The organism is Corynebacterium lipophilum, assembly GCF_024102595.1.
In the GTDB taxonomy this organism is placed as follows: Bacteria; Actinomycetota; Actinomycetes; order Mycobacteriales; family Mycobacteriaceae; genus Corynebacterium; species Corynebacterium pseudogenitalium.
The window spans coordinates 1-57,671 of sequence record NZ_JAEUWV010000001.1 but is presented as its reverse complement, the minus strand read 5'-3'; the positions used below and the strand labels follow the sequence as shown (position 1 = coordinate 57,671).

Sequence of the window (57,671 nt, the reverse complement as noted above, 5' to 3'; positions counted from 1 at the left end):
GCAGCGCAAGAGCACGAGCGCGCCAGGCTTGAGAAGGCCGCTGAGCAAACCGGCGAGGACATCTTCCACTCCCAAGAAGCCTCTTCTGACATCCGAATGGCGGCAAAATACCAGGCGGACCGCGCGGCGAAAACGGTGGGCAACCGCAGGCGCTCGGCGTCGCAACGCCTCGAAGCGCTTGAGCGAACGGAGATTCCGGAGCCACCGGCGCGGCTGCGCTTCCGTGGCCTCCCGCCGCATACCGCGACCTCGCTTGGGCTCCCGGCGCTGGTCACCCAGAACCTCTCCGTTCCTGACCGCCTCGCCCCACTGAGTATCAAAGTGCAGCCCGGCCAGCAGCTCCTCGTCGAAGGCCCAAACGGCTCCGGCAAGTCCACGCTGCTGAAAATTATCGACGGACAGCTGCGCGACTACGAGGGCGAAATCATCATGCCGGAAGAGATGACCGTCGCGCGCCTCGAGCAGGACGACACGTGGACTGACCTCGACAAAACCGCGGCCGAAGTGTTCGCGGAGCTCACCCCAGAGGGTGTGCCAGACCTCGTAGAAATGGGCCTGATGACCGAGGAGCAGGCGGCGAAGAAGCTCGACGACCTCTCGCTCGGCCAGCGTCGCCGCGTCTCACTGGGCATCATCCTGGCGTGCCCGCCTGACCTGCTGCTGCTCGACGAGCCGACAAACCACCTCTCGCTCGCACTGGCCGAAGAGCTGGAGCACGCCCTGCTCGCGTTCGAGGGCACCGTCATCATCACCAGCCATGACCGTTGGGTGCGCCGCCAGTGGCACGAGCGCCAGGCCAAGAAAGACGCACGCGCCAGAACTCTGACTCTCGCCACGTTGTGGACTGAGGAGCTCTGGCGCGCGGATAAGCAGTAGTGTCTGCTTAGAGGTTCGGTGCCTGCTGGTAGCCTTCCGCAGGCTGCTCACCTGGCTGCTCTTCAGCCGGGGCTGCCGGCTGCGGAGCGGAGCTCTTGCACATCTCTGGCACCTGCTCAGGCGGCAGGGTGTTGTTGATCAGGGTGCATGCCCAGACCTGAGAAAGCTTCCACACGCCGTCTTCGAAGACGAATTCCACGTCCTCCGCGAGCTGCGGCTGGGAGTCGGGACGGGTGAAGCTGACCGTTGCCAGAACGGTATCCGGGGTGTAGCCAGGGAGCACAGGCGGTACGACCTGGAAGTTCGCGCCGGACTCCTCCTGGGACTGCGCCATCACGTCGAACAGTTCAGGGACGTTCTCTCCACCCTGGACTGTGTTCACGCGCTCCTCAATCGGCAGGCTTGCATCAGTTGCGCGCATGAGCACTGCGTTGAGTTCCTCAGCGGTTGGCTGCTGCGCGGCGGGCGCGACAGACTCGCTGGTGGCCTGCGTTGCCGTGGTCGCGGGATCATCCTGGCTGTTGTCGCCAGAGCATGCGCTCACGCCGAGCCCGAGGCCCAGCGCGGCGGCGACAGCTACGATCGGTGCTGCTTTCACGATTTCTCCTTGAAGCATTGTCTTCAGCGGCTCACGGTCACAGTTAGCGATCCGACACCGCTCTAACCTTGCCAACGTTACCGGCGTTTTTACCTTGGCACCAATACGCCACTCTGGCACGCTGTGAGTTATGGAATCTTTCGTACTGCTCATCGCCACCGGTGGCACCATCGCATGCACCACAAACTCTGAAGGCGCACTCGTTCCAAGCCTTAGCGCTGAAGACCTCGTCCACTCCAGTGGCACCACCGAGCCCGTCCGCGTGTATGACGCGCTGCGTCTCGACTCGTCCGCGATCACCTTCGCTGACATCGACAAGCTTCGCTCCCTCACTGCACAAGCACTGCAAGACCCGCAGATCAGTGGCATCGTAATTAGCCACGGCACCGACTCCATGGCGGAGACCGCATTCGCACTCGACATCGTGCACGACGACCCCCGCCCTATTGTGCTTACCGGTGCCCAGCACGCCGCCGACCACGAACACCCCGACGGCCCCGGGAACCTCGCGGGCGCAATTGCCGCCGCCGCAGATCCGCTTCGACGCAACAACGGCGTACTCCTCCACTTCGGCGGCGCCACCCTGCCCGCCCGCGGGCTGTTGAAGCGCGACACACACGCCCTCGAAGCCTTCACCTTGAGCAGCGAACGCCCACTTCCCCGCCCCGCAGCACTTGCCTGCACGCCATTGGCAGCCATTCACATTCCCATCCTGCGCGCATGGCCCGGCGCGGACGGCGAGATCGTGGATGCCGTCACCAGTATGAACCCGGATGGCATCGTGATCGAGGCGCTCGGATCCGGCAATGTTGGCCCCGGCATGGGTGAGGCAATCGCCCGCGCACTCGATTCGGGCATCCCCGTCGTAATCACCAGTTCCGTACCCTACGGCGAGGTCACCTTCGCCTACGGCGGCACCGGTGGTGGCGCTACCCTCGGCTCCCAAGGGGCGATCGCCGCGGGGTTCCTACGCGCTGGTCAGGCGCGCATCGCGCTCGCGACAGCGCTGGCCAACGGCGTGGATCCGGCGTCAGCGTTCTGAGTCGAGCCAGTCCTGCCACGCAAGGGAATCCACCGGGTCCGCTGGCTGGAGCTTGGGGTCGTCGATACGCAATGTGTGCATCTTCCCAGGTCCCGTGGCCCTCGTTTCAAAACGCACGCTCACCCAGCCTTTGCCCGCGCCTTGGACCCAGCCGTGGCCGAAGTCCTCGTGGTAAATGTCCTGGGTGGCGCGCCACACGCCGTTGGTAGGCCCGTCGTATAGCTCGACTGCAACATCGCTGCTGGCCACGTGGTCGCTGACCCCGGATTCGTAATCACTGTCAGCGGGTACAGGCCGGATGATTTCCTGGTCTAGCTCCGGAAACAGCACGTCCTGCAGCGCATCTTCGAGTCCTGAGTAGGACACGCCTACGAGCCGGATCGGGCCGACCTCGTCCGGGTAGCGCACGATGCGAAACGCCGTCGCGCGCAGTGTCTCCGCATCGTCAGTGGCGTAAGGCAGCGTCGCAGAACGCGACTCAATGCGGAAGTCCGCCATCCTTAGCTTCACCGTCACAGTCCTCGCACCGCGCCCATCTTTCAGCAAGCGCCTGTGCGACTCCTCGGCGGCGCGCTCGACCGCGGCGTCAACCTCGGCCGCAGTGGTCAGGTCCTGGGGAAAAGTGTGCTCGGAAGAAATCTGCTTCGCCACGGCCCTCGGCGCCACCGGACGATCATCGTGCCCCCGCGCCAGCTGCCACAACTGCTTCGCGACGACCCCTCCGAGCGCGATATCGACTTCCTTCTCGCTCAGCGCCGCGAAGTCCCCGATCGTTTCAATCCCGGCCTGCGCAAGCTTCGCCTCCGTGACAGGCCCAACGCCCCACAACTCGTTGACGTTCAGAGGGTGCAGCAGCGCTTCCTGCTGTTCGTGAGGCAAAATGTACACCCCGTCGGGTTTTGCCAGGCCCGAGCCGATCTTCGCGTATTGCTTACCACTGCCCGCACCAATCGAGCTTGGCAAGCCTGTCTCATCCTTAATGTCTCCACGTAGCTCGTTGGCCCACTCAAGCACGGTCTCCGGATTCGCTCCCGCGAGCTCCTCGGGCTCCATGAACGCCTCGTCGATAGAGAGCTGCTCCACGACGCTGACCCTGCGCTCAATGATTTCAAACACGCGTTGCGACGCCACCTTGTACACCGGGCGCCGCGGGGCAACGAGCACCGCTCGCGGACCCACCAGCTTCGCAGCTTGGTGGGTCGGCATTGCGGAACGCGCCCCATACTTGCGGGCTTCATAGCTTGCGCCCGCGACAACGCCCCGCCCGTTGACACCAGCAACGAGGACGGGGCGTCCACGTAACGTTGGGCGTGTGAGCTGCTCACAGGATGCGTAGAACGCATCCATGTCGATGTGCAGGACCCAACGTTTCATCGCAAATTACTGCTTAGCAATCGCTGCGCTCACACCTTCGTGAATCGTGTGCGCCTCGCCGTTGAGCGTCTCGACGATCTCGAAGGACGTCGCGAGCGTCTCATGCGCGATGTGCTCAGCGTGGCGCTGCGCCCACTCGACCTTGTCGGAAGGTACGCACAGCTGTACCGAGATGCGGTCAGAGACTTCGTATCCTTCCTGCTTACGAGCATCCTGCAGACCACGAATCACGTCTGCTGCCCAGCCCTCGGCCTCGAGCTCCTCGGTCAGCTCCGTATCAAGCACGACCAGGCCAACGACGGCATCGGTAGCGTCAACCCGAGCGGTACTCGTCGGGTCCTCAGCCACCAGGCGCTCGGTGTAGAGCTCCGGGGTGAGCACGATGTCGCCGTCGACAACAACGTTTTCGCCTTCACGGACGTAGTTGCCAGCCTTGACGTTCTTGATAGCGCGCTGAACGTCACGACCCAGCGTTGGACCAGCAACCTTCGCGTTCACCACAACCTCGAAGGAACCAACGGAGTCGACGTCATCAGTCAGCACGACTTCTTTCACGTTGACCTCATCCTTGATCACGGACGCGAAGTCCTGCAGCTGGTCCGAGCCCGCCAGCGCCACCGTGAGCTTCGGCAGTGGCAAGCGGTTGCGCAGCTTCTTCGACTTACGCACCGACGAAGCAGCGGAGCACACCGCACGCGTTGCATCCATCGCGCTGACCAGTGCAGAGTCTGCCGGGATTGCATCCGCGGACGGGAAGTCCGCCAAGTGCACCGAGCGACCACCGGTCAGGCCACGCCAGATGACCTCACTGATGTACGGCAGCAGTGGCGCCGTCACACGGGTCAGGATCTCCAGGACCGTGTACAGCGTGTCAAACGCCTCAGGATGCTCCTCCTGACCCGCCCAGAAACGGTCGCGTGACCGGCGCACGTACCAGTTCGTCAGCGAGTCAGCGAAGCGACGGACCTCGTCACAGGCGTCCGCGATGCGAGTGTCGTCGAGCGCCTCCTTCACCGCAGCCACGAGGTCATGCGTCTTCGCCAAGATGTAGCGGTCCAGCACATCCTGCGAATCGACGCTGAACTTCGCCTCCTCGGAGGAGTACAACTGCAGGAAGGTGTACGCGTTCCAGATCGGCAGCAACGCGTGGCGCACGCCCTCGCGGATGCCCTGCTCCGTCACGATCAGGTTGCCGCCACGCAGAATTGGCGAAGACATGAGGAACCAGCGCATCGCGTCGGAACCATCGCGGTCGAAGACCTCGTTGACGTTCGGGTAGTTGCCCTTCGACTTCGACATCTTCAGACCGTCATTGCCCAGCACGATGCCGTGCGCAACGACCTTCTTGTACGCTGGGCGATCGAAGAGTGCCGTCGCTAAGACGTGCTGCACATAGAACCAACCACGCGACTGGCCCGAGTACTCCACGATGAAGTCCGCAGGCTGGCGAGCATCGTGCTCCTCAACATTTTCAAACGGGTAGTGGTACTGCGCAAACGGCATCGAGCCAGAATCAAACCAGCAGTCCAACACGTCCGGCACGCGACGCATCATCGACTTGCCAGTCGGATCGTCCGGGTTCGGGCGGACCAGCTCATCAATGTCTGGGCGGTGCAGCGACTTCGGGCGAACGCCGAAGTCCTTCTCCAGCTCTTCGAGCGACCCATAGACGTCCACACGCGGGTACTCCGGATTATCCGACACCCACGCCGGCACCGGTGAGCCCCAGTAGCGGGTACGCGAAATGTTCCAGTCACGCGCGCCTTCCAACCACTTACCGAACTGGCCGTCGCGAATGTGCGATGGGATCCAGTCGATCTCCTGGTTCAGCTCCACCATGCGGTCGCGGAACTCAGTGACCTTCACAAACCACGCCGGAAGCGCCATGTAGATCAGCGGCTCGCCTGAACGCCACGAGTGCGGGTAGGAGTGTTCAATCGTCTGGTCACGGACCACGCGCTGCTTCGCACGAAGGTCACGGATGATGTCACGGTTCGCGTCAAAAACCAGCTTGCCTGCGTACTCCGGCACCAGCGAGGTGAACTTACCATCAGCATCAACCGGGATGACTAGGTCGATCCCGTACTCCTGGCAGGTGTACATATCGTCTTCACCGAACGCAGGCGCCTGGTGAACAACGCCCGTGCCGTCCTCGGTGGTCACGTAGTCCGCGTTCAACACCATGAACGCCTTTTCCTGGTCACGGAAGTAGTCGAAGACCGGCTCGTACTCCAAGCCCTCGAGCTCGGAGCCCTTGAAGGTGGCGACAACCTCGCGCTCCTCGCCGAGCTCCTTCGCGTACGCGCCGATGAGCTCCGTCGCCAGCAGCAGCTTCTTGCCGACGACCACCTCTTCACCGTCCGCACCAACACGGACCAGCGAATACTCAATGTCCGGATGGACCGCAAGCGCCAAGTTCGACGGCAGCGTCCATGGCGTAGTGGTCCAGGCGATCGCAGCTGCGTCGTGCAGCTCAGGGTGCTGCTTCCAGGTCTCCGCAGCAGCAAATCCTTCACGCCCACCCGTAAACGGCATCGTTACAGTTACGGTCGGATCCTGCCGATTGCGGTAAGAATCATCCAGACGCGTCTCTTGGTTCGACAGCGGCGTATGCTCCGCCCACGAGTACGGCAGCACGCGGAAGCCCTGGTAAATCAGCCCCTTGTCATACAGGGTCTTAAACGCCCACATGACGGACTCCATGTACGGCAGTTCCATCGTCTTGTAGCCGTTATCGAAGTCCACCCAACGAGCCTGGCGAGTCACATACTCTTTCCACTCATCGGCGTAGTGCATCACGGACTTGGCACAGTACTCGTTGAACTGTGCCAGACCCATGTTTTCGATCTCAGCCTTATCCTTGATGCCGAGCTGCTTCTCAGCCTCGAGCTCCGCGGGAAGGCCGTGGCAGTCCCAACCAAACACGCGCGGAACGTAGTAACCAGCCATCGTGCGGTAGCGTGGCACGATGTCCTTGACGTAGCCCGTCAGCAGGTGGCCGTAGTGTGGCAAACCGTTGGCGAACGGAGGGCCGTCGTTAAACACATATTCTTCGCAGTCTTCGCGCTGCTTCAGCGATGCCTGGAACGTATCATCCTCGTTCCAGTACTTCAGTACCTGCTCCTCCATTTTTGGAAACGCGGCACTTCCCCCGGTCAGATCTACCTTTGGGTAGACACTTCCGACCTTGCTCATCTCCGTCTCTCCTTCACGCACAATGCTTACCTTGTCACAGGGACGCAGCGAACAACGCCACGCGGTACCACCCTGCTTGAAGTCCGCCGTGAGACGAACTTCCGCTTCATTTGCGGTGAAAGAAATAACGCTTCCTAATTACGTCCGGTTCTACTAAGCAATAGCGCACTGTAGCGCAACAGCTGTTCTTCCGGAAACGCTCCCCGATGATGGTCGGATCATCACGCGCTACCGCACCACCAGGTGGTGAAGCACGTAGCTTGTCTCATTCTAGCCCTTTGTCCCCCAGAAATGGCAACAACCACCACTCACCGCAGTGAATGGTGGCTGATGCTTGAAAGAAACTACTTATTGCCAGCGTCGCCGCTCGGAGCGGACGTGCCACGGGTCTCAAGCTCCTCCAGCTGGGACTCGAGCAGTGTGCGCAGGCGAGTGCGGTACTCGCGCTCGAAGGTGCGCAGCTCAGCGATGCGGTTCTCGAGGGCGGTCTGCTGCTGCTTCACCGTGTTCATGATCTCGGTGTGCTTACGCTCAGCCTCGGTGCGCAGCTTCGTTGCCTGCTCCTCAGCCTGGCGAATCTGCGCCTCAGCGCGCGAGTTAGCTTCGTTGGTGGTTTCCTCAGCCTTCTTCTCGGCGTCTGCAACGAGCTGCTGTGCACGAGCCTCAGCCGACTGCTTCGTCTCAGCAGCCTTACGCTCAGCCGCCTGGATCTGCTCGCGGGAATGCGTCTCTGCCTCAGACAGCTGCTTCTTCGAGCGTGCCTCGGCATCTGCCAGCTGACGCTCTGCGGAACCACGGGCCTCGTCGAGCATCGAGCGGGCCTCTGCCTGCGCGTCGTTGGTGAGGCGGTCTGCCATCTCCTGCGCGAGCCCAAGCACCTTCGCCGCCTGCATGTGCGTATCGGCGGATGCTGCATTCTGGTCGAAAGCCGCAGCCTGCTGCGGTGCGGCGGCAGCCTTTGGCGCCTGCTTAGCCTGCTTTGCAGCCTGCTCCGCGTCCTGGCGAGCCTTTGCCGCTTCCTGCTTCGCAGCCTGAGCATCCTTCTCAGCCGCTACCTTTGCCTCCTGCGCAGCACGGAGCTTCTGCTCGTACTCAGCACGAACCTTCTTCTCAACTCGCTTTTCAATCTCAGCTTCGTCGACATCGCTGGACGCGGCCGCAGGAGCAACCGGGGCAGCAGACCCACCAGCACCGAGCTCTTCGACACGGGCCCGAAGGTCATCGTTCTCATCTTGCAGTTGCGCAAGCGTGTCTTCCACGAGGTCCAGGAACTGGTCAACCTCGTCCTCGTTGTAGCCCCGCTTACCAATTGGTGGTTTGCTGAAAGCGACATTGTGCACGTCTGCTGGTGTCAGCGGCATTGGCGTTCCCTTCGATGTCGATATTGTGTCCGCAATGTCGCGAACACAGATTGCCTCCCACGCTACGGGAAGCGAACCCTAAAATCTAATAGTTCGTCATTCTTTTATCGATCCATAGTAACGCATAGGTTCACACGCACCAGGCATCACCGCCAGTTATACCCCTTTTCTGCCCCCGATGCCCAATAATTGATGTCGATCCGGGCATAAATTACGGGAAAATTAAGCAAAAAAGGCACCTACCAATGTAGGTGCCTCAATCCAAGCTCACTATTACAACATGGTGACCCGTACCAGCATCTGGAGCAGCATAATCGCCACGAACAGTACGATCACACTGACGTCTATCCCAACGCCGCCACTCATACGCATGGGCGGAATGAGTTTGCGGAAGAACTTCACAGGCGGGTCCGTGACCACGAACATGCCTTCCGCAACGACCATAAACCAACTTGGTGGATCAAACTGCTTCGAGAAGGATTGCACCATCTCGACAATGATGCGGACGACCACAATCAGGGAGTACAACCCAAGCGCAGCGTAAAGAATTGCTCCTAATAAAGACACGGGTCACACACTACCTGTTCTTCTTGATGTTTCGCAGAGCTGGACGTCGATTAGCGAAGACGCGCTGTGTGCTGCAGCTCAACTTCGGTCAAACGGGCGTTTTCCGGAACGATCGCGAAGACTCGTCGGCGGGTCTCAACGCCCCTGCTCAGGTTGTACATGTTGCCACGAAGTGCGAAGCACAGACCAGCGGCAAAGTCGACGATGCGCTTTGCATCGTGGGGGTCGAGATCCGTCAGCTCCATAATCACGGCATCGCCATCACGGAACGGCTCGCCGATATCCTTCGCATCGTTGTAATTGCGCGGAGCAGTGGACACGACCTGGGGAGTGTAGGACTTCGGTGCGCGATCCGCGTAGTCACGGGTAGCTGAGGAGCGGTAGCGGTCCTCGCTGCCGTACTCAGATGTGCGCGAAGGTCTCGTCGATTCCTCGCGAGTGTTCTCGCGCTCGTCGTACTGCACTTCATCGAAGTAGGGGTCATCTTCGTTGAACGGGCCAAGACCGAAAAATTCTTTCGCGCTGCCGATAATAGACATCTGGGTGCTCCTCGTTTGTTGCCTGTGCTGACGGGGCAGAAATTACCTCTATGTAATTCCGGATTAGGTTTTTAGACTACGGGCCTCGGCCCCATCACCGCCGTTCCGACACGCACGACATCCGAGCCATGCGCGATGGCTTCTTCAAAGTCCGCGGACATCCCCGCCGAGAAACGCAGGGGCCGCCCAAGCTTGGCCGCGTAGGTGTCTCGCAGCTCGCGGACCTGGTCGAATACCTCGCTGGCGTTTGCATCTAGCGGTGGCACAACCATAAACCCGTCGAACTGGAGGTGCTCAGCCCCCTCGAGCGCTTCAACCAACTCGGCGATCTTCTCCACCGCGACACCGCCACGGCTTTCGTCGCCGTCTGCAGAAACCTGAACAAGGCACGGCAGGATTTCGGACGTCCGATCACCCCGCTCAAGGGCGAGCGCCATGCCACGCTCGAGTCCCTTCGCCAACTTCAAGGAATCCACCGAGTGAACCTCACTCGCCCATCGCGCCACTGCGTTCGCCTTCTTCGACTGGATCTGCCCGATCATCGCGATACCACAGTCGACCCCGTGCTCGCGCAGAGTCGCGACCTTGGCGCTCGCTTCCTGCTCGCGGTTCTCCCCCACCAGGCGAATACCTTCCGCGGCAAGTACCTCAATCGACGAGCACGGGTGAAACTTCGTCACTGGTAGCAGTTCCACGCTTCCCGGCTCGCGACCCGCGGCACGCTCCGCGGAGCGGATACGCTCCTGCACCTTGGCAAGGTTGCTTGCAATATCAGTTGTGCTCATTTATTTCACTCCAGTTAGCCAAATAACGCCTGCTTGGCGCCCAGTTGTGGATTCTCTCCGGTACGAGAAGAAGTCCTCGTCCGCGATGGTATCGCGCGGATCTACGTCAATTCGCTGCACACCGAGCTCCGTGAGCTGGCGCCGGATACCGGCACGGATGTCAAGCCCAGTGGTCCCTGCATGCGTAGTGGTCCAGGAGCCTGGCAGCTTGCGCTCAACATCCGCTGCCATATCAGCGGGCACTTCGTATGACGCTCCCGCAGCTGCAGGGCCGAGCAGCGCCTGCATCTGTGAAGGCTGAGCACCCAGGTCACGCATTGTTTCAACGGTCTTCTTCACGATGCCGTTTCGCGCCCCAAGACGCCCAGCGTGCACCGCGGCAATCACTCCAGCGACGGGGTCTGCCAACAGCACCGGCGTACAGTCAGCGACCAGCACGCACAGGGCGAGGTTCGGGGTCGTGGTTACGATGGCATCAGAAGCCTCGACAGGTTCAGACTGCGGCCCGTCCACCACCGTCACGTTCGGCGTGTGGAGCTGCTCCATCCACACGAAGCGCCCCGCATCAACCCCGAGCAGCGATGCAAGCCGCGCGCGGTTCGCGCGTACGGCCTGCGGGTCATCCCCGACGTGCAGCGCAAGATTGAAAGAGTCATATGGGGACGACGACGCCCCGCCCGCACGGCTTGTAAACACCATGCGGACGGGGCGTTGTTCTACGTCGAGAAGAGAGTCAGTCATGCTCCCAGACTAACGCAAGAAATCAGGGACATCGACGTCAAAATCATCGCCGCCGCGCTCCTCGCGTCCACGACGCTCATAGGAGGATTCGGACTCCCCGCCGGTGAAGAGGCCCGAGCGGTGCGGCTCGTAGCGGTGACGCGCCTGGTAGGAGTCGTCGCGTTCCGTCTCCGGAGCTCGATCCTCAAACAGTGAACCACGCGATGGAGACGGCGCCGCGCCTTCTTCCGCCGATGCGGCTGCAGCATCGACCGGCTGCTGGGCATCCGGGCGAGCGTTGGCCTTCTCGTCGAAGCCAGTTGCGATAATCGTGACGCGCACCTCGTCACCGAGGTTGTCGTCGATGATCGTGCCGAAGATGATGTTCGCGTCGTCGTCTGCCTTCTCTTCGACGATGGACGCTGCGGCACTCGTCTCGTTCAGGCCGAGATCGGAACCACCAGCAACGGAAATGAGCACGCCCTTCGCGCCCTCCATCGTGGTTTCCAGCAGTGGCGAGTTGATCGCCTGCTCCATCGCATTCATCACGCGGTTTTCACCGCGGGAGGAGCCGACACCCATCAGGGCGGAACCGGCGTCGGCCATCACCGAGCGCACGTCTGCGAAGTCGACGTTAATCATGCCCGGAATGGTGATCAGGTTCGTAATACCCTGAACACCGTTGTAGAGCACCTCATCCGCAGCGCGGAATGCATCCATCATGGACAGGTCCGAATCACCCAGCTGCAACAGTCGGTCGTTCGGAATGACAATGACGGTGTCGCACACTTCCTTCAGGTTCGCGATGCCCTCGAGCGCCTGACGGGTGCGCCGCTTACCCTCGAACGTGAACGGACGGGTGACAACGCCAATGGTCAGCGCACCCATCTTCTTCGCGATACCCGCGACAACTGGTGCAGCGCCAGTACCCGTACCGCCGCCCTCGCCAGCGGTCACGAAGACCATGTCCGAGCCCTTCAGCGACTCTTCGATTTCCTGCTTGTGGTCCTCAGCAGAGGTCCGGCCAACCTCAGGGTTTGCACCGGCGCCAAGTCCGCGAGTCGCCTCACGCCCGATGTCGAGCTTGGTGTCTGCATCCGTAAAGAGCAGTGCCTGCGAGTCCGTGTTGATCGCAACGAACTCCACACCTTTCAGGCCCTCTTCGATCATGCGGTTGACAGCGTTAACGCCACCGCCACCGACACCGACGACGCGGATCATGGCGAGGTAGTTTGCGGGAGAGGTCATGGGTAGTGTCTCGCCTTTCAAAACTTCTTAGAACTTCAACAATTGCGGTAACGCATCCCATCATGGGCGAAAACACGAAAAAATTTATTGTTTCCCTCGGCGTGTCTCGACCCTAAACCTTTACTTTAGGGTTTTGACCTGGGGTTTTACACCGCTACCGCGCGGTAATCAGCTCCGGATTAGAAATATTGAACTCGGCGCCCTCGCGTTGCAAAACGGTTTCAAAGGCCAGTGACTTATTCGCATTGTCTTCTGAGGCGCCCCACACCACGCGGCGGTTGTCGTGTAACCGCAGCACGAATGAGTAGCGGCCATTCGCCTCCAAAGCGGCAACTTGCGCACGCGCACCACTGCTTATCGACGCCGCGATCGCCACAGCTTCCCGCATCTGCTCCTTGTTCTCGACGTCGACCCCCACGAGCTCCATCGCCCCAACCGGCGGTTCAGCGATCAGAAAATCCTTGCCCTCAGTATCGATCAGATGCGCCCCGTCCGGCTGCTGCAAGTACGCCACTGCGACACGCTCTTTGAGGTCAACTCTCACAGTGCTTGGCCAGTCGCGGTGCACCGTAACAACGTCCACCCACGGGTCCTGCACGATGTTCTCAGCAGCACGGCGCACCTTGACCAGCCCCATAGGCGTGCCCAGCTCAATATCGGACTGGGCTTGCACCGCCTCGGGCGTGAGCACGTCGTTGCCATCAACAACCACACCCTTCACCGGCATCAACGGTGTAAACGGCAACGCAATTCCGCACACAGCGAGACCAGCGATGACAGCTCCCGCGATAGCGAAGCGACGCTTGCGCTTGCTCTTGCTACGCGTTTGAGCGTCCTCATCACCAAACTCGTCGAGGTGGTCCGACTCGAAGGCTTCATGCTCTGTCTGCCCTGTCACGCTAAACCTCCGCCTGCCGAAGTTGCGCGAGGATCTCATCGGCGAGCATTGTCACCGACCCAGCGCCCATCGTTAGGATGACGTCCCCAGGACGAACCATTGATGCCAGTGTCACCGGTACTGCGAGGAAATTGGGCTCAAGCACTACCGGCACCGAGCTATCCATCTTGTCAGTAATGAGCCTGCTGGTCACATCTTCAACGGGCGCTTCGCGTGCGCCGAAGATGTCCAGCACCATGACGACATCCGCGAGCGAGAGGGCGTCAGCAAACTCTTGGGCAAAGTTCTGTGTGCGCGAGTACAGGTGCGGTTGGAAGCACACAACGACGCGCGCACCCTTGCCCTCAGACTCGACTTTCTCCCGCGCCGCCGTCAACACAGCGGTGACCTCGGTTGGGTGGTGCGCGTAGTCGTCGTAGACACGGGTACCTGCGAACGGCCCGTCCTCTACGAGGCCCTTAAACTCGAAGCGGCGCCGGACACCGGAGAACCCGCTCAGCCCCGCTGCGATCCGTTCAGGTTCCGCACCCGCCAGCGTCGAGGACAACAGCGCGGCCAAGGAGTTGAGCACCATGTGGCGGCCAGGGATCGACAGGCGATAGGAGTACTCAGCAGATGTGCCACCGGTGTTGAGTCGAGCACGCACGTCGACGTAGGAGCCGTCGATACGCTCTTCTACAACTACTGCACCTGCGGGAATATCTGGGTGCGCTGCAGCCGCTGCTTCAGTGCCGTAGCCGACGACGTTGATGCCGCGCTGCAATGCGCGCTCACCACAGCTTGCAGCGTGCTCGTCATCCATACAAACGACGAGGAAACCGCCGGGCTGCACGCGATCAGCGAAGTCGTCGAACACCTTGAAGTATGCCTCGTGCGTGCCGAAGTAGTCCAGGTGGTCAGGCTCAATGTTGGTGATAACGGCGATATTTGGCTTGTAGCGAAGCAACGAAGCATCGGACTCGTCCGCCTCCGCCACGAAAATATCGCCCGCACCGTGGTGGGCATTGGTGCCGGCTTTGTTGAGCTGGCCACCAATCGCAAAGGAAGGGTCCTCCCCCGCAGCCTGCAACGCCACCACGGTCATGGACGTCGTGGACGTCTTGCCGTGCGTGCCTGCTAGCAGGAGCTGCGTGTAACCGTCCATCAACTCGCCGAGCAGATCTGAGCGGCGAATCACAGGAATTCCCTCCTCCTTCGCACGCACCAACTCCGGATTATCTTTCGGAATCGCAGCAAAGCTGGTGACCACGACGGTCGGAAGTTGCCCCGTCAGCTCGAGGTTCGCGGCGTCGTGTCCGACTGCGACCTGTGCACCTTGCGAGCGCAACGCACGCACTGGACGGGAGTCTTTCACATCGGACCCGGTCACTACTGCCCCGCGGTCAAGCAGGATGTGGGCGACACCGCTCATGCCAGCGCCACCGATACCAACCAGATGTACGCGGGAAAGATCCACAGAACCAGGCGCGGTGGTGTGTTCGGAAGACATGACGGTGTTACTCCTTTGTGATAGTCGCAATGATCCGTGCAGCGAGATCTTCTGCCACACTACCCGCGCCAGAGTGCTCGAGCGCTTCTCGCATGCGCTGCATTTGCTCTGGCCGACCCAAAATCTCGTTGACGCTGCGGGCAAGCGCGTCTGGGGTGAGCTCGGCGTCATCGATACGCATTGCCGCCCCGGTAGCTACCAGGTGCGCCGAGTTAAGCCCCTGTTCGCCGTTGCCGTGCGGCAGTGGGATGTAAACGGCTGGCAGGCCAGCGGCTGAGTTTTCCGCCACGGTCATGGCGCCGGAGCGACACACAACCATGTCCGCCACGGCATACGCAGCTTCCATGTCGTCGATGTACGGCACCGCCGTGTAGCCTTCGTGTGGCTTCGGGGCGTCGTTCTTTCTGCCGTAGGCGTGCAGCACCTGGTACCCGCGCGCCGTGATGTCCTCGATGGCCCCGGCAACAGCCCGGTTGATGCTCACCGCGCCCTGGGACCCACCGGTAATCAGAACCACCGGCTTGTCCGGATCAAGGTCCCACATCTTGTACCCACGCAGCGCTTTCGCTCCATCCGTATCGACGCCCACTCCCGGACGCACCGGGATCCCCACGACATCACCCGGCATCCCCGAGTTCGCCACGGCGTTAATCCCGACACCACCTAGCTTGACGCCAAGCTTATTGGCCATGCCCGCCAACGCGTTCGTTTCCAAGACGAAAAATGGTAGACGCAACGATGCCGCGGCAAGGTACGCAGACGCCGACACATAGCCACCCGTACCAAAGACTGCCTCAGCCTTCGAATCCTTCATCACCTTCCGTGTTTGGTGCACGGAACGCGCAAGTTTGAACGGCACGCCAAGAAGCTTCCATGGCTTCTTGCGCGGGATCGGCACAGGGTCAATGAGTTGAAGGTCAAAGCCGCGCGCGGGGACGATAGTGGTTTCCAGTCCACGCTCAGTTCCGAGCGCAATCACATTTGCGCCGTACTGTTCACGAAGCACCTCGCCTACCGCGAGTGCCGGTTCAATATGGCCCGCGGTGCCTCCCCCTGCGAGCACCACTGTGTGCTGGGTCTTGTCCATGATGGATCCCGTCCTTTCCTTTTCGACGGCCACCTAACGGTACCGGCGTCGCTCTGATTGGTTCGGTCGTGGTCTCCGTTGCGTTACCTCGACATTCCTCGTGGGCCGGGGCGAGTGCCGCTGAGCACGGTCGTCTGGGGCAACTCGGTGAACAACAGGCACTCCGTACCGTTGCTCTCGGCGTGACTGCTCATGTGTGCGAGTTCGCCCCGCGCGAGTCGCGCGCAGCTGCGCCGTCGCCTTCGGCTCCGGGACGAACAGCATTCTGTCGAAGCGTGGGCGCCCATAGTTCTGCATGGCCGAGACTGCGTCGGGCTCGTGGCGGGCAATGGAGGCCAGCATGCCCATCGACCACAAGGTAATCACTGCCGAGGTACCACCGGCGGACAACATCGGCAGCTGAATACCCGTCACCGGCACAAGGCCGACGACGTACCCGATGTTAATGAACGCCTGCGAAACTACGCCTGCTGTTAACGAGGCAGCGGCGAGTCCCTGGAACGATGTCTGTGCGCGTTGCGCAGTGCGCAAACCGAAGTAGCCAAGGGCAGCAAACAGGGCGATCACCATAATGCCGCCCCACATACCAAGCTCTTCACCAATGACGGCGAAGATGAAGTCGTTTCGTGCCTCTGGGAGGTAGAACCACTTCGCGCGGGACTGTCCGAGGCCGACGCCGAAGAGGGAGCCGTCGGCAAGAGAAAGGAATCCTTGGTGCGTCTGGAAGGCAGCACCGCGGGTATCGCTGAAGTTTCCGAACAGCGCCTCGAAGTAGACGTGGAAGCGTTGCGAGCGGAAGCCGCCGAGCAGGAACAACACAACCGCTGCAGCACCGATGAGCCCGCAGAGGATGCCAATAGCCTTGAGCGGGAAGCCTGCGAACCACAGCACAAAGATCACGATGGCGGCAAACGACATCGTCATGCCGGCGTCACCTTGCTTCGCAATCAGGAGGATGCACACGCCCGCGCCAAGCAAGAACTGTGCGGTCGGCGACTGCCACGCAGGCGCCGATGCTGGCGGCTGCTTCTTCGACAGCACCGCAGCACCCCAAATTGCAATAGCCACACGGGCGAACTCAGAAGGCTGCATCGTCAACGAGCCGAACATCAGCCACGATTGTGAACCGACTTCCTCACGCCCGGTACCGATAAGCAGCACCAATACCAGCAGGAACACTGCGAAGAGGAATAGTGGCGTGGCCAGCTTCCGGATGCGCTCGGGCGGGACCAACAGCGAAACCCAAAACAAGACAAGGCCCGCCAGCACCATCAGGGATTGCCGAAGCGCAGTCGACCACACACTGCTCGAAGCAGCGAACGATGACGCCATCGACGAGCTCATCACCATCACGACGCCCAACGCAGCCAGCACCAGCACCACGGTCCGAATCACGGTGTAGTCAATGAGGGGACGCTGCTCAAGCGCCGCAATGAACGACGTATGTGCCCGGCCCAGTGCGCTTTGAGGCACGTCGCGGGTGCCAGTCTTTGGCGCACGCGCCGGCGGTTGCTGTCGACGATTTCGCTTCATGGCACCTCATTACCCTTCGCTTCGAACACTGCTGTGTCTCAAGTTACTGTAGTGAAAAGTGTCGCCTGGCGGCCGCACGAAACGCGTCGCCGCGCGCAGACATACCCGGATACATGTCCAGGCTCGCGGCAGCCGGTGCCAGCACAACGCTATCGCCAGGCTGCGCATGCTCTCCAGCAAAGCGAGCCACGGCATCCATTGCCACCTCGGGGTCAGTCGAGTCAGTCGCAAAGATAGGCAGGTCAGGTGCCAGCCGCTTGACGGCGTCGTAAATTTCCATGCGGTCGACCCCAAGCAGCGCTACGGCACGCATGTGCCCCACATGTTTTTCGACGACCTCATCAATCGCAGCGCCCTTCAGCTGACCACCTGCAACCCACACGACGGTGCCCGCCCCGGTCAACGCCGAATCAGCCGCGTGCGGGTTCGTCGCCTTCGAGTTGTCGATCCACCGAACGCCGTTCGCCTCGTGGACCACGGCTCCGCGATGCCCCGCAACGTGGAAGCCTGCGAGTGCTTCACGAATCTCAGAGGGTGTCACACCACACAGCAACGCCACGGCAGCGGCGGCGCCTGCGTCCAGCACGCCTGCAGCACCCGCGGGTTCAATGCCATTCGTATCTGCCAGTTCAAGGACCGAGCCGTCGCGGCGCGCAACGAGCTTGCCGTCGATAACACCGACCTGGCCCTCTTCGGGCTGGCCGAGCGTAAAACCGAAGAATTGCTTGCGGTCATTCTGTGCCACGATCGCTTGCACGTGCTCGTCATCGATGCCGACCACGGCGTTGGGAGCTTTGAGCACCTTCGCCTTCGCAGCCGCGTACGCCTCGAATGAGCCGTGCCAGTCAATGTGGTCGTCCGCAAGGTTGAGTAGAACTGCCGCGTTGGGAACGAGCTGGCTCGACCAATGCAACTGGAAACTGGACAGCTCGGCCACGAGCACATCGACACGCTGGGGATCCGCCACTGCGTCAGCCACGGCGGTACCGATGTTGCCGCACGCCAACGCACGCTTACCAGTGCGGGACGATGCCTCCTGCATCATGGCTGCGAGCATGCCAGTGGTGGTGGTTTTACCGTTCGTGCCTGTCACAACGAGCCACTCGCGCGGTGGCCCGAACACGCCCGCGCGATCCAACCGGTAGCACAGCTCGACATCACCGATGACATCGAGTTGGGCCGAGGCGGCGTCGACAAGCAGCGGCGTGTCGGGCCTCCACCCTGGAGACGTCACTACTACCCCGACCTCACCGAAGTACTCGTGTGCCAGCTGCGTATCGACGGCCCGCACTCCCCACGTGCGCTCAGCGAACTCGCGGTTTTCCTCGCTGTCGTCCGCGACGATGCATGTAACGCCGACTTGCTGGAGCATGCCGAGCACCCCTCGGCCCGAAACGCCCGCACCGGCCAGCAGCACGCCGCGGGAAATCTCTGCGGGTATCACACTCGTATCGATCATGACAGCGTCACTCCGTTCTGTGTGAGCCATTCACCGTAGAAAATTGCGGTGCCGAGCGCGACCGCCATCGCAGCGATGAGCCAGAAACGCACAACCACGGTTGTCTCCGCCCAGCCTCCTTGCTCAAAGTGGTGGTGGAACGGCGCCATCCGGAACACGCGCTTGCCGGTGGACTTAAACGATGCCACCTGGATGACCACCGAGGCTGCCTCGAGCACGAAGAGTGCGCCGATGATGATCATCAGAAGCTCGGTCTTGGAAGCCACTGACAGGCCCGCTACGAGGCCACCGAGCGCCAGCGAACCCGTATCACCCATGAAAATCTTAGCCGGGGACGCGTTCCACCACAGGAATCCAACGCAGGCACCGAAGCCTGCAGCCGCAAGCACCGCCAAGTCAAGCGGGTCGCGGACGTTGTAGCAGCCCGCTGCCAGCGCTGCCTCGCAAGAGTTCCGGAACTGCCAGAACGTGATCATGGTGTACGCGGCCATCACCAGAGCAGTCGTACCAGCGGCCAGCCCGTCGAGCCCGTCGGTGAGGTTCACCGCGTTCGACCAAGCAGCCAGCAGAATGTAGATAAAGATCAGGAACAGAATTGCGCCAAGGATTCCACCGCCGACCGCGATGTCAATCGTTTCGATATCGCGCACAAAACTCAGCAGGGTCGAGCCTGGCGTCAAGCCGTTCTCGTCAGGAAATCGCGTGATCAGCAGGCCGAAAACAATCGCAATTGCAAACTGGGACACAAGCTTCGCGGTCTTGTTCAAACCGAGATTGCGCTTCATGAAGAGTTTAATGCCGTCGTCGGCAAGCCCGACCAGGCCAAGCGCCAATGTCAAGCCCAACACGATGACGCCGCTTGCGGTAAACGCCGCGTGGTTAGTGGCCAGCGCGACAATCGAGCTAGCCAAGTAGCCCAGCGTGATCGCAAGCAAAATAGCGATGCCACCCATCGTTGGGGTGCCGCGCTTCCGCGCGTGCGACTGCGGCCCGTCCTCCCGAATTTCCTGGCCGATCTCGCGGCGGTGGAAATACCGAATCAACAAAGGTGTGACAAAGATGGAAACGAGGAAGCTAATAACTCCTGCGACAATTACTTGAATCATGTGAGACTGCTACCTTGCTTCATTCTCATTGGTTGACTTACTTTGACTGTCAAGCGTACGGGTGCGCATGAGTTGTTCAGCCACCACCCACAACTTTTGGGCGTTCGACGCTTTGACCAGCACCACTGCTGGCGGGGGTGTGGCAGTGGCAATCGTAGCTTCAACTGCATTGCATGCCTCGGCACTATCGGCAACAGACTGTGTGGCGATGCCCCGCTGCTGTGCCGCTTGCGCCAGCGATTCCATCGCGTCACTTTGCCCCACTGCTACAAGGTCCGTGATGTTGTGCTTTACCAGTTCTGCGGCCAGCTCGGCGTGGGCTGACGCGGACTCCTCGCCGAGCTCGCCCATCTCGCCGAGCACCGCAATCGATCGCGCCCCCGGGTGTGCGGCAGCCGTCGACGCAAGCGCTGCGATACCGGCACGCATTGATTCAGGGTTTGCGTTGTACGCGTCGTTAATGACAGTCACGCCATCCTCGCGGGTGCGCACATCCATGCGGTTCACGGATACGGTCCGTGCCTGGCTCAGCGCTGCCGCGATCGCTTCAGGCTGCATGCCTGCGCCGAAACCAACTGCCGCCGCAGCTAGCGCATTGCCGACCTGGTGGGCGCCGTGCACGCCCAGCCGAACTCTGTGCTGTTGCCCGTCTGGCGTGTGCAACACAAACGATGCTCGGGCAACCTCGTCCAATGAGATGTCTGTGGCAAAAAAGTCTGCTTCGGGCGAGCCCTCAGCCGAAAACATCCACACCTTCGCAGTTGTGCGGGGGCGCATACCTGCAACAAATGGGTCATCGGCGTTCAAGATGGCGATTCCACCGTGATCCGCATCAGGGAGTGATTCGACTAACTCGCCCTTCGCCTGAGCAATCGCCTCGCGCGAGCCAAACTCCCCAAGGTGTGCGGAGCCAACGTTGAGCACCACACCGATTGATGGCGGGGCAATCTTTGCAAGATGCGCGATGTGCCCAATGCCCCTCGCGGACATCTCCGCCACCAAAAACGCCGTCTCCTGTGTGCAGCGCAGCACCGTGTACGGGTGACCAATCTCGTTATTAAAGGAACCCGGAGGAGCCACGGTCTCGCCTTTGTGGCGAAGCACCGCAGCGATCAGGTCTTTCGTCGAGGTCTTCCCCGCCGAACCGGTCACGCCGACAATTGTGAGTCCGTGTTCGCGAACTAGGCGGCGAGCCACGTGCGCTGCGAGCTTCGAAAGGCCCGCGACAACACCGAGTGCACTGCCCGTTGGGTCGCTCGCAGCCAAGTCAGAGTTGTCATCTGGCCGAACCTCGGCGCACGGAACGATCACCGCAGGAGCACCCACGTCGCGCGTGGTGAGCGCGGCTACCGCACCCTGCTCCAATGCCGTGCCGACGAAGTCGTGTCCATCAACCCTCGCGCCTTTCAGCGCAAGGAAAAGGTCGCCCTCAGACACCTTCCGCGAATCAAACTCGACGCCACCCGATACTTTCGCCTCGGGGTCCGCCTCCTTCGACAGCGTTCCCCCGACGATCTCGGCGATCTCACCCAACGAACATGCAATCATTATCTACTGTTACCTCGCGAAAGTTTCTAGGGCGCGACGCATCTCTTCCCGATCATCGAAGTGGTGCGTCGTAGTGCCAACAATCTGGCCGACTTCATGCCCCTTGCCAACGACAATGACCGCATCTCCCGGCTGTGCCCACTGCACCAGAGCGTCAATCGCCGCAGCGCGGTCGCCGATTTCACGCACCTCCGGGTGGTGGGGAGCATCCGCGAGTTCCAATGCACCACGCAGCACCTCCGCGCGGATCGATGCTGGGTCCTCTGTACGCGGGTTATCATCAGTCACCACTACGAAGTCAGCACGCTGCGCAGATTCGCGGCCCATGATGACGCGTTTCGACGCATCCCTGTCCCCGCCGGCGCCAACAGCAATGCCGACGCGTCCAGCCACTTGCTTTCGGAGCGTATCCAGCACGGCTGCGATGGCCGCAGGCTTATGCGCGTAGTCCACGACTGCAACAAACGGTTGCCCGCAGTCGATGCGTTCCATACGTCCAGGGACCTGCGCTTTTGATAGGCCCTTCATGAATGCATCTACATCAACGTCGGCGGTGTACGCCATAGCGGTTGCCAAGGCAGCGTTAGCCACGTTGAACGCGCCCGGCATTTGCAGCGTCAACGTGTGGGTCGAAGTGGGCGTCGATAAGGAAATCTCTTGCGCGCCAGTCTTGTCTGCGGACAGCTGCTTCGCGCTCACGTCGACCCCAGCCTGGCCGTGGGTGCCAACGCGAACCGGGTGCTGTGCCCGGTCAGCCATGCGCTCGCCCCACTCGTCATCGACGCAAACTACCGCGCGTTTCGCGGCACTGCGCGACGTCGGGTCAAAGAAGAGCGCCTTCGCCTCAAAGTACTCCTCCATTGTTTTATGGAAGTCCAGGTGATCCTGGCTCAGGTTTGTAAACCCAGCGACATCGAAAGACGTGCCACTCACCCTGCCAAGCATGAGCGCGTGTGAAGAAACCTCCATCACTACGTGCGTCACTCCAGCCTGCAGCATGCGGCGGAACAGAGCCTGCAGCGTCGGGGCTTCCGGGGTAGTCAGGGACGTTGGAACGTACTCGCCGAGAATCTTCGTGCCGGTGGTGCCAATCAGACCAACCTTCGCTCCTGCTGCCTCAAGCCCCTTCTCCAGCATGTACGTCACGGTAGTCTTGCCAGACGTGCCGGTAACCCCGAGCAGCGTCATGTGCTCGGATGGGTGACCATACACCTCGGCTGACACATCCCCGAGAACCTCGCGAACGTCTTCGACGACCAGCACCGGCCGCGTTTCCCCTTGGCCCTCGAGGATCTTCGCGCCTGCATTGTCAGTAAAGATGGCGCCCGCTGGGCACTGCTTTGCAAACGTTGCTCCATGCACACGGGTGCCGGGCAAAGCTGCGAACAGTCCGCCTGGGGCAATCTTCGACGAATCGAGTGCAATCTCTTCAATGTGCAGCGGCTGATCTGGGGCGTTGTGGAGCGTCCCACCAGACAGCGCTGCGAGCGCCTCCAGGGTAGGCGCGTTCGGTGTTGTCTGCGTCATGTCATTCATTGTGAAACTTCCCTACTGGGCTTGCAAAACGTACTGGTCCGCTTCTGGGCTAGGCGGCAAGTTCTCCCTATTGATCAGCCAGCTGGCGATTTCAGTAAACACCGGACCTGCCGACTGGCCACCGGCTCCGCCTTCTCGTGTACCTCGCTGCGGCTCATCAAGCATGACCGCCACGACAAATCGCGGATCGTTCGCAGGCGCGATGCCAGCAAACGTAATCCAGAACTGGTTTTGCGAGTAGGCGCCAGTCTCAGGATTCACCTTTTGCGCGGTACCCGTCTTGCCCGAAAGCTGATAGCCAGGAAGTTGGCTGTTCTGGGCGGTACCGTTGTTGATCCCTGCCGGGTCGTTTTGGAACGTGGAACGGAACATGTCCACGACCGTGCGTGCCGTCGCCTCCGACACCACACGATGCCGCTCAGGCTCGGGCTGTTCCAGCGGTGTGCCCTCTGCACTTTCAATGCTGCGGATAATGCGAGGCGTAATCCGCTCGCCACCGTTGGCAAGCGTTTGGTAGACGCTGGCCATCTGAAGCGCTGTCCAGCTCATTCCCTGCCCAATTGGTAGGTTCGCAAACGTTCCTCCGGACCACTGCTCTAGCACTGGCAACAGACCGGCGGACTCGTTGGGCAGCTCAATGCCGGTTGTGTTTCCGATTCCGAAGCGCTGCAGGTAATCCCAATAGCGCTCCTCGCCCAGCTTCTGCGCAATCTGCAAGGTGCCCACATTCGAGGACTTCCCGAAGATGCCCGCTGTGGTGTACGGCATCACGCCATGCTCCCACGCGTCGCGCACAGTAATACCAGCCATGTCGATAGAGCCCGGCACTTGGTGTACTTCTTCCGGAGTAGTCACCTTCTCCTCAATTGCCGCAGTCGCTGCGATAATCTTCGCCACGGAACCCGGCTCAAACGGGTGCGAGATCGCGTTATTGCTGAAGTCCTTCCCTTCGCGCAGCTGCCGTTCGATGTCCCCGTTCGGGTCAATAGTAGAGGTATTCGCCATTGCTAGCACTTCACCACTGCGGGCATCGAGCACTACTGCCTCGGCGTCCTTTGCCAACGAGTTCCGTTTCGCGTTCTCCAGAGTCTGCTGCACAAACGACTGCAGGTCCAGGTCGATCGTCAAGGTGATCTTCGCGCCATCCACCGCGGGTACAACATCGCGCAGCGTACCGGGGATGGACTGCCCGTCGTTCGACACGTCCTCTGTCTTGCGCCCGTTGATCCCGGTGAGCACCGCATCACTCGATGCTTCAAGCCCAAACTGTCCCTGCCCGTCCATCGACACCTTGCCGAGGATGTTTTCAGCAATCGCCCCGTTCGGGTACTGCCGGATGTCCTGGTGGTCCGAGGCCACGCCGTGGAACTCAGCAGCAATGTTCGACGCCACGTCAGGGTCCACGTTCCGGACAAGTACCTCGTAGTTCGAATCCGCGTGCAGCTTCTCGAGGATGTCGCGTGCGTCAACCTTGCCCACACTGCGCATATCGTCATTGTCTCGTCGCCTATCGACGTCCTCTTCGCCCATTGCCTCGCCAATCATGACGGGAATCTCGTTGGCCATCGTGCGCAGAATATCCTCGACTCTCGCGTCAACCATGGCTCGCGTCGCGTCATCGTCGAGATTCGGAATGTTTTCATTGAGCATGACCTGCTCACGCAATTCCTTACGAAGCGTCACCGGCGACACAGTCAACGACCGCGCCTGCATCGTGTACGCCAGGTGGTTACCTTCGCGGTCCACGATCTCACCGCGCCGCGCGGGGTCAGTGTAAATCCTGGCGCGCTGCGACTGCGCCTGCTCGCGCAGCTGTGGGCCCCACACCACCTGCACAAGAAACAGCCTGCCGACCAAAAATACGCTGACTACAAGAAACAGAATTACTGCCCATTGGGACCGCTGGTGCAACACACTTCGCCGTGTCTTAGGCGCTTGAGGTGCTTGCAGGGCACGTGGCCGAGCAGTTCGTTTTCTCCGGTCCGGGTGCGATTCGACCACTGCCCTATATTCACCTCACTCAATTGCATTCAACGGGTAAGAAACGATTCGTGCCCTTAGAGCTTAGAGCGTAGGTGGGACATTCGGTGCATACGGCGCCACGTTGTCCAAACGAGAAGTGCTGCCAAGCACGTTATTGCCGGGAAGCTGCGTCAAAGAATCACCGATTTCGCGAGTTGCTTGCTGGTCACTCGACGCGCGCCCAGATCGTGCGTGAGACTCATTCACGTCCACCACACCGACAGTTGCGTTCGGGTCGAACGGACGCTGCTCATGCACACTGCCATCTTCATGCACCGCAACGATCCCTGGAGCCGATGGAACCAACAGGCCTGCGTCACCTGCACGTTGTGCAATCTCTGCGGATGATTTGCGGTCCTCAAGGTCGCGGGTCAGCGATTCGACACGGTTGGTCAGCTCTCGCTCCTGCGCCTGAAGGCGCTGAATGGTAAACGTTTGCGTCGTCGACAAAGCGCTGAGCCCCATCGCAGCAACAACCCCGAATACCAGCAGTACCACCGTCACTGTGAACGTCAGCGACAACTGTTTCTTAGCGACAGCCGGCTGCGCAATCCTCCTGCCACGGTAGGACACAATCTGCTTCGACCCCAACCGCCCGTGAGTACGCGGGTGTGGGACGTGTGGCCGAATTCCCGGGTTGAGCAGCCGAGTGTTCGCGCTACGCTGCTGGCCGGAGCGCCGCGTCTGCGGGCGCGCCTGATCACCGCGCGTCAGCGTCATGTTCGATCCGCTGTACTCTCGTGCTGCCATGATTGATCAGTTCCTTAGTTGCCTTGTGCTAGTTTCTCGACACCACGTACCCGTACGGACGCCGCTCTAGGGTTATGTTCAATTTCAGTTTTCGACGCCTTCTCCGACCCATTTGTGATAGATCGAAACAGCGGCTGCGTACCGGGTAAGTCCATCGGGAGCCCCGGTGGGGTTTTCGACTCCGTGAGTTCCCGAAACGCCGCCTTGACGATTTTGTCTTCCAGCGATTGATAGCTCATGAAGACCGCACGGCCACCAACTCCTAGGAGGTCAGTAATGACGGGAAGGACCTGCTCGACCGCTTCGAGCTCGCGGTTCACTTCGACTCGCAGCGCCTGGAACGTTCGCTTTGCCGGGTGCCCGCCCGACCTACGTGTGGCTGCCGGAATCGTGTCGTACAGCAGCTCCACCAGACGCGCACTCGTTGTGAATGGCTCCTGTTCACGCTGCTGAACAATCGCCCGAGCAATCTTTCCCGCAAAACGCTCGTCTCCGTACGTCTTCAGAATGCGTGCCAAGTCACCGTGCGAGTAGGTATTCAGCACGTCGGCAGCAGTGAGCGATTGCGTCGTATCCATCCGCATATCTAGCGGGGCATCGACCTTGTACGCGAAACCGCGTTCTTCCTGATCGAGCTGCATCGAAGAAACGCCAAGGTCAAACAGCGCCCCGGCAACTCCATTTTCGCGGACGATGCCGAAAGGCACCCGCTCGTCAGAAGCCGCAACTTCGCCAATTGCGTCAAAACGGGCTTGCACCGGAACAAAACGGTCGCCGAATGGAGCCAGTCGCTGCGTTGCCGCAGCTAACGCGTTTGGGTCTCGGTCGATTCCAATAACGTACGCGTTTGGAAATGTAGAAAGAAAGTACTCAGTGTGACCGCCTGCCCCGAGGGTGCCGTCGACAATCACTGCGCGATCGCCGAATTGCTCAACTGCTGGTGCGAGCAATTCCGCCATCCGGTTACGCATCACGGGAACGTGGCCACGGTTTGCCACCGGATCAAAGTCCATCGCGGCTTCTACCATTGTCGGGCACACTCCCTTCACTGCGTTGTTCTGAAAATTACCTACACCCATGTTTGGGGAGCGTATAGAGCCCTACCCCGGGCGGCTGCTCTGATGTCGGGGAAGTACACCAGAACGCTTCACGCCCGGGATAGAGTCCGTACACGCTCTCCGTCAGTAGTCGATGTCCGCTGCCAGGTAGTCAGCCTTACAGCAGACCGGAGAGTATGTCGTCGTCATCCGCCGCCGAGAAGGCAGCTTCAGTCTCTTCTTGATATTGAGCCCAGGATTGTGCATCCCAGATCTCGAGAAAATCTACAGAACCGATAACCACGCACTCCTTTGAAAGGTTTGCGTATTCCCGGTGCGACGCCGACAACGTGATACGACCAGAACCGTCAAGCGTTTGCTCATCCGCACTGGCAGCCAGATTACGAATGAACGCACGAGCCTTCGGGTTCGTGCGGGATGCTGCAGCAGCCTTTTTGGCTCGCGCTGCGAACTCCGCACGGGGGTAGACCGCCAAAGAGTGATCTTGCCCCTTGGTCACCATCAGCCCGTCCGCGAGGTCCTCTCGGAACTTCGCAGGCAGCGTCAAGCGTCCTTTGTCATCAAGCTTGGGAGTGTAGGTTCCCAGAAACATCGGGCGACCCACCTTCCTCTACGCCGTCAGACACGTGATGTATGTAGTTTTCTCTGCTTCGTGCGACAAAGGTGTGTAGTCAGCACACCACCGCGCCTTCCGCTACGCCCCACTTTAACCCACTGTGCCCCACAAATGCCACACCACACACAAAAAAGATTACCGACTTCAACATAATCGCAGGTCAATGAGCAAGAAGACGGTGGGGCGCCCTCCCCCTTTCGCGCTTCACAATAGCCACAATCACCCCACTAGTCGACTAGATACGCAAAGAAATACCCACAAGAGTCCATCTCCACATACACGTGTGGGCAAAAGTGGAGAATGTGGGTGAAAGTGGGGCGCTTCGCCCACACAATAAAAAACGCCCCCCAGTAAAGGGGGCGTGGTCCTTTTTAGGATTAAGGCCGATCCTCGAACCGGCGTTTAAAGTTCTGCTCCATCGAGCTCACTCGAGGAGACTTCGGCTGGTTCCGGGAAACATTCCGCAACTGCGATACAGATGGGCCATGCGCTGGGGTGCGCAACGCCATGATTCCACCAGCCATCATGACGCCGAACCCGATAACGCTAATGATTACTGTCCAAATGGAAAGCGAGGCAAGCGCAACACCGCCGAGCAACAACACCACTCCAAGCACCATTAACGCAACGCTGCGCACCGTAATCCGGCCTGTGGACGATGGAGCCGCATAGTCGGCGTTTCGGCCGACGCTTTGCACAAATGAAGGGTCATCTGCCATGAGTGACTGCTCAATTGCGCGGAGTGCTTGCTGCTCCTGTTCAGAAAGTGACACTGCTCTACTCCCAAGCTCCAAAGCGGACGTTGCTATCCATACAACGGCCATCCTAGCGCCTTTGTTCCCCGGGAGACGAGGGCAAGATTGCCCGGGCTAAGCCGCAACACCATTTCCGGCAGGAAGTGCCTCGAGGTAGAACTGTTCCGCCTGCTCAAGCAACTGCGCAACCCTGTCAGCTGGCGGCATATGCTCAATCCCTGAGGCAACGCGGCCGCGTTCCCGCGAGAACGACTCAAACACATTCGCCCACCGCTCACCGCCCTTCCCCGTGAGCGCAAGCTTCTTCCACGCACTACTTGGCAGCCGCTTTCGCTTCTGAATTACCGGACTATCGGAACACACCGCACCCGCAGTCCGCAGCGCTGCACGGTAGGCATATTCCATAGCCTCGTCGTACGCCCCCTCCTCAAATCGCCCATAGGCATACGTGAGGCAACCATCGGCAGTTTCAAGAAACTGGTCACGCTTCGATTGACGGACGCGAGCACCGTAAACTTCGTTCGTTGTCGCAGAGATAACGCTGTTCATGTTGATTTCTCCTTCATTTCCCTTTCGCATTTGAGATGAATATAGAAAATGGGTCCGACAAACCCCCCAGAACTTCGCTCATTTGTTCGAATATGGCGAAACTTCCCGAACTCATGGTTCGATAAAGGCATGAAGACCGAAATCCGCCGACTCACATCGGCCGAGTACCTTCTTGCAACGCCCACACTCGTCGACCTCTATATGGAGGCCATGGACTACACGGTCAATGTTCGGGCACAACGCATCTCCTCCTGGCGCCAAGAGGCTCTCTCCCCAGGCTTCACTGCAATTGCGGCAGTTGCTGACGACACGATCATTGGCATTGCATACGGAATGTTGGGACAGCGTGAACGATGGTGGGATCAGCAGCTCAGGCGGGCGCTTGCCATGCAAGGGGGGCCGTCGAAAAGCGAAAAGGAGTTACTCCAAAGCTACTTTGAGGTCGCTGAAATCCATGTGCTCCCTAGCTATCAAGGGAGAGGTATCGGCGCGAGGTTGCTCCGGGAGCTCCTGCGCCTTGCGCCGGCAAAGTTTGCTCTACTGTCTACCCCTGAGGTCGAGCACGAGGACAACGGTGCGTTCAAGCTCTACCGCAAATTTGGGTTCTCCGACGTCGCACGTAACTACCTCTACCCCGCTGATCCGCGGCCATTTGCGATTCTTGGGCGATCGCTGCCACTCAGCGCCTCACCAATGTTGTAGGTTTGTCGTGGTAACTCGGTAGTCTCTAGGTGCATACGTCTACGACAGATTCTGGAATGGAGCACAACGTGTCTGAAGTATCCTCACAAGGGCCGACGCTCGAGGCTATCCCCGCACTTGTTGAGGAGCAGCTTCGCGTGTTCTTCGACGGCCAGGAATCGGTAGTCGCGGAAATTGGTGCCCCAGTGGAGGACGCAGTCTCTTACCTGCGCAAGTTTGTCCTCGGTGGAGGCAAGCGGATACGGCCACTGTACGGTTGGGCAGGCTTCATCGGTGCAGGAGGGCTTGACCACAGCCAGGAGAACCCCGACGCAGTGCTGCGCGCAGTGAGCTCACTCGAGTTCATTCAGGCATGTGCGCTCATCCACGACGACATTATCGACGCCTCCGACACCCGGCGAGGCAACCCAACAGTGCACCGCGCAGTTGAGGCAACGCACCGCAACGAAGGCTACCGTGGTGACGCCGCTTCGTTCGGCGAGCACTCGGCCATTTTGATTGGCGATCTTGCGCTGGTGTGGGCAGAAGACATGTGGCGATACTCGGGGCTCACGAATGATGCCCTCGACCGCGCGGCGAAGCCGTGGGTGGGGATGCGCACTGAGGTGATCGGCGGCCAGCTGCTGGACATCATGTTAGAGGCTAAGGGCAGCGAATCTGTTGAGCTCGCAGACAAGGTGAATCGGTACAAGACCGCTGCGTACACGATTGAACGGCCGCTCCACCTTGGCGCCGCGATTGCCGGCGCGCCGGATGCAACGATCGTCGCGTTCCGTGGTTACGGACGTGATATTGGCATTGCGTACCAGCTCCGCGATGACATCCTTGGGGTCTTCGGTGAACCTGAGGTGACCGGCAAGCCGGCTGGCGACGATATCCGTGAGGGCAAGCGCACCGTCTTGTTCGCCACTGCGCTGGCAAACTTGGATGCGTCCGATCCTGCCGCAGCGCAACGCCTTCGCGACGGGATTGGTGTCGCAGCATCACCAGAGGAGCTTTCCGAACTCGCAGGGCTTATTCAAGAAAGTGGCGCCGTCGAGGCAGTAGAGGCGCGCATCGACCGCCTCACTGAATCAGGCCTGCAGCACCTTTCGGACGCAGGGATTGATGATGCAGTTGCGCAGTTCATGCGTGACTTAGCTATCAAAGCCACGGCTAGGCGTATGTAGCAATGAAGTCTCTTTCGCCGACACGACTAGGGCTGCTGGCAAGTATCTTGGTGGCCCTTGGTTCCTTTGGGGCCGGCGCCACCCGCAACCGTGGCGGCGTGATGCGTATGTTGGGTGTCGACAATCTGACGTACGGGCACGGGCGTGCGCTCATGGACATCACGATGAGCGTCGGCATCGTTTTGTTGTTGCTTGCCTGGCTGTGGCTGTGGCGTACGCGTCCCACCTTCGATACGGTACGGCGCACCACCTGGCTGTGGACCGCACCACTCGCGCTGAGCGCACCGATGCTCTCGCGCGACGTGTACTCCTATCTGATGCAAGGCGCCATGCTTCGCGACGGCTTCGACCCATACTCAGAAGGTGCGGCCGTCAACCCCGGCCCGCTGCTGTGGGAAGTCTCGCACGACTGGCGCAACACCACCACCCCGTACGGTCCGCTGCACCTGGGGTTAGGCAAGCTGATCACACTGGTAACTGGCGATAGTGTAGGCGTCGGCATCGTTGCATATCGGCTCCTAGCGCTGGCGGGTTTCGCGCTGATTATCATCACGGTCCCGAAAATTGCGCAGCAGCTCGGCGGCGACAGTGCATTTGCGCTCTGGATTGGAGCGACGAACCCCTTGATGCTGCTGCATATGGTTGGCGGCATGCACAACGAGGCCGTGATGGTGGGGCTCGTCAGCGTCGGCATCGTGTGGGCACTACGCCGCCCAGCAACCTTCGCCACTTTTAGTGGCGCCATCGCTGTGGTGGCTGTTGCGGTCTCGCTCAAGGCCACGGCTGCCGTGGCGATGCCTTTCATCGTGTGGCTGATGGTTGCCCATTTCGCGGGTGCATCAGCATCTGTGCTTAAGAAGTGCGGCGTGTTCATCCTTGCCACGGCTTGGTCTATCGCGCTGACAGGCGGGGTGCTTTATGTTGTCACCGCGGCGTCTGGCGCGTCGTGGGGCTGGCTGGCCGAGATCTCCGGCAACTCGAAGGTGATCAACCCGTTGGCAGGGCCCACGCTGGTCACCGAGATACTCACTCCCGGGTTCCAGCTTTTCGACGACCACTTCTACTACAACAGCCTGCTCGTTGTCGTGCGCGCGGCCGCTTCCATCCTGATGTTGGTGGCGTTAGCCGTTGTGTGGTGGTGGTTCCGCCCGAAACCGGGTGCAGCGAACGACGTGCGCGCTGTCCAGGGCACGACCGCCGCGTACGTCGCCGCGTTCATCACGAATGCGGTCACGCTCCCCTGGTACTACGCGTCGATTTTGGCACTCGTGGGAACTTTCCGGGCACCGCGGTGGGTGCAACAAGTCGCCGTGGGTGCGAGCGTGATCATCGTGCTGGCGTTTACAGGCGGCGGTAACCACCGCTTTTACGATGCCTGGTTCCTCGTCGCGGCACCGTTCGTGACCTTTGCAGCAGTGCTTGCGGTGTGGCCGTTTAAGCAGGCTAAAACGCCATCGCCTGTGCTCGGCGAATAACTTCGCGGGCACCATGGCCGTGCAGCGCGTCGATTGGACGGCCGCTCAGTGATTCATCGGGGGTGAATAGGTACTGGAGCGACTCTTCGGGGGAAAAGCCGCCGTCCGCAAGCACGGTGATCGCCCCGCTGATGAACTTTGACATCTCGCCGTCCGCCAGCAGGAGCGCAGGAATGTAATTCACGCCGTCCTTGCGGTAAACGAGGAGCTTGTCGGCGTGAACATAGTCGTGGATTTTTGTGACTGGAACGCCGAGTGTTTCCGCAACTTCGGGAAAGGTCAGCAGTTCATCGTGTTCGAGCAAAGAATCAATAGTCTGTTGAGCACTCACGACCGACAGTTTACGCGTCGAGAGCACGTTTGGGCCATACTGGAGCGCATGGCACAGCTCGCAGTTGGAGACACGCTGGACAACCGGTACATCATCGATCGCCCCATCGCACGCGGTGGCATGGCGACGGTGTACCGCTGCGTCGATACACGTTTAGGCCGTGAGGTTGCCGCCAAGGTGATGCACGAGTCCTACGTGCATGACAGCGTGTTTCGTGAGAGGTTTCGTCGAGAAGCTCGGGCGATGGCCCAGCTTTCCCACCCCAACCTGGTCAACGTGTACGACTTCGCTGCCCAAGGCGAACCCACGAACCAAGTATTTTTAATCATGGAGCTCATTACCGGTGGAACACTGCGTGAGCTGCTCGCCGAGCGCGGTCCCATGCCACCGCACGCCGCCGCCGAGGTAATGCGGGCTGTGCTCACTGGCCTCGCGGTCGCGCACCAAAAAGGAATGGTGCACCGCGATATCAAACCGGACAATATCCTGATTAACAGCGATCACAGCGTCAAGCTTGCGGACTTCGGCCTTGTGCGCGCAGTCTCAGACATCACGCATTCCACCGACCAGATCGTAGGTACGGTCGCCTACCTCTCCCCCGAGCAAGTGGACGGTTCACCGATCACGCAGGCCTCCGACGTCTATTCCGCAGGCATCGTGCTCTTTGAGCTACTCACCGGCCAGCAGCCCTTCAACGGCGATACCCCCATCGCGCACGCCTTCGCACGGCTACATGATGTGGTGCCCGCGCCCAGCTCTCGGATCGGAGGCGTACCAAAGCTTTTCGACGAACTCGTGGCCACCGCCACCGCGACCGACCCCCACGACCGCTTCCATGATGCATCGGAGTTCCTCGCTGCGCTCAACGACGTAGCGGACGCGCTTGAGCTACCACCCTACGCGGTACCCGTACCAAGGCATTCCGCAGCGAATCGTGCCGCCGCTCACCCCACGCAGTTTCGCCTCCGGCCGAATTCAACAGATGATTCCCCTAGAACACGTGTGGATGCGCCGACAGTCCAGCCCCCGGCGCCTGCACCGCCACCACCACAGGTGCCAGCCCCGGCTCCACCGCAAGCCCCGCTTTCCCCGGCGCGACCTCGCAAGCCGGTGAGCAACCGCTCGGGAATCGGCCTGGCAGTTTTCCTAGTGTTCAGCGCAATCTGCACAGGCTTGGTTGCGGTGGGCGGCTGGTGGCTCGGGTCCGGCATGTACGGCGAGATTCCGCAGATCCTCCTACCGATGCCCTAAGGCGCCACCGCCGCGCGCAATCTTAGTAGCGCAACATCTCCGCTACGAGGAAGGCCAACTCGAGTGCCTGCTCAGTGTTCAAGCGCGGGTCGCAGGCAGATTCGTAGCGGCCTGGCAGGTCAACGTCAGTGATGTCCTGCGCACCGCCGAGGCACTCGGTGACCGCCTCGCCGGTCAGCTCAATGTGGATGCCACCCGGGTGCGTGCCCAACTGACGGTGCACCTCGAAGAAGCCCTGGACCTCATCCAGAATCTTGTCAAAGTGCCTGGTCTTGTAACCATTTGACGCCGTAAAGGTGTTGCCGTGCATCGGGTCGCTTTGCCAAATCACCTTATGGCGAGATGCCTCGACGGCGTTGACGATGCCTGGCAACACTTCGCGAATCTTGTCGTGCCCCATCCGGATCACCATCGTCAAACGGCCAGGCTCGAAGTTCGGGTCGAGCTTATCCGCGTACGCCACGGCCTCTTCTGGTGTGGTCGTCGGCCCCAACTTGATGCCGATCGGGTTATCGATCATCGCGGCGAAGTTCACGTGGAAGTCATCGAGATCGCGGGTGCGTTCGCCGATCCACAGCTGATGCGCGGACAGGTCATACAGCCGCGTCTCCCCCTGATCGTCTTCGGCGAGGCGCAGCATAGCCCGCTCGTAGTCCACAAGCAGAGCTTCGTGGGAGGCGTAAATCTCCGAGGTCCGGAGGTGTTCGTCGCTCACGCCACAAGCATCCATGAACGCAAGCGAGCGCGAAATCTCACGGCCGAGCGCCTCGTAGCGTGCACCCGCCGGCGAGTTGGTCACAAACTCGCGGTTCCAAGTGTTGATGTTGTGCAGGTCCGCGGTACCGGACGCAGTAAGCGCGCGAACCAGGTTCATAGCCGCAGACGCATTTGCGTACGCGCGGACCATGCGAGCGGGATCATGGCGACGCGCCTCCGGAGTCGGTTCGACGCCATTGACGATGTCACCGCGGTAATTCGGCAAGCCGTTACCGTCGAGATCGGATGAACGTGGCTTTGCGTACTGCCCGGCGATACGCCCGAGCTTCACTACGGGCATCGACGCGCCATACGTCAACACCGCCGCCATCTGCAGGAGTGTACGCACGTTCGCGCGGATATGAGGCTCTGTGTTGGACTCAAATGTCTCCGCGCAGTCACCACCCTGAAGCAAAAACGCCCCACCGTTAGCGACCTTCGCCATTTTCTGCTTGAGCTCTTCAACCTCTGGGGCAAGAACTACCGGCGGTACAGATTCGAGAATCTTCCGCACATACTCAGCCTCATGACGGTCCCAGCTCGGCTGCTGCTTTGCGTCACGCGACAACGCGTCCTGGAACTGTGCATTGAGGTCTCCCGGGAGCGGTGGCAAATCGGGGAGAACTTCTTTGGGGATATCTACTGTCCAACTCACACTTAATGTTTAGCACGAAGCTGCGACGAATACCACAACTTTGCGGCGCGAATACCTGCACAGACTCAAAGTGTGAAACGCGCGTCTCACGATCTAGACGCGCGGCCAAGCCGGTCGAGCGGCAAATACTCCGCGCATACGCGGTACTTCTTCAAGTTATGGCGCGCATCTACCAATGCATCGTGGTTCCCGCGCGGCACCTGTGGCAGCCTCGGCCGCCCCGCCATTTCCCAGTACTGCTTCAGCTCACGAGTAAAGCGCGGAAGGTTCTTCGGCAACCCGGTCATGTCACCCCACAGCTGCGCCAGCACAACGTGATCGTACGCCCCCACCCATGCCCAAAGCTCCGGGGCGGAGCGGGGCGTCGTCAAGAAATCGTAGACCTCGCTGCGGATCTGCTCCCGCGACTTCCATGCGGGGTGACCAGCACCGGGCAGTTTATCCAAGACATTGTCGCGCACCCACTGATTCGCACGCGCGGCGTCAAACTCATTGGACACCGCGTAGTATTCACGACCGTCCTCCGCGACGATGCCGATGGAGACTAGCTCAATGGTCGAGCCGTCTTCGATGAACTCTGTGTCGTAAAAGTAACGCACTAGTTCGCCTCACCCTCCGGGCCCTCAGGTTTGCGTGGCCAAAACATCACCGCTGCAACGAACAGTACGAGTAGCGGCGAAATCACATTCCTGGCTATCTCAAGTTCACTCGTGACGAGATACGCTCCCACCGCGCAGCACACGAGCACAATACGAGTAACGAGGTCCCGGTCCATCAAACGTCCTTACTTAATCCTCTTCGGGCTCGGCGCCCTCAGGATAGCGCCCCGTCTCTTCCAGATGCTTTTTGACGTCCGAAGCATACACATCCACGTACGGGTACCCGGACAACGCAGACATCTTATGCATCACGAAGTCCGTAAACGGACGCATCACCTCCCGCGAGTGCGGATCAAATCCGTGCTCCGTCGCCCAAGCGTGCGGGTCAATAGGTTCGCTGAGCTTGATGCGGACCTTCGCCGGGCGCGGAAGCACCGACCCGATCGGGTTCGCCTCGCGGGTGCCAATCATGGCCACCAAGATCACCGGCGCTCCCGTGTCCATCGCGACACGAGCCATACCGGTGCGCCCCTTGTAGATCCGACCATCCGGTGAACGCGTGCCTTCCGGGTAGATACCGAACACGTCGTTGCGATCAACAATCACCTCGCGCGCAGCCTGCTGCAGGTTCGCGCCCGCATTCGAATCACCGCGATGCACAGGGATCTGACCAACAGCGGTAAAGAAAAACCGCTTGAACCTGCCCCTCAAACCAGGTTGCGTAAAGTACTCGCTCTTCGCCGGAAACGTGATTTGCCGACGCAGCATCAGCGGCAGATAGAACGAATCCATCACCGCTTGGTGGTTCGAGACAAGAATGACGCCGCCTTCGTCCGGCACATGCTCCGCGCCTTCAATCGTGGGACGATTCCACACGAGCAGCGCTGGACCTAGCAACGCTTTAAACGCCGAATACCACTTGTTATGCACGGTGTCTCCCTGCTAGATCCTCACGAGCCAAGTCTGCGACACCGATCATACCTGCCTGCGGGCCCAGCTCTGCGCATAGAATCTCCGGAACAGGGCGGTACCCGGAGCCAACCATGTTACGACGCAACGAATCCTTGGCATCTTCCATAAAGAGATCTGCGTCGGCGCTCACGCCACCGCCAAGAACCACCAGGCCCGGATCCATAACGTCAGCCACTATCGACAAACCACGGCCCAGCCACTCCGCAAAACTCGCAAGCGCCTTCACGCCAAGCTCATCGCCCTCGCGTGCAGCCTCCATCACGTCATGGCCCGTCGCCCGCTTATCGACGACCTTCCGGTACAAACCGCACTTCTTAAAACCGCCGTGCGCTGCAACCTCCAAAGCACAGTCCACCAACGACGTGCCCGAGGCGTACCGCTCCAAGCAGCCCTGCTTACCGCAGGAACACACGCGCCCATCTGGCACAACAGTCAAGTGCCCGAACTCGGGGGCAGTGCCGAACGATCCGCGGTAAATCTTGCCATCAATCATCAGCGTTGCGCCGATACCGGTACCGACGGCAAAGAACACCCAGATATCCGCATCCTTTGCTGCGCCAAATCGGTATTCACCCCAGGCTGCCGCGTTGGCGTCGTGCTCAAGGCGAACCGGTAGCCCCAGAGCCTCCTCAAGCTGCGCCCGAACCGGCTGGTCGTTGCGCCACGGCAAATGCGGGGCGAACCGCACGATCTCGCAGTCCGGGTCAAGAAAACCGGCGATAGCCAAGCCGACAGCATCAACCACGTACTCCCGCTGCAGCTGCCGCACCATATCGACGATGACGCCGATAAGCTCATCACCAGTCTGCGGAGTACCAGTAGATATCGATGCAACGATGCGCCCAGAGTCATCAACCACTGCTGCGCGAGTATTCGTCCCGCCGATATCAAAACCGACAGTCAGCTTGGATTCAGTAGACATACATGACCATGCTAGTCGCCGAGAGCCTGAGAAAATAATAATTTCTCACACCGCTCCCCCAACACCTGCCACGAAAACTCCCGCTGCACATGGCGTCGCCCCGCCTCCCCCATCGATTCCCGCAGCAGGGGATCACGCAGCAGACGCACCAACGCCGCGACAAGTGCATCATCATTCTTATCGACGACCACTCCGCTGTGGTCTGTCACCGTTTCCGGCGCACCGCCCGAATCACCAGCGACCACCGGTACCTCACACGCCTGGGCCTCGAGAAACACAATCCCGAGGCCCTCAACGTCGAGGCCTCCGCCGCGGGTACGAACCGGCATCGCGAACACGTCTGCAGCCGCAACGATTCGACACAGGTCATCGTCGCTGACCCGCCCGGTGAACCTGACACCGTCGACGCCCTCCGCCATCGCGTGAAGCCGACGGGCATACGGCCCCTCCCCAACAATCACCAATTGTGCACCCGGCACCTGCTCGCGCACCCTCGGCAGGACGCGGATCAACCGGTCTTGCCCTTTGCGCTTCACCAGACGCGACGCACACACAATCAGCGGAGACTCCGCGCCGATTCGGAACGAAGCTCTGGTCTCCAACTTCTCCTGCTGCGTTGCGGGCGCGTAGCGGGACGTCGATACGCCTGAGGGAAGCGCAACGAACTGAGGATTCGGACCAAATGCTTCCTTGAATCGCCCCAGTGTGTACTCCGAAATGTACGTGATTACATCGGCACTACCGCCAATCGTTCGCAGCAGTCGACGACCAATGCGAAACATTGACCACCCGACCTCATGGCCATGCGTCGTTGCCACAACCCGCGAAGCACCCGCACGCTTCGCAGCACCCCCCATCACTCCAAGAGGAGCTGCAGCACCAAACCACACCGTATCGACGTGCTGTTCCCTGATAATTCGCTGCATCATCCTCCGGACAGCAGGAGTAGGCAACATCACCGGAAAAGGCCAACGAATAATCGTGTACGGCTGTTCCACATCCCAAGCGAGAGCAGCCGCCTTATCCTGCATCGAGGCAAACACAATGATGCTCTGCGCCCCACGACGGTGAACGACCTCCTGCACATAATCCCGCAAGTACGACTGAATCCCACCGACAGTCGGTGGGAAATCATTCGTCACCAATAAAACAGTCATGGTGCCTAATAACGGACAGCGCCCTGGACCGGCATCGAATTCAACGGGACAACCTGAACCGGAATACCGTAGTCAGAGGCATGCACAACCATGCCGTCGCCGATATACATGCCAACGTGCGTCACTCCCGGGTAATAACCGACAATGTCACCTGGCTGCAGGTCCCCCATGCTCACCGGCATGCCACCAGCAAGCTGAGCCTGCGAGGTACGCGGGATCGCCTTACCGTTTTGCCCGTAAGCCCACACCATGAGCCCAGAGCAGTCGAACGCCGACGGCCCCGTCGCGCCCCAGCCATAAGGCTTGCCAACCTGCGCGAGCGCGGCACCGACAACCCCATCCCCCACCGGAGGCAACGAGCCAGCATCAACGGGGTGCAGACGTCCCTCCCACAACGAACGCGCCTCCGGCGACAAATTATCGACGCGCGCCTCAATCTCCTCAATCTGTCCCTGCAGCGCCTCGCGCTCACGCTCGAGCTTCGAACGCTTTGAATCAAGATCATTTCGGAGATACTGCGCTTCCGCAAGGGCTACGTTTGCAGCATTCGCCTTCGTTGCCGCGTCCTGGGCAGCGCCCTCGTACTCGCGGAGCACGCTTTGCTGCTTGCGGGACAGCGAATCAAGGTACGCAGCACGGTCAATAGCAGTCTGGGGACTACCAGAGTCCAGCGTTGTAAGGATCACATCGGCCTGGACGTTGCGGTACCGGGAAGCAGCGAGGCGGTCTACTTCCCTTTGGAGGTCATCACGAGCGATTTTCGCAGCTTGGACTTGGGTACGCGCATCCGCCGCGTCAGACTGCAAGCGCTCAAGTTCCTCCGACTTCGCGGCAATATCATCCTCGACGCCCTTGAGCTCTTCTACCTTTGCGGTGACCTCATGCGAAAGCTCATCAACCTGATGAATCAGTTCCTCGACATCATCCGCTACTGCGGACGGAGCAGCAACGCTACTGCCCACAACGACAGAGAGCGATGCACCCAGCGCCACGCGCTTCCCCCAGGAACGCCCATTTGCAACATGACGCGCATGTAAAGAGTGTTTAGCCACTTAAAGCCCCTTCGCTGGCAAGAAAAACTATCACCAATATAGCGAGAGGGGCTTAAAGTTACAATCCTGTAATTCTTCTGCCGACCCCCACCACAATCGTTTGGATCGGCCGATAAATACCGTGCTTAGAAGCGCACAGCGGAGTGCACTGGCATCATGTGCAGTGGACGCTCAGCGACCGGAGCGTTGGTGTTCAGTGCATCAATGATAGTGCCGTTGCCGGTGTAGATACCAACGTGGGAAGCACCACCGTAGTAAGCCACGATGTCACCAGGCTGAAGCTGATCAAGCGGAACCGGAGTACCCGCAGCCGCCTGCGCCTGCGAGGTACGAGGGATGGACTTACCAGCCTGCGCATATACCCAGGAGGTGAAACCGGAGCAGTCGAACACGTTCGGGCCTGCAGCGCCGTATACGTATGCAGCACCAATCTTTGTACGTGCAATATCAACCAGGCGCTGACCTGCGGAGACCTGCGGCGCTGGAGCAACTGCCGGCGCAGCAACGTTTGCGGAGTATGCCTTCGCGACTGGCGCCTTGAACTGAGCCTCGACGTTTGCCAGCCATGCACCAAACGAAGGTACGTTGTTAACGCCAGGAACCGCACGAACCTGTGCAATTGCCGTTGGGACATCAGCATTGGACTTCTGACCTGCCAGGGATGGGATCCAAGCCTCGATGCCAGGAATCGCAGCGATGCCCGGTACGTTCTCAATACCTGGAACCTGAACAGCTACCGGCGAGTTCGGGACGCGAACCTCAGCCGCCTCTGCAGAGATTGGCGAGAGCAGCGAGGCACCTGCAGCTGCTGCGGTCACTACCGCGACGTTACGTGCAGTGCTGTGTGCCTGACGACGGTGCTTAGCCATAATTGTAAAACTCCATATCTTCTCTTTTGCCGACCGAGTTAGCTGACGGGTTGGGCTAGAGAACCAGCCTTACGACTTCCACGGAAAACTCCGCTCTCGTTCGCATTCACCCCAGAGGGAAAATCCTGCTTGGGTCCCCGGCTTCCCGAAGCCACTAAGGCTCAGGGAATTAGGCGCTATAGGTACTTACTGTTTGCTTTTCAACGGCTGTTGCTGCAATGTCTCGATTAGGTTACGAAACGGAAACATCTTTGTCCAACGACACGGCCGTTATCGTTCCGTTATTTTTCCTCTCCCCCATTTCGCGCGAATATTCCTGAGAACTGCAAGCCGAGCGCCACAATGTGCCAAACCAGACAAATGACCCCCTACCTGCTCTTTTGTCAACATTCCCCACCTGCGCCCAGAGTGCAGATTTGGTAAGAATGCACTAAATCACTCTTATGTGACATTACTCACTTCTACTGTATAACGCTTCCATAACGCTTCGAAATGGCTCCAAATTCCTCCGACTTCAGACGTGAAGCGGTGAGCCATTGCGGCGCGTTGATACCGCGGGCTGTAGCAGAACGAAGCCTGAAGTGGGCTCGTGTCATAGCACGGGTGAAATAAAGGTGCTGGGTTCCAAAAGTGGACCGACCGGACATACAAAAACGCCCTGGCCAGCTGTACTCTCGTACAACCAACCAGGGCGCCTTGAGCGACCGCTAGTGTGTTAGAGCCTATTCAGAAGCATTGCGGTCATCGAGGTGTTTGGTTTCCTCGAGCTTGCGCAACGTCTCGATCTCCTCATGGTGGTTCTCGCGCTGCGCGTCCCGGACGCGCTCGGAAACGCCAAGCTCAGCAGGTTTGAACTTACCGATGGTCTCGGAGTCAGCGAAGCCGAGCTGGTTGAGGCGCTTCGGAACCGGAGCACCAGCGTAATCGAGCGGCACTGGGTGTCCATGCTCGTCGACTGGGCCAAGCGGCTGGTGGATCTCCACAAACGCACCGTTAGGCAGCTTCTTGATGATGCCTGTTTCGATACCGTGCTCCAGAACCTCACGGTCGGAACGCTGCAGACCAACACAGATACGGTAGGTCAGCCAGTATGCGAACGGCGGCAAGACAATGAGACCGATGCGACCGAACCAGGTCATCGCGTTCAGCGAGATCTGGAAGAAGTGAGCAACGTGGTCGTTGCCACCGGAAATCGTCAGCAACAGGAAGAACACGAGTGCCATCACACCGAGGCCGGTACGCACTGGAACGTCACGTGGGCGCTGCAGCAGGTTGTGGTGCGCCGTGTCACCGGTCACCTTCGCTTCGATGAACGGGTAGCTGATCAGCAGGACGACCATCACGCCACACATGAGGGCAACCCAGAAGGCACCCGGAATGGTGTACGGGCCGAGGTAGAGCTCCCACGCTGGCATGACACGAGCTGCGCCGTCAGTCCACAGCATGTAAACGTCAGGCTGCGAACCGGCAGAAACCTGCGACGGGTTGTATGGGCCGATGTTCCAAATGCCGTTGATGGTGGTCAGACCAGCCATAGCAGCGAGGACACCGAAGACAACCATCATGAAGCCGATCGCCTTGACTGCGAAGACCGGCATAATGCGGATGCCAACAACGTTGTTCTCCGTACGGCCGGGGCCTGGGAACTGGGTATGCTTCTGGAACCAGACGAGCAGCAGGTGCGCTGCGATCAGAGCCAGGATCACGCCCGGGAGGATCAGAACGTGCAGGATGTAGAAGCGGTCCAGCATAAGGTCAGACGGGAAGTCGCCGCCGAAGATTGCCCAGTGCATCCAGGTACCGATGATCGGGATACCAACAATAATGGCAGACATAATACGGAGGCCAACACCAGAGAGCAGGTCGTCTGGCAGAGAGTAACCCATGAAGCCTTCGGCCATGCCGATGAGAATCAGGGTAACGCCGATGACCCAGTTAGCCTCACGTGGGCGGCGGAACGCACCGGTGAAGAAGATACGCATCATGTGGGCGAACATCGCCATCATGAACATCAGCGCAGCCCAGTGGTGCATCTGACGAACGAACAGGCCACCGCGGACCTCGAATGAAATATTCAGAGCCGTGGCGTACGCGCGTGACATTTCCACGCCGTTGAGTGGTAGGTACCCGCCGTCGTAGATCACCTTCGTAATGGAAGGGTCAAAGAACAGCGCGAGGTAAATACCTGTCAGCAGCAAGATAATGAAGCTGTACAGCGCCATCTCACCGAGCATGAAAGACCAGTGGCTCGGGAAGACCTTATTCAACTGTGGCCGGAGGAAACCGGCTACCGTGTACCGCGAATCAACGTTGTCCGCGGCTTGTGCAAGTTTAGTACTCATTAGGATTTACACTCCCAGAATGCCGGGCCGACGGGCTCGATGAAGTTTCCGTTGGCGATGAGGTAACCGTCTTCGTCAACAGTCACAGGAAGCTGAGGCAGAGCACGGGCAGCCGGTCCGAAGATCGGTTTGCCGTACTGCAGTGCGTCGAACTGCGACTGGTGGCACGGACAAAGGATGCGGTTCGTCTGCGCTTCGTAAAGCGAGGTCGGGCAACCAATGTGCGTACAAATCTTGGAGTATGCGTAGTAATCCCCGTAGTGGAAATCTTCCTGACCTTCACGCTCAACGACGCGGCGTGCGTCCTCAGAGCGAAGGCGGATCAGCATAACTGCGTTACGAGGGCCATGCAGCGAGTGCATGTGGTGTTCGTATACGTCGCGCTCTGGGTCGTAAATGTCACCATCGTTGACATCCTCCGGGTAGAGCGGGAATACCGTCTCCATGGAAGCAGCAGCGAGGTCTTCTGGACGCATACGCACCAGGCGGGAAACACCTGCCGTGGAGTAGTGCGAGCCAGCTACACCTTCGTGCAGCTCGGCGATCGCGCCAGTGTCGCGACCGAGGTAAACCTTGACGCCCTTCTCCTGCATGGTCCATCCGTGAGTCCAAAGCGTGCCATCACCTAAGTAGTTAAGGTCGTGGCGCTTCTTCCACGGGTTTTTGATCATGCCACCGAGGGGTGCAACGACCATGAGGCCGGCGAGAACACCAGCGGTGCCAAGCAGACCCTTCATTGCCTTGCGACGACCAAGGGTGGAAGTCTCCCAGGCATCATTCAGCAGAGCGGTCGTCGTGCGACGGTCCAATTCGGAAGAACGGCCGTCGTGACGACGCTGTACGGAGATCTCCTCAGGGATGAACTTCTTCACGTACTGGACAATCGCGATACCCAGGGCGGCAAAACCGACACCAGAAGTAAGGCCGAGCAGTGGCGTGTAAAGCGTGTAAACCCAAAGTCCTTCATCGCCGTGGAAGCGTGGCTCCCATGGCCAGAAGAGGTAGACACCGAGGAACGCGATTCCGCAGAGCACCGAAATAATCAACCAAATGTTGATTCCGAGTTCGGAAGACTTCTCGCGTGGGTCGCCATCAACTGGGAACCGCTCCTTGCGGTACGCAACGGTGACGTCGTCGAGTTCCGTGCCCAGAGCAGCGAGCTCCGCATTATTCATGCGGTCCAAATCTTGGGATGTGTAGTTCTTGTTTACTTCACTCATGAGCGCGATCCAATCCAGATAGCTGCGGCAGCAACGAGCGTTACGCCGATCATCCACATAGCCATACCTTCAGAAACTGGGCCAAGGCCACCAAGGGCGTAACCGCCAGGGCTTGGGGTTTCCTTCGAGGACTTAATAAACGCAATGATGTCGCGCTTCTCGTCGGCGCTGAGCTGGCGATCCGAGAACTTTGGCATGTTCTGCGGGCCAGTCAGCATCGCCTGGTAGATCTCCTGCTCATTCGCAGGGTCCAACTCCGGCGCATACTTACCAGAAGATAGTGCGCCACCGCGGCCGGTGAAGTTGTGGCAAGACGCGCAGTTCAAGCGGAAGAGCTCGCCGCCACGTGCGACGTCGCCAGCCTGAATCTGGCCATCGTAGTTCTTACCGCGAAGCTCTTCCTTCGCGAGTGATCCGTCTGGGTTGTACACCAGCTCCGGTCCCCCACCGTTGGCAGCAACATAGGCAGCCAGTGCCAGTGCTTGGGACTCGGTGTAACGAGGACGCTTGCGTTCAGCCTGAGCGTCATTCGACATCATCGGCATACGTCCGGAGTTGACCTGGAAGTACACAGCACCTTCGCCGGTGCCGATCAGGGACGGGCCGCGGCCTTCAACACCCTGGAGGTTTGCGCCATGGCAAGTGATGCAAGCGACGTCGTAAATGTCCTTGCCTTCTTGAATCATTGCCTGGTCATCTTTTTGCGCAGTAGCGACCTGCGCGTTCGGGGCAAGCGCCGATGCGAGGAAACCCGCACCCGTGAGGCCGAGCGTCAAGGCTGCTGCACCAGCAAAGGTGCGCTGCGCCTTGCGCCGACTGCGCTTTTTCTTAGGTGATTTTTCCATCTTGTTCCCTTTGAGCGTCAGTGTCTAATACAGATAAATGGCCTTCCGTCATTTCGACGGCGACTCTACGTATCAGATACCTATTGAACGATATACAGAGTAATGAAGACGCCGACCCAAATTACGTCAACAAAGTGCCAGTAGTAAGAGGTCACCATTGCTGCAGTAGCTTGTGCCGGAGTGAACTTCGACTTAGATACGCGGAGCAGCACAACCACGAAGGCAATAATGCCGGCGGTCACGTGCGCCATGTGGAAGCCAGTGATGATGAAGAACACTGACCCGAAGACACTCGCCTGAATGGTCACGCCGTGCATGATCATTTCTCCCCACTCGAAAGCCACGAGTCCGAGGAAGACAACGCCAAGCGCGATAGTTACCGTGAACCATTTGCGGAGCCCAAAAACGTCACCCCTTTCTGCTGCAAATACGCCGAACTGAGAAGTCACGGAAGAAGACACAAGCACGATCGTGATGATCAAGCCGAACATCACGTTCAGGTGTGCCGTCTGGTTATCCCAGTCGCCTGCGGTCATACCGTTTGCACGCGAGGTGAAATACATCGCGAACAAACCGGCAAAGAACATCAACTCTTGGGCGAGGAACGCGATCGTGCCAACGCTGACCATGTTTGGTCGGTTCAGCGCCGGGACACGATTCTGCGGTGTCGCCATACCTTGGTTAGAAATTGCGGTCGTCACGCATGTGATTATCCCCTGTTTTCGGGTCAAAGTCATCTCCTTTCACCCACAAACTTTTCGGCAGATTTCGCGCTAACCTGCCTTTTCTGGCCTAATAGCGCTCGAAGGAAATAACTTTCTGCAATACCGGGAACTTTTCTAGCCACTCATCCGACTACATCAATGCAGGTCACAACTTTCTCGACTTCATTCAGCTCACTTTCGGCTGATTTTTAGGCAATCCAGGATTCTTTTTCATCGATTCTTTGCGGTGTTTCAAAAGTTCCCAATAGTGATGGGACTCACATTACATCGCTACCGTTTCCGGCTGCAGACCTACTTTCGTATGACCCCCAAGTGTTACGAATGAGTTCAACCGAAAGGATGAAAATAGCAAGCAAAAATCCCCCTCAGCCTTAGCTGAAGGGGATCAGTTTTCGCCGACACCTCCCGAAGGCGGGGAGGTCAGCGAATCTTTAGTGCTTCTCGCGCGGGATACCGTACTGCAGATTCAGCTGCGTAGTGGTCCACACGAGGAATACTGCGCCAAACACGACGAGCCACAGCTGCCAGAATGCAATTCCGAGTCCGAGGAACATAACCGCACCAGACATTGCGAACGGCCAGATGGAGCTTGGCGAGAAGAAGCCGAGCACGCCTGCACCATCTTCAACCTCTGCCTCTTCCCAGTCTTCCGGAACAACGTCCATGCGACGCTCGGTGATGTCGAGGTAGACAGCGAGCATGAAGCAGAGCGCAGTAGCGAGAACCAAGCCAACGCCACCGACCCATTCGAGCCCGTAGAGGTAAGCATCTTCACCAATCCACGCTGTGCTGATCATGTAGAAGACTGCCATCAGCGCCAAGAAGGTACCGATTGCGTAGAAAACTTTTGAACCAGTTGCCATTTCTCTGCCTTCTCTTTCTATACCGTCGCGTTAGGGTCGTTGGTGTTGTTGCCGTCGCGGGTGCCGTGGCGGTCAGACACGAACGGACGTGTGGAGGTGGCGTACGGCGCTTCGCCGATGGATGCGAGCGCATCGGAGTTTGGCGCCTCAGGGTTGTCAATACGGAACTGAATGTACTGAGCAAACTTTTCTGGGGTCACGGCACGAACCTCGAAGTTCATCATCGAGTGGTAAGTACCGCACATCTCGGCACAGCGACCAACGAATGCGCCAGTCTTATCGATCTTCTCAATCTGGAATGCACGCTGCTGCTGGTTCACCTCTGGGTGAGCGTAGGTATCACGCTTGAAGAGGAATTCAGGAACCCAGAATGCGTGGTTCACGTCACCGGATGCGAGACGGAACTCAATCGCACGATCGGTTGGCAGGACGAGCACCGGAACCTCTTCGGTGGTTCCGAGAGTCTCAATCTCATTGAAATTGAGGTACGAGAGGTCACCGGTAGAAGTGCCGTGGATTGGGTTCGGGTTCTTAATATTCTCGTCGTCGTACTTTGTTGCCTCAGCCTTGGCCTGACGCTCGGTGTCAACACCGTCATATGCCTGACCGTTCGAGGTGAACTCACCGTCAACGTTTGCGTAGCCAAACTTCCAGTTCCACTGGTATGCGGTTACGTCAACCGTCACTTTCGGGTCCTTGCCGAGGGCTGTAGTCTTCGTCTGCGCCTGGACGGTGAAGAAGAAGAGCACCATAACAATGACGATCGGAATGATCGTCAGTACAAGTTCCAGCGGCACGTTGTACTGGAGCTGCTTCGGAAACTCAGACTTGCCGCGCTTCTCCTGACTCTTCGCGTTCCACTTGAAAATCGCGGTGAGGAACAAGCCCCACATGATGATGCCGATAATCCATGCTGCAACCCAGGTCCATACCCAGAAGTTGTACATCTGCTCGCCCTCAGGGGTAACAGGATCTGGCCAACCCATATCCAGCACCTTCGAGAGCGCCTCTGGCGGTGCAACCTCACAGCCCGTCAGCGCGAGACCGCCCAGCAGGAGCGATCCGGCAACTGCGATTTTCTTCGCGAAGTTGCGGTCCTTTACCTTTTCCACGTGTGTCTGCCTTCCTGTCCACACTCGCTGTTTACGGCAGGACGCACAAACAGGTGCGCCCAAGCATTGTTACTCCGTCAGAATAGTGGATAAGGCGCATCGCCTCTGAATTCTTTTGATTTTGAGTCGAGGTAAGCATTCGCGGTCAGCTGACATCTTTTACCGTGTATGCAAAAGCCGTGCACTCAACGGGTTTTGCATAAAACGGTACAAACGTCCTGGTAAGAGCTTTATTTTTCACTCAAATTGCTCAACCATAAGTTGGCCCCCTTTTGGGGACCGAATAAAGGATGAAGAATTTCCGCATTTTGGCGCTGGTTTCGTTGGTTCACGCATCTCCTACAGAAAACCCTATTGTTGATTGGAAGAAATGCTTCGTGGCCCAGCACTCCGCACGGCTGCGTACACCTTATATATAGGAGAGGTTTTCAAGTCTATGTGTGGCCTGTTGGCTCTACTCACCACAAACAGCAATGCCGCAAGCTTCGTGGAAGCCGCGGAACGTGCGTTGCCCTGCATGTATCACCGTGGCCCTGATGCCGCCGGCACCTGGAACGACGACCACGCCGTTTTTGGTTTCAACCGCCTTGCCATTATCGATCTCGAGCATTCTCACCAACCCCTACGCTGGGGCCCGAAGGAGAATCCGGAGCGCTACGCGCTGACGTTCAACGGCGAGATTTATAACTACATCGAGCTTCGCGAGGAACTGCAGGAGGCAGGCTACGATTTCAATACCTCGGGGGACGGTGAGCCAATCGTTGTTGGCTTCCACCACTGGGGAGAGAAGGTTGTCGAACACCTGCGTGGCATGTTCGCGTTTGTCATTTGGGATACCGAGACACAGCGTATGTTCGCGGCACGTGATCAATTCGGCATTAAGCCCTTGTTTTACGCCACTACCCCGGTCGGTACCGTGTTCGCCTCCGAGAAGAAGTCCATCCTAGAAATGGCTCCAGAGCTGGAGATTGGTCTCGAGTTAGATCGGCGAGCTATCGAGCACTACGTTGACCTGCAGTATGTTCCCGAACCAGAAACGTTGCACGAGAGCATTCGACGCGTGGAGTCTGGCTGCACGGTGTCACTGACGCCTGGCGGTGAAGTCACATCGGAGCGCTACTTCAAACCACACTTCAAGCCCCAGCAAATCCCACAAGGTCAAGAGCAGAAGCTTTACGACAGGATCGCTCAGGCGCTCGAAGACTCCGTCGAGAAGCATATGCGAGCGGACGTCACCGTCGGTTCTTTCCTCTCGGGCGGCATTGATTCGACAGCGATTGCGGCCCTGGCGAAGAGGCACAATCCAAACTTGCTGACGTTCACCACCGGCTTCGAGCGCGAGGGCTACTCCGAGGTAGACGTGGCTGCGGAGTCCGCTGAGGCGATTGGTGTTGAGCACATCGTGAAGATTGTCTCGCCTGAAGAGTACGCGGACGCGGTGCCGAAGATCATGTGGTACCTCGATGATCCGGTCGCGGACCCTTCGCTTGTCCCGCTGTTCTTCGTCGCACAGGAGGCCCGCAAGCACGTCAAGGTGGTGCTCTCGGGTGAGGGTGCCGACGAGCTGTTCGGTGGGTACACCATCTATAAGGAACCGCTGTCGCTCGCGCCGTTCGAGAAGTTGCCGACGCCTCTTCTACGGGGACTGAACAGGCTAAGCCGTGTGCTGCCGGAAGGCATGAAGGGCAAGAGCTTACTCGAACGCGGTACGACCCCAATGGAGGACCGTTACTACGGTAACGCTCGTTCCTTTAACTTCGAGCAACTACAGCGTGTGCTGCCTTGGGCGAAGCGCGAGTGGGACCACCGCGAGGTCACCGCGCCGATTTACGCCACATCGACAGAGATGGATCCAGTTGCCCGAATGCAAAACTTGGACCTGTTTACCTGGATGCGCGGCGATATCTTGGTCAAGGCGGACAAGATGAACATGGCGAACTCGCTGGAGTTGCGCGTGCCGTTCCTGGATAAGGAGGTCTTTGAGGTCGCACAGACGATTCCGTACGACCAGAAGATCGCGCACGGCACCACCAAGTACGCGTTGCGTAAGGCGATGGAGCAGATCGTTCCGCCGCATGTTCTCCACCGCAAGAAGCTGGGATTCCCTGTTCCGATGCGCCACTGGCTGGCCGGCGATGAGCTCTTTGGTTGGGCGCAGGACACGATCCGTGATTCGCAGACCGACCATATCTTCGCCAAGGACCAGGTGCTGGAGATGCTCAAGGAGCACCGTGACGGTGTTTCCGATCATTCGCGTCGCCTTTGGACGGTGCTTGCGTTTATGATCTGGCACGGCATTTTTGTCGAGCATCGCATTGATCCGGGCATCGAGCACAAGGAATACCCGGTTCAGCTTTAAGGAGGACCTGCTCATGTGGACCAAGAAACGAGTACTGACCACCATCGTTGCGATGCTCAGCGCGTTACTGCTTGCAGTTGGCGCCGTGGCGTTCGTCTACGGTCCGACGCTCACCGCGATGCTGACGGGCACCGCTCGTTTCGCGGGGACACAGACGCCGAAGCGGTATAGCGCGACGGTGCTCGCGCTCGCCGAGCAGGGCATCTACGCCGACTCAACAGAGTTCGAGGAGGCGAAGGCCCGCGCAAAGGAGGCCGCAAAGCAGGCTGATACGCTTCACGACGTTTACCCCGCCCTCGAGGACGCAGTCAAAGCTGCTGGCGGGAAGCACTCCCGTCTGATTGAACCTGGTAACCCTAACCTCGGCTGGACTATGGAAGAGAAGTCGGAAGCCGCAGTCAGCGTCGAGGGCCGCGTTGCGGTGGCAACCGTGCCTGGCGTCGATCGGCACGATGATGTGCAGGGCTACGCAGACACGCTCGCGACTGGCCTGGCTTCCGCACGTGATACCGGGGCATGTGGGGCGGTCGTTGACCTGCGTGGCAACGACGGTGGCGACATGGGCCCAATGGTCGCAGGCCTCTCCTCACTGTTGCCGGACGGCACGGCACTCGAGTACGTATCGCGGACGAACACCACGCAGGTCACGGTTGAGGGGAACTCGGTGACCGGCGGCGGCACCCCGATCACGACTTCTGGCGGGAAGTGTGATGCGCCGGTGGCGGTCTTAGTCGATGGCGACACTGCTTCGTCGGGCGAGGCCACGATGCTGTCGTTCCGGGGACTTGAGCGCTCACAAAGTTTCGGCTCCCCTACCGCAGGCTACGCCTCGGCCAATATGGTGTACGACTTCCCGGACGGCAGCCTGCTAATGCTGACTATCGCGAAGGACAAGGCACGCACTGGCGAGGAGTTCGCCGAAGATCCGGTGCAGCCCGACGTCGAGACCGATGTGCCGTTCGAGCAAGCGAAGCAATGGCTTGCGACCGAGCACGGTTGCAACTAGTCCACGCAGACGAAACACCCCGCGCTCCCCTCAATCATGAGGTGGGCGCGGGGCGTTGGCGTCGAAAAGCTACTGCTTAGTTGAAGCTATCGCCGCAGGCGCAGGCCGAGCCTGCGTTCGGGTTATCGATGGTGAAGCCCTGCTGCTCAATGGTGTCAGCGAAATCGATCGTTGCACCGGTGAGGTACGGCACGCTCATCTTGTCCACGACTAAGCGCACACCCCCAACGACGTCAGCCTTGTCGCCGTCGAGCTCGCGATCATCGAAGTACAGCTGGTAGCGCAGGCCAGCGCAGCCGCCTGGCTGAACAGCGATGCGAAGCGAAAGGTCGTCGCGACCTTCCTGGTCGAGCAGAGCCTTCGCCTTTGCAGCCGCTGCTTCAGTAAGGGTCACGCCCGTGGCAGAGGTAGGTGCAGTCATTCTTTCTCCTTGCTTAGCGAATATCTTCACGCGAAATGCGTGCTTCGGAGTGTGGCACTAGCGTACTCGCATCACACCGTCATCGTCTACAGCGTATGGGAGCGGGCGCTTATTCCCCACTTTCGGGGACGGCCTTGTAGCCTGTATAGCGTGAAACTTCCTTGGCAGAAATCTGATGAGGCTCCAGCCGCCGCTGCTGCCGCAGCGAATCGAGCGGAGACTCCCGAAACCGACGCGGAACCCGCGAAGAAGTACCCGAAGGGCTACACCCCTCCGAAGGGTCGGCCGACGCCGAAGCGCCTTGATCAGGAGATTAAGCGCGGCGTGGTCCGCGACCCCAACGCGACGACTCCCGCTCAGCAGTACCAGAAGAACAAAGAGCTGAAGAAGTCGATGTCGAAGGAGGAGTGGAAGGCATACAAGAAGCAGCAGCGCGAAGAAGCGAAGAAGCACAATCGCGAAGTCCAAGCCAAGATGGACGCAGGCGACGAGCGCTACCTCATGGACCGCGACCGTGGCGAAACCCGCCGCTTCGTCCGCGACTGGGTAGATTCGCGTCGCTTCATGAACAACTACGCGATGCCGCTGGCGATCCTGCTGTTCCTCATTCTCTTCATCGGCTCCTGGTACCCGGAGATCGCCGGCGCCATCGCTATTTTGCCGATGGTGTTTATCGTGCTGATTCTTGGTGAGGCATTCCTGATCGGCAAGCGTGCGAACAACGCTGTGCGCGCGAAGTTCCCTGGTACGGCTGATACCGGCTTCGGCCTTGGTATGTACGCGTTCTCCCGCGCGTCGCAGCCGCGGAAGTGGCGCTCGCCGAAGCCACAGGTGCGCATCGGCGAGACCGTGAACTAAACGGACAAAGGACGTTTCATGGCTGTTGCATTCGACCCGATTGAGCATCCAAGCGAAACCCTGCGCCGCGAGCTTTCCCGCGAACTACAGCGCAGCCCGGAGGGGCGAGGTCTCGGTCGCGTGGGAACGATTGCGGAGTGGACTGCCTCGGTGCAAAACCGTACGTGCCCGGTTGCGTTCCGTCAGCCGCAGTGCGTGCTTGTCGCCGGTAACCACGGTGTCGCAGCACGCGGTATTTCCGCGCAACCACACGACGCCGCCTGGACCACTGTAAAGCAGATTGCGGCAGGTGGCGGCGTCGCTCGCGTTGCTGCGGAAGCCGCGGGCGCGTCGATTATTCAGATTAATGACTACTTAACGCTGCCGACAGGCGCGATAGACCGGCAAGCCGCCATGACGCCCGAGGCGTTCGAGCAGGCAGTCGCGCACGGTGCTCGCGTCGTTGACCAGGGCGTAGACAGTGGAGTTGACCTGTTCATTCCTGGAGACATTGGCGTCGGCAATTCGACGGTCGCCGCCGCCGTCTATGGCGCGCTGTCGCGCACCGAGCCGGTCAAGGTCATCGGACGCGGCTCGGGCATCGACGACAACGTCTGGAAGGTGAAAGTTGCGGCAATTCGGGACGCCATGTTCCGGGTGCGCACCTTTAGTGACGACGTCCCCCGCGTCCTTGCCGAGCTTTCGGGGCCAGATTTCGCGTTCCTTGTCGGTATGTTCGCGCAGGCCGCGGTTCGTCGAACCCCCGTACTTTTCGACGGCCTCTACGCCACCGTCGCCGCCTACGCCGCCGAGCGCCTCGCACCCGGCACGAAGCAGTGGATCATGGCGGGCCAGCTCAGTCCGGAACCCGCCCAGATGCTGGCGCTCCAGGCCCTCGATATCATTCCGGTGCTGGCACTGGACTTGTCGCTCAACCAGGGAGTGGGCGCGCTCGCAGCGCTGCCGCAAATCAACCTGGCTTCTGAGCTCGTTACTACAGTGCTCGGGCCGGAGGCCCCAGAGGGCGCCCCGGCCTGAGATCCCTCTAGTTCTCGGCTGGGACGAGCGTGTGGTTCCAGCCGTGGACGTCTTCGACCGAGCCGTCCTGGATACCGCGCAGGCGCTCGCGCAGCTGCATGGTGATGGTGCCGGCCTCATTGTTGTTTACGGTGAACTCACCGTGGCGGCTCAGCACGCGCCCGACCGGAGTGATCACCGCTGCGGTACCGCATGCAAGCGTCTCACTGATGGTGCCGTTTTCAGCGCCCTTGTGCCACTGCTCCACCGTGATCTTGCGCTCCTCGGTGCTGTAGCCGAGGTCTTCCGCAACCTGCAGCAGCGATTTGCGGGTGATGCCCGCCAGGAGGGAACCGGACAGTGCTGGGGTGATCAACTTCGCGTCCTTCCCGCTGCCCTCGACGAACATGAGGTTCATGCCGCCCATCTCTTCGATGTACTTGCGCTCAATGGCGTCGAGCCAGACAACCTGGTCGTAGCCCTTTTCTTCTGCCTCGGCCTGCGCGAGCAGGGAACCCGCGTAGTTGCCAGCGAACTTGGCGTCACCGGTGCCGCCGGGCGCCGCGCGGACGTATTCCTCGGAGATCCACACGCTGACGGGCTTGACGCCGCCGGAGAAGTAGGCGCCAGCTGGGGATGCAATGAGGTAATAGGTGTAGGTGCTCGAGGGCTTCACCCCGAGCGTCTTCTCGGTGCCAATCATAAATGGACGCAGGTACAGCGCCGCTTCCCCACCAGCTTCGGGGACCCAGTCCTTATCAATCGTCACCAGCTGCTGCAGCGACTCGATGAACAGATCCTCCGGCAACTCAGGCATTGCCAGGCGATGCGCGGAATGGGCAAAACGCGTCGCATTCTGCTCGGGGCGGAACGTCGTGATCGAGCCGTCGTGGTGACGGTATGCCTTCAGGCCTTCGAAGATCGCCTGCCCGTAGTGGAAGACGTTGGTCGCCGGGTCCAGCGAGATCGGCCCGTACGGGCGGACCTGCGCGTTATGCCAACCGTTGGCCTCGTCCCAGTCGATGGAGACCATGTGGTCAGTAAACTCTTGCCCGAAGGCTGGGTTTGCGAGCACTGCATTGCGCTCTTCGTCAGTTGCCTTGTTCGGATTCGGGATAATTTCAAATGGTGTGCCTTGAGTCATGCAGACCACCCTACTCCCCGATTCCACTCTTTGGAACCGGAATTCCATATTTTCTTCCACGCACAAATAGCTTGCCCCGCGCCACGCGTCCCTTATTCCAGGTACCCTTGGCGATGTTCAATAATCTTAAGAAAGGCGCATGTACTCATGACTTTTTCGGTTCCTGAATCGCTGCTCCCGGTCCGGGGCGACTCCGTCTCCCTCAACTTTTCGACGTCCGCTCCGAGCGACACCGCTGCCCTCTTGCTACCCGTGACCTCGGATGACTCGAAGGTTGAGGTCCCAGTGACCTCACTGGCACCGAAGGGTGCACTCGAGGCGCTGGAGACAGTCGGCGCGAAGGGCACCGCCGGCGAGATCACCCGCGTGGTCGTTGATGGGAAGTTGGTCATCGCCTTTGGCCTGGGCAACGCCGATGAGATTGATGATGAGACTGTCCGTCGCGCTGTCGGTTCCCTGGCTCGCACACTGTATGGCACGGAGTCTGCGGTGATCTCGACTGAATTCGGCGTCACCCCCGTCGTGGAAGGCCTGTTGCTGGGCGCCTATAAATACAAGGGCTTCAAAGCCCCGTGCCAGTGCGGCTGTGACGGCGAGCACGGGCTTACCGACGTCACCGTTGTAGGCAAGGACGACGAAAAGGAAGCATTCGACCAGGCAGTGATTCTCGCCGAGTCGGTCATGCTGGCGCGCGATCTTGTGAACACGCCGTCGAACCACCTCTACCCTGCCGTGTATGCGGAGCTCATCGAGAACGTCGGCAAGCAGGTTGGACTCGAGGTCGATGTGTTCGACGAAAAGCAGCTTGAGGAGCAGGGCTTCGGCGGCATCCTCGCGGTCGGCAAAGGCTCCGCCCGCGCACCTCGCTTAGTGCACCTGAAGTGGACGCCTTCCGCGTCGAAGTCCTCTGTCGCGTTGGTTGGCAAGGGCATCACCTTCGATACCGGCGGCATCTCCCTCAAGCCGGGTGCAAAGATGGAGGACATGATTTCCGACATGGGCGGCTCTGCTGCTCAGTTCGGCGCAATTGTTGCAGCTGCCCGCCTCAACCTGGATGTTGCGGTCGACGCCTGGCTGCCACTCGCGGAGAACATGCCATCCGGCACTGCCACCCGCCCAGGCGACGTGATTCGCCACTACGGCGGCATCACCAGCGAGGTACTCAACACCGATGCTGAAGGCCGCCTCGTGCTGGCAGACGCGATTGCACGCGCGGCTGAAGATAACCCTGACTTCATGATTGAGACGTCCACGCTGACCGGCGCTCAGCTCGTCGCCCTCGGCAACCGCACTGCCGGCGTCATGGGCTCTGATGAGTTCCGCGACCGCGTCGCTGCGCTGGGCCGCGAGGTTGGCGAGCAGGCCTGGGCGATGCCACTGCTGGAGGAACAGGAAGAAGAGCTGAAGTCCCCCGTCGCCGATATCCGCAACGTCCACAATGCCCGTACCGGCGGCATGCTGTTCGCTGGCCTGTACCTGTCTCGCTTCGTCGGCGAGGACACCGAGTGGGTGCACATCGACGTCGCCGGCCCGGCGTGGAACGGTGGCTCGCCACGCGGCTACACGCCGAAGCGCGCGACCGGCGCCCCGCTGCGCACGATCGTTGCAACGCTTCGCAGCATTGCTGAAGCCAACTAGTCCCCGGATTTAGGAAAAGGGATGTTCGCCGCGCTCAAACTTGGCGCGGCGTTCTTTCTGTTCCGCTCGCTTCCGCAGGATGCGTTCTTGCTCCATCTTGCGACGCATCCGGTCCGGGTACCCGGTCTCTTCGACGTCATAAAGAGATATATTCAGCAGCGTAGCGACGGCGTCGATACCTTTGGGACCTCCGATGCGCCGGCGGGTGTAGTTGCCCTCTTCATCGACAAGCACGACGGACATCTCGTTGACCATCGTTTCCGGCTCAACAAACCCCTCAACGAAGGCACGCTGCGCAACCCATTCCTGGAGGTAGGCAGCGTCTTCCGGCCGGATGGTTTCGCCGGGCGCGCGTGGGGGTTTGAAGGTGGTCTGCTTCTTCCGCTTGCCGAACAGGTTAAACACTTCTCTCATCATACGGATATTTCTCGACGCCCCAATTCTGCGTTTGGTGGCCTTCAACAAATTAGTTGCCCCCGAAAGGCACGAAAGTCTTCGGTGACAGGTACGCTATTGACCTGTATAGCTTCTACGAAAATGTATCTGCGAGGAGACTAAATTATGGCGCACTCTGTCGAGATGCCTGAGCTGGGCGAATCCGTCACGGAAGGCACTATCACCACCTGGCTGAAGGAAGTCGGCGACAAGGTAGAGGTCGACGAACCATTGCTGGAGGTTTCCACCGATAAGGTCGACACGGAGATTCCTTCCCCTGTCGCCGGTGTAATCCTCGAGATTAAGGCCGAGGAAGACGACACCGTTGATGTCGGTGACGTGATTGTGATTATCGGCGAAGAAGGCGAAGCCCCGGCATCGGACTCGGCAAAGGACGAGGAGCCTCAGGAAGAAGAGGAGCCAAAGAAAGCTCCGGAGGAAGAGAAGGCTGACAAGCCTTCCTCCGGCAACGCCACCGACGTCTCCATGCCTGAGCTTGGCGAATCCGTCACCGAAGGCACCATCACCACCTGGCTGAAGGAAGTCGGCGACACCGTCGAGGTCGACGAGCCACTGCTCGAGGTCTCCACCGACAAGGTCGATACCGAGATTCCTTCCCCTGTCGCAGGCACCCTCGTAGAGATCCTCGCTGAGGAAGACGACACCGTCGAGGTCGGCGAAGTCATCGCCCGCATCGGCGACGCTGACGCCAAGCCAGCTGAAAAGGAAGCTCCAAAGGCCGAAGAGCCAAAGGAAGAAAAGAAGGAAGCTCCGGAGGAAGAGAAGGCTGACAAGCCAGCCTCCGGCGACGCTACCGACGTCTCCATGCCTGAGCTCGGCGAATCCGTCACCGAAGGCACCATCACCACCTGGCTGAAGGAAGTCGGCGACACCGTCGAGGTCGACGAGCCACTGCTCGAGGTCTCCACCGACAAGGTCGATACCGAGATTCCTTCCCCTGTCGCAGGCACCCTCGTAGAGATCCTCGCTGAGGAAGACGACACCGTCGAGGTCGGCGAAGTCATCGCCCGCATCGGCGACGCTGACGCCAAGCCAGCTGAAAAGGAAGCTCCAAAGGCCGAAGAG

The 57,671-nt window shown here is 59.7% G+C and carries 51 protein-coding genes, 1 pseudogene and 1 riboswitch (1 of these 53 running past the window's edge); of the genes and pseudogenes, 12 read left to right on the top strand and 40 right to left on the bottom strand.

Annotated features, from left to right (window positions below; genetic code table 11):
• Window positions 1–876, top strand: the 3' portion of a protein-coding gene (locus tag JMN37_RS00260) for an ABC-F family ATP-binding cassette domain-containing protein (RefSeq protein ID WP_252930756.1). The gene continues 822 nt to the left of window position 1, outside the view; the window shows 876 of its 1,698 coding nt (coding positions 823–1,698); the start codon falls outside the window, past its left edge; the stop codon is at window positions 874–876.
• Window positions 877–883: 7 nt separating this feature from the next.
• On the opposite strand, the gene JMN37_RS00255 is transcribed toward JMN37_RS00260, so the two are convergent.
• Window positions 884–1,474 carry a WKL family lipoprotein gene (locus JMN37_RS00255; protein WP_070363472.1) on the bottom strand — a complete coding sequence of 197 codons (591 nt, stop codon included), beginning with the start codon at window positions 1,472–1,474 and terminating at the stop codon, window positions 884–886.
• A 130-nt stretch (window positions 1,475–1,604) separates the two neighbouring features.
• Here JMN37_RS00255 and JMN37_RS00250 point away from each other — a divergent pair, with 130 nt between their 5' ends.
• Window positions 1,605–2,516, top strand: a complete 912-nt coding sequence (locus tag JMN37_RS00250) for an asparaginase (RefSeq protein WP_252930755.1) — start codon at window positions 1,605–1,607, stop codon at window positions 2,514–2,516.
• On the opposite strand, the gene JMN37_RS00245 is transcribed toward JMN37_RS00250, so the two are convergent.
• From JMN37_RS00245 to JMN37_RS00140, 22 genes are all read right to left on the bottom strand, one after another.
• Window positions 2,505–3,890 carry a DNA polymerase IV gene (locus JMN37_RS00245; protein WP_252930754.1) on the bottom strand — a complete coding sequence of 462 codons (1,386 nt, stop codon included), beginning with the start codon at window positions 3,888–3,890 and terminating at the stop codon, window positions 2,505–2,507. The two genes, JMN37_RS00250 and JMN37_RS00245, sit on opposite strands and share 12 nt — an antisense overlap.
• 6 nt (window positions 3,891–3,896) lie before the next feature.
• A complete protein-coding gene (gene ileS / locus JMN37_RS00240) occupies window positions 3,897–7,085 on the bottom strand; it encodes an isoleucine--tRNA ligase (RefSeq protein WP_252930893.1) in 3,189 nt (1,062 codons plus the stop codon).
• Window positions 7,086–7,429: 344 nt separating this feature from the next.
• Entirely contained in the window at window positions 7,430–8,446 is a 1,017-nt protein-coding gene (locus tag JMN37_RS00235; protein ID WP_252930753.1) for a DivIVA domain-containing protein, read from the bottom strand.
• A 273-nt stretch (window positions 8,447–8,719) separates the two neighbouring features.
• Window positions 8,720–9,013, bottom strand: coding sequence for a YggT family protein (locus JMN37_RS00230; RefSeq protein ID WP_252930752.1), 294 nt, complete (start codon window positions 9,011–9,013; stop codon window positions 8,720–8,722).
• A 50-nt stretch (window positions 9,014–9,063) separates the two neighbouring features.
• Entirely contained in the window at window positions 9,064–9,552 is a 489-nt protein-coding gene (locus JMN37_RS00225; RefSeq protein WP_070362220.1) for a cell division protein SepF, read from the bottom strand.
• 71 nt (window positions 9,553–9,623) lie between these two features.
• A complete protein-coding gene (locus tag JMN37_RS00220; RefSeq protein ID WP_070362219.1) occupies window positions 9,624–10,337 on the bottom strand; it encodes a YggS family pyridoxal phosphate-dependent enzyme in 714 nt (237 codons plus the stop codon).
• Window positions 10,338–11,078 carry a peptidoglycan editing factor PgeF gene (gene pgeF / locus JMN37_RS00215; protein WP_252930751.1) on the bottom strand — a complete coding sequence of 247 codons (741 nt, stop codon included), beginning with the start codon at window positions 11,076–11,078 and terminating at the stop codon, window positions 10,338–10,340. It lies immediately after the preceding gene.
• A gap of 9 nt (window positions 11,079–11,087) precedes the next feature.
• Window positions 11,088–12,305 (bottom strand): cell division protein FtsZ, encoded by a 1,218-nt coding sequence (gene ftsZ, locus JMN37_RS00210; RefSeq protein WP_070362217.1) that lies wholly within the window; start codon window positions 12,303–12,305, stop codon window positions 11,088–11,090.
• Window positions 12,306–12,459: 154 nt separating this feature from the next.
• On the bottom strand, window positions 12,460–13,203 hold the full coding sequence (locus tag JMN37_RS00205) for a cell division protein FtsQ/DivIB (RefSeq protein WP_252930750.1): 744 nt from the start codon (window positions 13,201–13,203) through the stop codon (window positions 12,460–12,462).
• 1 nt (window position 13,204) lies between these two features.
• Window positions 13,205–14,692: a UDP-N-acetylmuramate--L-alanine ligase gene (gene murC, locus JMN37_RS00200; protein ID WP_071572461.1), complete on the bottom strand. Its 1,488-nt coding sequence runs from the start codon at window positions 14,690–14,692 to the stop codon at window positions 13,205–13,207.
• A gap of 7 nt (window positions 14,693–14,699) precedes the next feature.
• The gene (gene murG / locus JMN37_RS00195; RefSeq protein ID WP_070478785.1) at window positions 14,700–15,779 is read right to left on the bottom strand and encodes an undecaprenyldiphospho-muramoylpentapeptide beta-N-acetylglucosaminyltransferase; all 1,080 of its coding nucleotides are present in this window, start codon (window positions 15,777–15,779) and stop codon (window positions 14,700–14,702) included.
• A 33-nt stretch (window positions 15,780–15,812) separates the two neighbouring features.
• Entirely contained in the window at window positions 15,813–17,312 is a 1,500-nt protein-coding gene (locus JMN37_RS00190; protein WP_252930749.1) for an FtsW/RodA/SpoVE family cell cycle protein, read from the bottom strand.
• Window positions 17,313–17,355: 43 nt separating this feature from the next.
• Complete coding sequence (murD, locus tag JMN37_RS00185) at window positions 17,356–18,771, bottom strand: UDP-N-acetylmuramoyl-L-alanine--D-glutamate ligase (RefSeq protein ID WP_252930748.1); 1,416 nt, start codon at window positions 18,769–18,771, stop codon at window positions 17,356–17,358.
• Window positions 18,768–19,877 carry a phospho-N-acetylmuramoyl-pentapeptide-transferase gene (gene mraY, locus JMN37_RS00180; protein ID WP_070478780.1) on the bottom strand — a complete coding sequence of 370 codons (1,110 nt, stop codon included), beginning with the start codon at window positions 19,875–19,877 and terminating at the stop codon, window positions 18,768–18,770. The genes murD and mraY overlap by 4 nt, the downstream gene beginning before the upstream one ends.
• Before the next feature lie 9 nt (window positions 19,878–19,886).
• Window positions 19,887–21,425: a UDP-N-acetylmuramoyl-tripeptide--D-alanyl-D-alanine ligase gene (locus JMN37_RS00175; RefSeq protein WP_252930747.1), complete on the bottom strand. Its 1,539-nt coding sequence runs from the start codon at window positions 21,423–21,425 to the stop codon at window positions 19,887–19,889.
• A 9-nt stretch (window positions 21,426–21,434) separates the two neighbouring features.
• Window positions 21,435–22,952, bottom strand: a complete 1,518-nt coding sequence (locus JMN37_RS00170) for a UDP-N-acetylmuramoyl-L-alanyl-D-glutamate--2,6-diaminopimelate ligase (protein WP_070478971.1) — start codon at window positions 22,950–22,952, stop codon at window positions 21,435–21,437.
• A gap of 21 nt (window positions 22,953–22,973) precedes the next feature.
• Entirely contained in the window at window positions 22,974–24,911 is a 1,938-nt protein-coding gene (locus tag JMN37_RS00165) for a peptidoglycan D,D-transpeptidase FtsI family protein (protein ID WP_370295848.1), read from the bottom strand.
• A gap of 114 nt (window positions 24,912–25,025) precedes the next feature.
• Window positions 25,026–25,733, bottom strand: a complete 708-nt coding sequence (gene ftsL, locus JMN37_RS00160; protein ID WP_070976545.1) for a cell division protein FtsL — start codon at window positions 25,731–25,733, stop codon at window positions 25,026–25,028.
• 14 nt (window positions 25,734–25,747) lie between these two features.
• A complete protein-coding gene (rsmH, locus tag JMN37_RS00155) occupies window positions 25,748–26,746 on the bottom strand; it encodes a 16S rRNA (cytosine(1402)-N(4))-methyltransferase RsmH (RefSeq protein WP_143110515.1) in 999 nt (332 codons plus the stop codon).
• Window positions 26,747–26,948: 202 nt separating this feature from the next.
• The gene (gene mraZ / locus JMN37_RS00150; RefSeq protein WP_070362207.1) at window positions 26,949–27,383 is read right to left on the bottom strand and encodes a division/cell wall cluster transcriptional repressor MraZ; all 435 of its coding nucleotides are present in this window, start codon (window positions 27,381–27,383) and stop codon (window positions 26,949–26,951) included.
• A 401-nt stretch (window positions 27,384–27,784) separates the two neighbouring features.
• Window positions 27,785–28,180 (bottom strand): DUF3040 domain-containing protein, encoded by a 396-nt coding sequence (locus JMN37_RS00145; protein ID WP_252930746.1) that lies wholly within the window; start codon window positions 28,178–28,180, stop codon window positions 27,785–27,787.
• A 96-nt stretch (window positions 28,181–28,276) separates the two neighbouring features.
• Window positions 28,277–28,711 carry an SAV_6107 family HEPN domain-containing protein gene (locus JMN37_RS00140; protein ID WP_252930745.1) on the bottom strand — a complete coding sequence of 145 codons (435 nt, stop codon included), beginning with the start codon at window positions 28,709–28,711 and terminating at the stop codon, window positions 28,277–28,279.
• Window positions 28,712–28,840: 129 nt separating this feature from the next.
• Between JMN37_RS00140 and JMN37_RS00135 the strand changes: the two genes are divergently transcribed.
• The 3 genes from JMN37_RS00135 to JMN37_RS00125 are packed head-to-tail and all read left to right on the top strand — an operon-like array spanning window position 28,841 to window position 32,057.
• Window positions 28,841–29,413: a GNAT family N-acetyltransferase gene (locus tag JMN37_RS00135; protein WP_252930744.1), complete on the top strand. Its 573-nt coding sequence runs from the start codon at window positions 28,841–28,843 to the stop codon at window positions 29,411–29,413.
• A 56-nt stretch (window positions 29,414–29,469) separates the two neighbouring features.
• A complete protein-coding gene (locus tag JMN37_RS00130; protein ID WP_370295775.1) occupies window positions 29,470–30,582 on the top strand; it encodes a polyprenyl synthetase family protein in 1,113 nt (370 codons plus the stop codon).
• Between the two features lie 2 nt (window positions 30,583–30,584).
• Window positions 30,585–32,057 carry an alpha-(1->6)-mannopyranosyltransferase A gene (locus tag JMN37_RS00125; protein ID WP_252930742.1) on the top strand — a complete coding sequence of 491 codons (1,473 nt, stop codon included), beginning with the start codon at window positions 30,585–30,587 and terminating at the stop codon, window positions 32,055–32,057.
• On the opposite strand, the gene JMN37_RS00120 is transcribed toward JMN37_RS00125, so the two are convergent.
• Complete coding sequence (locus tag JMN37_RS00120) at window positions 32,026–32,388, bottom strand: Rv2175c family DNA-binding protein (protein ID WP_240492798.1); 363 nt, start codon at window positions 32,386–32,388, stop codon at window positions 32,026–32,028. The two genes, JMN37_RS00125 and JMN37_RS00120, sit on opposite strands and share 32 nt — an antisense overlap.
• A gap of 48 nt (window positions 32,389–32,436) precedes the next feature.
• Between JMN37_RS00120 and JMN37_RS00115 the strand changes: the two are divergent.
• Window positions 32,437–33,624, top strand: a pseudogene (locus JMN37_RS00115) (protein kinase domain-containing protein); the annotation flags it as partial.
• Window positions 33,625–33,661: 37 nt separating this feature from the next.
• On the opposite strand, the gene JMN37_RS00110 reads toward JMN37_RS00115, so the two are convergent.
• The 13 genes from JMN37_RS00110 to ctaC form a co-directional block, all read right to left on the bottom strand.
• A complete protein-coding gene (locus JMN37_RS00110; RefSeq protein WP_252930740.1) occupies window positions 33,662–35,050 on the bottom strand; it encodes a class II 3-deoxy-7-phosphoheptulonate synthase in 1,389 nt (462 codons plus the stop codon).
• A gap of 86 nt (window positions 35,051–35,136) precedes the next feature.
• Window positions 35,137–35,649 (bottom strand): polyadenylate-specific 3'-exoribonuclease AS, encoded by a 513-nt coding sequence (locus JMN37_RS00105; protein WP_070976528.1) that lies wholly within the window; start codon window positions 35,647–35,649, stop codon window positions 35,137–35,139.
• Between the two features lie 189 nt (window positions 35,650–35,838).
• Complete coding sequence (locus tag JMN37_RS00100) at window positions 35,839–36,579, bottom strand: lysophospholipid acyltransferase family protein (RefSeq protein WP_070362198.1); 741 nt, start codon at window positions 36,577–36,579, stop codon at window positions 35,839–35,841.
• Window positions 36,572–37,543, bottom strand: coding sequence for an ROK family protein (locus JMN37_RS00095; RefSeq protein WP_252930739.1), 972 nt, complete (start codon window positions 37,541–37,543; stop codon window positions 36,572–36,574). The genes JMN37_RS00100 and JMN37_RS00095 overlap by 8 nt, the downstream gene beginning before the upstream one ends.
• Before the next feature lie 11 nt (window positions 37,544–37,554).
• Window positions 37,555–38,700 carry a glycosyltransferase family 4 protein gene (locus JMN37_RS00090; RefSeq protein WP_252930738.1) on the bottom strand — a complete coding sequence of 382 codons (1,146 nt, stop codon included), beginning with the start codon at window positions 38,698–38,700 and terminating at the stop codon, window positions 37,555–37,557.
• 5 nt (window positions 38,701–38,705) lie between these two features.
• Complete coding sequence (locus JMN37_RS00085; RefSeq protein ID WP_083433139.1) at window positions 38,706–39,752, bottom strand: C40 family peptidase; 1,047 nt, start codon at window positions 39,750–39,752, stop codon at window positions 38,706–38,708.
• Window positions 39,753–39,877: 125 nt separating this feature from the next.
• The gene (locus JMN37_RS00080; RefSeq protein WP_070362194.1) at window positions 39,878–40,621 is read right to left on the bottom strand and encodes a C40 family peptidase; all 744 of its coding nucleotides are present in this window, start codon (window positions 40,619–40,621) and stop codon (window positions 39,878–39,880) included.
• A gap of 12 nt (window positions 40,622–40,633) precedes the next feature.
• Window positions 40,634–40,807: riboswitch (cyclic di-AMP (ydaO/yuaA leader) on the bottom strand.
• 536 nt (window positions 40,808–41,343) lie between these two features.
• Entirely contained in the window at window positions 41,344–42,963 is a 1,620-nt protein-coding gene (gene qcrB / locus JMN37_RS00075) for a cytochrome bc1 complex cytochrome b subunit (protein ID WP_070362193.1), read from the bottom strand.
• Window positions 42,963–44,183: a cytochrome bc1 complex Rieske iron-sulfur subunit gene (gene qcrA / locus JMN37_RS00070; protein WP_252930737.1), complete on the bottom strand. Its 1,221-nt coding sequence runs from the start codon at window positions 44,181–44,183 to the stop codon at window positions 42,963–42,965. Before qcrA ends, qcrB begins: the two co-directional genes overlap by 1 nt.
• A complete protein-coding gene (qcrC, locus tag JMN37_RS00065) occupies window positions 44,180–45,028 on the bottom strand; it encodes a cytochrome bc1 complex diheme cytochrome c subunit (protein ID WP_070362191.1) in 849 nt (282 codons plus the stop codon). Before qcrC ends, qcrA begins: the two co-directional genes overlap by 4 nt.
• A gap of 80 nt (window positions 45,029–45,108) precedes the next feature.
• Entirely contained in the window at window positions 45,109–45,729 is a 621-nt protein-coding gene (ctaE, locus tag JMN37_RS00060; protein ID WP_176754846.1) for an aa3-type cytochrome oxidase subunit III, read from the bottom strand.
• Window positions 45,730–46,184: 455 nt separating this feature from the next.
• Window positions 46,185–46,616 (bottom strand): aa3-type cytochrome oxidase subunit IV, encoded by a 432-nt coding sequence (gene ctaF / locus JMN37_RS00055; RefSeq protein ID WP_070362190.1) that lies wholly within the window; start codon window positions 46,614–46,616, stop codon window positions 46,185–46,187.
• 17 nt (window positions 46,617–46,633) lie between these two features.
• On the bottom strand, window positions 46,634–47,728 hold the full coding sequence (gene ctaC, locus JMN37_RS00050) for an aa3-type cytochrome oxidase subunit II (RefSeq protein WP_070362189.1): 1,095 nt from the start codon (window positions 47,726–47,728) through the stop codon (window positions 46,634–46,636).
• 436 nt (window positions 47,729–48,164) lie between these two features.
• Between ctaC and asnB the strand changes: the two genes are divergently transcribed.
• On the top strand, window positions 48,165–50,087 hold the full coding sequence (gene asnB / locus JMN37_RS00045) for an asparagine synthase (glutamine-hydrolyzing) (RefSeq protein WP_252930736.1): 1,923 nt from the start codon (window positions 48,165–48,167) through the stop codon (window positions 50,085–50,087).
• Between the two features lie 13 nt (window positions 50,088–50,100).
• Window positions 50,101–51,093: a S41 family peptidase gene (locus JMN37_RS00040; RefSeq protein ID WP_252930735.1), complete on the top strand. Its 993-nt coding sequence runs from the start codon at window positions 50,101–50,103 to the stop codon at window positions 51,091–51,093.
• 76 nt (window positions 51,094–51,169) lie between these two features.
• On the opposite strand, the gene JMN37_RS00035 is transcribed toward JMN37_RS00040, so the two are convergent.
• Window positions 51,170–51,514, bottom strand: coding sequence for a HesB/IscA family protein (locus JMN37_RS00035; protein ID WP_070362187.1), 345 nt, complete (start codon window positions 51,512–51,514; stop codon window positions 51,170–51,172).
• A gap of 150 nt (window positions 51,515–51,664) precedes the next feature.
• Between JMN37_RS00035 and JMN37_RS00030 the strand changes: the two genes are divergently transcribed.
• Window positions 51,665–52,372 (top strand): DUF3043 domain-containing protein, encoded by a 708-nt coding sequence (locus JMN37_RS00030; protein WP_070362186.1) that lies wholly within the window; start codon window positions 51,665–51,667, stop codon window positions 52,370–52,372.
• A gap of 18 nt (window positions 52,373–52,390) precedes the next feature.
• Window positions 52,391–53,389: a nicotinate-nucleotide--dimethylbenzimidazole phosphoribosyltransferase gene (locus tag JMN37_RS00025; RefSeq protein WP_252930734.1), complete on the top strand. Its 999-nt coding sequence runs from the start codon at window positions 52,391–52,393 to the stop codon at window positions 53,387–53,389.
• 7 nt (window positions 53,390–53,396) lie between these two features.
• Here JMN37_RS00025 and JMN37_RS00020 read toward each other — a convergent pair whose 3' ends face one another.
• Complete coding sequence (locus tag JMN37_RS00020) at window positions 53,397–54,512, bottom strand: branched-chain amino acid aminotransferase (protein WP_252930733.1); 1,116 nt, start codon at window positions 54,510–54,512, stop codon at window positions 53,397–53,399.
• Between the two features lie 147 nt (window positions 54,513–54,659).
• On the opposite strand from JMN37_RS00020, the gene JMN37_RS00015 reads away from it, so the two are divergent.
• The gene (locus JMN37_RS00015; RefSeq protein ID WP_252930732.1) at window positions 54,660–56,150 is read left to right on the top strand and encodes a leucyl aminopeptidase; all 1,491 of its coding nucleotides are present in this window, start codon (window positions 54,660–54,662) and stop codon (window positions 56,148–56,150) included.
• Window positions 56,151–56,159: 9 nt separating this feature from the next.
• Here JMN37_RS00015 and JMN37_RS00010 read toward each other — a convergent pair whose 3' ends face one another.
• A complete protein-coding gene (locus JMN37_RS00010; protein ID WP_070363466.1) occupies window positions 56,160–56,555 on the bottom strand; it encodes an oxidoreductase in 396 nt (131 codons plus the stop codon).
• Window positions 56,556–56,711: 156 nt separating this feature from the next.
• Between JMN37_RS00010 and JMN37_RS00005 the strand changes: the two genes are divergently transcribed.
• Window positions 56,712–57,671: biotin/lipoyl-containing protein (locus tag JMN37_RS00005; protein ID WP_305883250.1), on the top strand; the 960-nt coding region annotated here is incomplete at its 3' end.

Excerpts from the sequence above, each read along its gene's own strand:
- JMN37_RS00250 (WP_252930755.1), top strand. The coding sequence starts at position 1,605 with ATGGAATCTTTCGTACTGCTCATCGCCACCGGTGGCACCATCGCATGC.
- JMN37_RS00080 (WP_070362194.1), bottom strand. The coding sequence starts at position 40,621 with ATGGCTAAGCACCGTCGTCAGGCACACAGCACTGCACGTAACGTCGCG.
- qcrB (WP_070362193.1), bottom strand. The coding sequence starts at position 42,963 with ATGAGTACTAAACTTGCACAAGCCGCGGACAACGTTGATTCGCGGTAC.
- rsmH (WP_143110515.1), bottom strand. The coding sequence starts at position 26,746 with ATGGACTTTGATCCGGTGGCAAACCGTGGCCACGTTCCCGTGATGCGT.
- JMN37_RS00130 (WP_370295775.1), top strand. The coding sequence starts at position 29,470 with ATGGAGCACAACGTGTCTGAAGTATCCTCACAAGGGCCGACGCTCGAG.
- ctaF (WP_070362190.1), bottom strand. The coding sequence starts at position 46,616 with ATGGCAACTGGTTCAAAAGTTTTCTACGCAATCGGTACCTTCTTGGCG.
- JMN37_RS00040 (WP_252930735.1), top strand. The coding sequence starts at position 50,101 with ATGTGGACCAAGAAACGAGTACTGACCACCATCGTTGCGATGCTCAGC.
- qcrA (WP_252930737.1), bottom strand. The coding sequence starts at position 44,183 with ATGAGTGAAGTAAACAAGAACTACACATCCCAAGATTTGGACCGCATG.
- JMN37_RS00025 (WP_252930734.1), top strand. The coding sequence starts at position 52,391 with ATGGCTGTTGCATTCGACCCGATTGAGCATCCAAGCGAAACCCTGCGC.
- ileS (WP_252930893.1), bottom strand. The coding sequence starts at position 7,085 with ATGAGCAAGGTCGGAAGTGTCTACCCAAAGGTAGATCTGACCGGGGGA.
- JMN37_RS00225 (WP_070362220.1), bottom strand. The coding sequence starts at position 9,552 with ATGTCTATTATCGGCAGCGCGAAAGAATTTTTCGGTCTTGGCCCGTTC.
- qcrC (WP_070362191.1), bottom strand. The coding sequence starts at position 45,028 with ATGGAAAAATCACCTAAGAAAAAGCGCAGTCGGCGCAAGGCGCAGCGC.
- JMN37_RS00235 (WP_252930753.1), bottom strand. The coding sequence starts at position 8,446 with ATGCCGCTGACACCAGCAGACGTGCACAATGTCGCTTTCAGCAAACCA.
- JMN37_RS00190 (WP_252930749.1), bottom strand. The coding sequence starts at position 17,312 with ATGAAGCGAAATCGTCGACAGCAACCGCCGGCGCGTGCGCCAAAGACT.
- JMN37_RS00090 (WP_252930738.1), bottom strand. The coding sequence starts at position 38,700 with ATGACTGTTTTATTGGTGACGAATGATTTCCCACCGACTGTCGGTGGG.
- ftsZ (WP_070362217.1), bottom strand. The coding sequence starts at position 12,305 with ATGACCTCTCCCGCAAACTACCTCGCCATGATCCGCGTCGTCGGTGTC.
- murC (WP_071572461.1), bottom strand. The coding sequence starts at position 14,692 with ATGTCTTCCGAACACACCACCGCGCCTGGTTCTGTGGATCTTTCCCGC.
- mraZ (WP_070362207.1), bottom strand. The coding sequence starts at position 27,383 with ATGTTTCTGGGAACCTACACTCCCAAGCTTGATGACAAAGGACGCTTG.
- murG (WP_070478785.1), bottom strand. The coding sequence starts at position 15,779 with ATGGACAAGACCCAGCACACAGTGGTGCTCGCAGGGGGAGGCACCGCG.
- pgeF (WP_252930751.1), bottom strand. The coding sequence starts at position 11,078 with ATGACTGACTCTCTTCTCGACGTAGAACAACGCCCCGTCCGCATGGTG.
- JMN37_RS00175 (WP_252930747.1), bottom strand. The coding sequence starts at position 21,425 with ATGATTGCATGTTCGTTGGGTGAGATCGCCGAGATCGTCGGGGGAACG.
- JMN37_RS00020 (WP_252930733.1), bottom strand. The coding sequence starts at position 54,512 with ATGACTCAAGGCACACCATTTGAAATTATCCCGAATCCGAACAAGGCA.
- JMN37_RS00140 (WP_252930745.1), bottom strand. The coding sequence starts at position 28,711 with ATGAACAGCGTTATCTCTGCGACAACGAACGAAGTTTACGGTGCTCGC.
- JMN37_RS00015 (WP_252930732.1), top strand. The coding sequence starts at position 54,660 with ATGACTTTTTCGGTTCCTGAATCGCTGCTCCCGGTCCGGGGCGACTCC.
- JMN37_RS00095 (WP_252930739.1), bottom strand. The coding sequence starts at position 37,543 with ATGTCTACTGAATCCAAGCTGACTGTCGGTTTTGATATCGGCGGGACG.
- murD (WP_252930748.1), bottom strand. The coding sequence starts at position 18,771 with ATGATCGATACGAGTGTGATACCCGCAGAGATTTCCCGCGGCGTGCTG.
- JMN37_RS00035 (WP_070362187.1), bottom strand. The coding sequence starts at position 51,514 with ATGACTGCACCTACCTCTGCCACGGGCGTGACCCTTACTGAAGCAGCG.
- JMN37_RS00220 (WP_070362219.1), bottom strand. The coding sequence starts at position 10,337 with ATGAGCACAACTGATATTGCAAGCAACCTTGCCAAGGTGCAGGAGCGT.
- JMN37_RS00135 (WP_252930744.1), top strand. The coding sequence starts at position 28,841 with ATGAAGACCGAAATCCGCCGACTCACATCGGCCGAGTACCTTCTTGCA.
- asnB (WP_252930736.1), top strand. The coding sequence starts at position 48,165 with ATGTGTGGCCTGTTGGCTCTACTCACCACAAACAGCAATGCCGCAAGC.
- JMN37_RS00125 (WP_252930742.1), top strand. The coding sequence starts at position 30,585 with ATGAAGTCTCTTTCGCCGACACGACTAGGGCTGCTGGCAAGTATCTTG.
- JMN37_RS00245 (WP_252930754.1), bottom strand. The coding sequence starts at position 3,890 with ATGAAACGTTGGGTCCTGCACATCGACATGGATGCGTTCTACGCATCC.
- ftsL (WP_070976545.1), bottom strand. The coding sequence starts at position 25,733 with ATGGCAGCACGAGAGTACAGCGGATCGAACATGACGCTGACGCGCGGT.
- JMN37_RS00170 (WP_070478971.1), bottom strand. The coding sequence starts at position 22,952 with ATGACGCAGACAACACCGAACGCGCCTACCCTGGAGGCGCTCGCAGCG.
- mraY (WP_070478780.1), bottom strand. The coding sequence starts at position 19,877 with ATGATTCAAGTAATTGTCGCAGGAGTTATTAGCTTCCTCGTTTCCATC.